This window comes from Burkholderia sp. Bp8984 (genome assembly GCF_003853755.1).
Taxonomy (GTDB): Bacteria; Pseudomonadota; Gammaproteobacteria; order Burkholderiales; family Burkholderiaceae; genus Burkholderia.
In genome coordinates, this window is the sequence record NZ_QTQN01000019.1 from 56246 (window position 1) to 111990 (window position 55745).

At 68.2% G+C, this 55745-nt stretch carries 52 protein-coding genes, 1 tRNA gene and 1 pseudogene (1 of these 54 cut by a window edge); 24 read left to right on the top strand and 30 right to left on the bottom strand.

All coding sequences use genetic code 11. The features are described from left to right. The first annotated feature begins 116 nt into the window (after window positions 1-116). Genes hemC through DID98_RS19960 form a run of 3 tightly spaced genes read left to right on the top strand, consistent with a single transcriptional unit; the run spans window position 117 to window position 4263 of the window. The gene (hemC, locus tag DID98_RS19950) at window positions 117-1103 is read left to right on the top strand and encodes a hydroxymethylbilane synthase (protein WP_124571279.1); all 987 of its coding nucleotides are present in this window, start codon (window positions 117-119) and stop codon (window positions 1101-1103) included. Next, the gene (hemDX, locus tag DID98_RS19955) at window positions 1103-3073 is read left to right on the top strand and encodes a fused uroporphyrinogen-III synthase HemD/membrane protein HemX (protein WP_124571280.1); all 1971 of its coding nucleotides are present in this window, start codon (window positions 1103-1105) and stop codon (window positions 3071-3073) included. Before hemC ends, hemDX begins: the two co-directional genes overlap by 1 nt. Before the next feature lie 2 nt (window positions 3074-3075). Beyond that, window positions 3076-4263, top strand: coding sequence for a heme biosynthesis protein HemY (locus DID98_RS19960; protein ID WP_124488443.1), 1188 nt, complete (start codon window positions 3076-3078; stop codon window positions 4261-4263). Between the two features lie 164 nt (window positions 4264-4427). On the opposite strand, the gene DID98_RS19965 is transcribed toward DID98_RS19960, so the two are convergent. From DID98_RS19965 to DID98_RS19975, 3 genes are all read right to left on the bottom strand, one after another. After that, entirely contained in the window at window positions 4428-5732 is a 1305-nt protein-coding gene (locus DID98_RS19965; RefSeq protein ID WP_124488442.1) for an MFS transporter, read from the bottom strand. Between the two features lie 134 nt (window positions 5733-5866). Next, a complete protein-coding gene (locus DID98_RS19970) occupies window positions 5867-6625 on the bottom strand; it encodes an SDR family oxidoreductase (protein ID WP_044847736.1) in 759 nt (252 codons plus the stop codon). Between the two features lie 76 nt (window positions 6626-6701). Then, a complete protein-coding gene (locus tag DID98_RS19975) occupies window positions 6702-8141 on the bottom strand; it encodes an aldehyde dehydrogenase family protein (RefSeq protein WP_124571281.1) in 1440 nt (479 codons plus the stop codon). A 371-nt stretch (window positions 8142-8512) separates the two neighbouring features. On the opposite strand from DID98_RS19975, the gene ppa reads away from it, so the two are divergent. Then, entirely contained in the window at window positions 8513-9040 is a 528-nt protein-coding gene (ppa, locus tag DID98_RS19980) for an inorganic diphosphatase (protein WP_011885693.1), read from the top strand. Window positions 9041-9096: 56 nt separating this feature from the next. On the opposite strand, the gene DID98_RS19985 is transcribed toward ppa, so the two are convergent. After that, window positions 9097-10008 carry a GIY-YIG nuclease family protein gene (locus DID98_RS19985; RefSeq protein ID WP_124571282.1) on the bottom strand — a complete coding sequence of 304 codons (912 nt, stop codon included), beginning with the start codon at window positions 10006-10008 and terminating at the stop codon, window positions 9097-9099. 80 nt (window positions 10009-10088) lie between these two features. Continuing rightward, window positions 10089-11267: a GNAT family N-acetyltransferase gene (locus DID98_RS19990; protein WP_124571283.1), complete on the bottom strand. Its 1179-nt coding sequence runs from the start codon at window positions 11265-11267 to the stop codon at window positions 10089-10091. A gap of 109 nt (window positions 11268-11376) precedes the next feature. On the opposite strand from DID98_RS19990, the gene DID98_RS19995 reads away from it, so the two are divergent. Together DID98_RS19995 and DID98_RS20000 are read left to right on the top strand one after the other, a co-directional pair. Then, complete coding sequence (locus DID98_RS19995; protein WP_124571284.1) at window positions 11377-13143, top strand: NAD+ synthase; 1767 nt, start codon at window positions 11377-11379, stop codon at window positions 13141-13143. Between the two features lie 103 nt (window positions 13144-13246). Then, entirely contained in the window at window positions 13247-13585 is a 339-nt protein-coding gene (locus DID98_RS20000; protein ID WP_006398637.1) for a P-II family nitrogen regulator, read from the top strand. Between the two features lie 168 nt (window positions 13586-13753). On the opposite strand, the gene DID98_RS20005 is transcribed toward DID98_RS20000, so the two are convergent. Further along, window positions 13754-14833, bottom strand: coding sequence for a porin (locus DID98_RS20005; protein WP_044847749.1), 1080 nt, complete (start codon window positions 14831-14833; stop codon window positions 13754-13756). 570 nt (window positions 14834-15403) lie between these two features. Continuing rightward, complete coding sequence (locus tag DID98_RS20010) at window positions 15404-16330, bottom strand: LysR family transcriptional regulator (RefSeq protein WP_044847750.1); 927 nt, start codon at window positions 16328-16330, stop codon at window positions 15404-15406. A 143-nt stretch (window positions 16331-16473) separates the two neighbouring features. Here DID98_RS20010 and DID98_RS20015 point away from each other — a divergent pair, with 143 nt between their 5' ends. Beyond that, window positions 16474-16971 carry a GNAT family N-acetyltransferase gene (locus DID98_RS20015; protein WP_044847740.1) on the top strand — a complete coding sequence of 166 codons (498 nt, stop codon included), beginning with the start codon at window positions 16474-16476 and terminating at the stop codon, window positions 16969-16971. A 58-nt stretch (window positions 16972-17029) separates the two neighbouring features. Here DID98_RS20015 and DID98_RS20020 read toward each other — a convergent pair whose 3' ends face one another. From DID98_RS20020 to DID98_RS20035, 4 genes are all read right to left on the bottom strand, one after another. Next, window positions 17030-17809, bottom strand: coding sequence for an ABC transporter ATP-binding protein (locus DID98_RS20020; protein ID WP_044847741.1), 780 nt, complete (start codon window positions 17807-17809; stop codon window positions 17030-17032). 18 nt (window positions 17810-17827) lie between these two features. After that, on the bottom strand, window positions 17828-18541 hold the full coding sequence (locus DID98_RS20025) for an ABC transporter permease (RefSeq protein ID WP_044847742.1): 714 nt from the start codon (window positions 18539-18541) through the stop codon (window positions 17828-17830). Continuing rightward, a complete protein-coding gene (locus DID98_RS20030) occupies window positions 18538-19227 on the bottom strand; it encodes an ABC transporter permease (protein ID WP_044847743.1) in 690 nt (229 codons plus the stop codon). The genes DID98_RS20025 and DID98_RS20030 overlap by 4 nt, the downstream gene beginning before the upstream one ends. 228 nt (window positions 19228-19455) lie before the next feature. Then, complete coding sequence (locus tag DID98_RS20035; RefSeq protein ID WP_044847744.1) at window positions 19456-20232, bottom strand: ABC transporter substrate-binding protein; 777 nt, start codon at window positions 20230-20232, stop codon at window positions 19456-19458. Between the two features lie 368 nt (window positions 20233-20600). On the opposite strand from DID98_RS20035, the gene DID98_RS20040 reads away from it, so the two are divergent. Beyond that, window positions 20601-21299 (top strand): pirin family protein, encoded by a 699-nt coding sequence (locus tag DID98_RS20040; RefSeq protein WP_044847745.1) that lies wholly within the window; start codon window positions 20601-20603, stop codon window positions 21297-21299. A 70-nt stretch (window positions 21300-21369) separates the two neighbouring features. Here DID98_RS20040 and DID98_RS20045 read toward each other — a convergent pair whose 3' ends face one another. Then, on the bottom strand, window positions 21370-21921 hold the full coding sequence (locus DID98_RS20045) for a Spy/CpxP family protein refolding chaperone (RefSeq protein WP_124571285.1): 552 nt from the start codon (window positions 21919-21921) through the stop codon (window positions 21370-21372). Between the two features lie 226 nt (window positions 21922-22147). On the opposite strand from DID98_RS20045, the gene DID98_RS20050 reads away from it, so the two are divergent. Together DID98_RS20050 and DID98_RS20055 are read left to right on the top strand one after the other, a co-directional pair. Then, the gene (locus DID98_RS20050; protein WP_006755678.1) at window positions 22148-22873 is read left to right on the top strand and encodes a response regulator; all 726 of its coding nucleotides are present in this window, start codon (window positions 22148-22150) and stop codon (window positions 22871-22873) included. Further along, window positions 22857-24173: an ATP-binding protein gene (locus DID98_RS20055; RefSeq protein WP_124521576.1), complete on the top strand. Its 1317-nt coding sequence runs from the start codon at window positions 22857-22859 to the stop codon at window positions 24171-24173. The genes DID98_RS20050 and DID98_RS20055 overlap by 17 nt, the downstream gene beginning before the upstream one ends. A 40-nt stretch (window positions 24174-24213) precedes the next feature. Here the strand turns inward: DID98_RS20055 and DID98_RS20060 are convergent, their stop codons facing one another. After that, on the bottom strand, window positions 24214-24480 hold the full coding sequence (locus tag DID98_RS20060; RefSeq protein WP_027786765.1) for a hypothetical protein: 267 nt from the start codon (window positions 24478-24480) through the stop codon (window positions 24214-24216). Window positions 24481-24986: 506 nt separating this feature from the next. Between DID98_RS20060 and DID98_RS20065 the strand changes: the two genes are divergently transcribed. Beyond that, on the top strand, window positions 24987-26744 hold the full coding sequence (locus DID98_RS20065; protein WP_124488434.1) for an ABC transporter permease subunit: 1758 nt from the start codon (window positions 24987-24989) through the stop codon (window positions 26742-26744). A gap of 22 nt (window positions 26745-26766) precedes the next feature. Then, the gene (locus DID98_RS20070) at window positions 26767-28104 is read left to right on the top strand and encodes an AAA-associated domain-containing protein (protein ID WP_044846385.1); all 1338 of its coding nucleotides are present in this window, start codon (window positions 26767-26769) and stop codon (window positions 28102-28104) included. Window positions 28105-28174: 70 nt separating this feature from the next. Here the strand turns inward: DID98_RS20070 and DID98_RS20075 are convergent, their stop codons facing one another. Beyond that, window positions 28175-28669: a hypothetical protein gene (locus DID98_RS20075; protein WP_044846386.1), complete on the bottom strand. Its 495-nt coding sequence runs from the start codon at window positions 28667-28669 to the stop codon at window positions 28175-28177. Then, window positions 28666-29217, bottom strand: coding sequence for a hypothetical protein (locus tag DID98_RS20080; protein WP_044846387.1), 552 nt, complete (start codon window positions 29215-29217; stop codon window positions 28666-28668). Before DID98_RS20080 ends, DID98_RS20075 begins: the two co-directional genes overlap by 4 nt. Before the next feature lie 287 nt (window positions 29218-29504). Between DID98_RS20080 and DID98_RS20085 the strand changes: the two genes are divergently transcribed. The 3 genes from DID98_RS20085 to DID98_RS20095 all read left to right on the top strand — a co-directional run bounded on the left by DID98_RS20085 (window position 29505) and on the right by DID98_RS20095 (window position 31848). Further along, entirely contained in the window at window positions 29505-29690 is a 186-nt protein-coding gene (locus DID98_RS20085) for a hypothetical protein (RefSeq protein ID WP_059527452.1), read from the top strand. Window positions 29691-29840: 150 nt separating this feature from the next. Further along, entirely contained in the window at window positions 29841-31262 is a 1422-nt protein-coding gene (gene otsA, locus DID98_RS20090; RefSeq protein ID WP_124571286.1) for an alpha,alpha-trehalose-phosphate synthase (UDP-forming), read from the top strand. Window positions 31263-31266: 4 nt separating this feature from the next. Beyond that, window positions 31267-31848 (top strand): AAA family ATPase, encoded by a 582-nt coding sequence (locus DID98_RS20095; protein WP_124571311.1) that lies wholly within the window; start codon window positions 31267-31269, stop codon window positions 31846-31848. A 25-nt stretch (window positions 31849-31873) separates the two neighbouring features. Here the strand turns inward: DID98_RS20095 and DID98_RS20100 are convergent, their stop codons facing one another. Further along, window positions 31874-33241: an MFS transporter gene (locus DID98_RS20100; protein WP_044846391.1), complete on the bottom strand. Its 1368-nt coding sequence runs from the start codon at window positions 33239-33241 to the stop codon at window positions 31874-31876. Window positions 33242-33422: 181 nt separating this feature from the next. Beyond that, on the bottom strand, window positions 33423-33803 hold the full coding sequence (locus tag DID98_RS20105; protein ID WP_124571287.1) for a DUF5594 family protein: 381 nt from the start codon (window positions 33801-33803) through the stop codon (window positions 33423-33425). 117 nt (window positions 33804-33920) lie between these two features. Between DID98_RS20105 and DID98_RS20110 the strand changes: the two genes are divergently transcribed. Next, window positions 33921-34322, top strand: a complete 402-nt coding sequence (locus DID98_RS20110) for a hypothetical protein (RefSeq protein ID WP_124571288.1) — start codon at window positions 33921-33923, stop codon at window positions 34320-34322. A 183-nt stretch (window positions 34323-34505) separates the two neighbouring features. Here the strand turns inward: DID98_RS20110 and DID98_RS20115 are convergent, their stop codons facing one another. Then, the gene (locus DID98_RS20115) at window positions 34506-34880 is read right to left on the bottom strand and encodes a hypothetical protein (RefSeq protein ID WP_124487155.1); all 375 of its coding nucleotides are present in this window, start codon (window positions 34878-34880) and stop codon (window positions 34506-34508) included. 143 nt (window positions 34881-35023) lie between these two features. Between DID98_RS20115 and eco the strand changes: the two genes are divergently transcribed. After that, window positions 35024-35524 (top strand): serine protease inhibitor ecotin, encoded by a 501-nt coding sequence (gene eco / locus DID98_RS20120; protein WP_124571289.1) that lies wholly within the window; start codon window positions 35024-35026, stop codon window positions 35522-35524. A gap of 116 nt (window positions 35525-35640) precedes the next feature. Here the strand turns inward: eco and DID98_RS20125 are convergent. Beyond that, window positions 35641-35979 (bottom strand): annotated as a pseudogene (locus DID98_RS20125) (TetR family transcriptional regulator C-terminal domain-containing protein); the annotation flags it as partial. A 144-nt stretch (window positions 35980-36123) separates the two neighbouring features. Then, a complete protein-coding gene (locus DID98_RS20130) occupies window positions 36124-36354 on the bottom strand; it encodes a hypothetical protein (protein ID WP_124571290.1) in 231 nt (76 codons plus the stop codon). A gap of 19 nt (window positions 36355-36373) precedes the next feature. Here DID98_RS20130 and DID98_RS20135 point away from each other — a divergent pair, with 19 nt between their 5' ends. After that, a complete protein-coding gene (locus tag DID98_RS20135) occupies window positions 36374-37492 on the top strand; it encodes a right-handed parallel beta-helix repeat-containing protein (RefSeq protein WP_124571291.1) in 1119 nt (372 codons plus the stop codon). Window positions 37493-37656: 164 nt separating this feature from the next. Here DID98_RS20135 and DID98_RS20140 read toward each other — a convergent pair. Then, window positions 37657-37731: transfer RNA gene (locus DID98_RS20140), tRNA-Arg, on the bottom strand. A 147-nt stretch (window positions 37732-37878) separates the two neighbouring features. Beyond that, entirely contained in the window at window positions 37879-38061 is a 183-nt protein-coding gene (locus DID98_RS20145; protein WP_006478164.1) for a rubredoxin, read from the bottom strand. Between the two features lie 198 nt (window positions 38062-38259). Between DID98_RS20145 and DID98_RS20150 the strand changes: the two genes are divergently transcribed. From DID98_RS20150 to DID98_RS20175, 5 genes are all read left to right on the top strand, one after another. Then, window positions 38260-38667, top strand: a complete 408-nt coding sequence (locus DID98_RS20150; RefSeq protein WP_124487169.1) for a DUF4399 domain-containing protein — start codon at window positions 38260-38262, stop codon at window positions 38665-38667. Between the two features lie 239 nt (window positions 38668-38906). After that, window positions 38907-40892, top strand: a complete 1986-nt coding sequence (locus tag DID98_RS20160; RefSeq protein WP_185640880.1) for an ATP-binding cassette domain-containing protein — start codon at window positions 38907-38909, stop codon at window positions 40890-40892. Between the two features lie 258 nt (window positions 40893-41150). After that, window positions 41151-43133 carry a DNA topoisomerase IV subunit B gene (locus tag DID98_RS20165; RefSeq protein WP_124487170.1) on the top strand — a complete coding sequence of 661 codons (1983 nt, stop codon included), beginning with the start codon at window positions 41151-41153 and terminating at the stop codon, window positions 43131-43133. A gap of 62 nt (window positions 43134-43195) precedes the next feature. Further along, window positions 43196-45517, top strand: a complete 2322-nt coding sequence (gene parC, locus DID98_RS20170) for a DNA topoisomerase IV subunit A (RefSeq protein ID WP_124571292.1) — start codon at window positions 43196-43198, stop codon at window positions 45515-45517. A gap of 246 nt (window positions 45518-45763) precedes the next feature. Continuing rightward, window positions 45764-46222, top strand: a complete 459-nt coding sequence (locus tag DID98_RS20175; RefSeq protein ID WP_044846424.1) for a CopD family protein — start codon at window positions 45764-45766, stop codon at window positions 46220-46222. A gap of 67 nt (window positions 46223-46289) precedes the next feature. Here the strand turns inward: DID98_RS20175 and DID98_RS20180 are convergent, their stop codons facing one another. Further along, window positions 46290-47174 (bottom strand): LysR family transcriptional regulator, encoded by an 885-nt coding sequence (locus tag DID98_RS20180; RefSeq protein ID WP_124571293.1) that lies wholly within the window; start codon window positions 47172-47174, stop codon window positions 46290-46292. Window positions 47175-47287: 113 nt separating this feature from the next. Between DID98_RS20180 and DID98_RS20185 the strand changes: the two genes are divergently transcribed. Beyond that, entirely contained in the window at window positions 47288-47734 is a 447-nt protein-coding gene (locus tag DID98_RS20185) for a multidrug/biocide efflux PACE transporter (RefSeq protein ID WP_124487172.1), read from the top strand. 43 nt (window positions 47735-47777) lie between these two features. Here the strand turns inward: DID98_RS20185 and DID98_RS20190 are convergent, their stop codons facing one another. From DID98_RS20190 to DID98_RS20220, 7 genes are all read right to left on the bottom strand, one after another. Next, on the bottom strand, window positions 47778-48986 hold the full coding sequence (locus DID98_RS20190) for a chromate transporter (RefSeq protein WP_124487173.1): 1209 nt from the start codon (window positions 48984-48986) through the stop codon (window positions 47778-47780). Window positions 48987-49193: 207 nt separating this feature from the next. After that, a complete protein-coding gene (locus DID98_RS20195; protein ID WP_124571294.1) occupies window positions 49194-51533 on the bottom strand; it encodes an EAL domain-containing protein in 2340 nt (779 codons plus the stop codon). Window positions 51534-51753: 220 nt separating this feature from the next. Further along, entirely contained in the window at window positions 51754-52635 is an 882-nt protein-coding gene (locus tag DID98_RS20200) for a PhzF family phenazine biosynthesis protein (RefSeq protein WP_124571295.1), read from the bottom strand. 13 nt (window positions 52636-52648) lie between these two features. After that, window positions 52649-53107 carry a RidA family protein gene (locus tag DID98_RS20205; RefSeq protein ID WP_034190720.1) on the bottom strand — a complete coding sequence of 153 codons (459 nt, stop codon included), beginning with the start codon at window positions 53105-53107 and terminating at the stop codon, window positions 52649-52651. 50 nt (window positions 53108-53157) lie between these two features. Further along, entirely contained in the window at window positions 53158-54339 is a 1182-nt protein-coding gene (locus DID98_RS20210; protein ID WP_124487176.1) for a PLP-dependent aminotransferase family protein, read from the bottom strand. Between the two features lie 152 nt (window positions 54340-54491). After that, on the bottom strand, window positions 54492-55400 hold the full coding sequence (locus DID98_RS20215) for a DMT family transporter (RefSeq protein ID WP_124571296.1): 909 nt from the start codon (window positions 55398-55400) through the stop codon (window positions 54492-54494). 55 nt (window positions 55401-55455) lie between these two features. Beyond that, on the bottom strand, window positions 55456-55745 hold the final stretch of the coding sequence (locus DID98_RS20220) for a VOC family protein (protein ID WP_124571297.1). The gene runs 403 nt beyond the window's last position; only the last 290 of its 693 coding nucleotides appear in the window; the start codon falls outside the window, past its right edge; it ends in the stop codon at window positions 55456-55458.

Genomic DNA, 55745 nt, shown 5'->3' on the forward strand with positions numbered 1-55745 from the left:
CATCGGTGTCGCCGCCCGCGCCGAAGCGCGGCGGGCGCAGGCTCCGGGCCCGGGCGGGCCGGGGCGTGCGTGCTACCATTGTTCGATCTTCAATCCCGTCCTTCGATGTTCCAGCAATGAATTCCGAGAATCTTGCGGCACAAGCTCCCGCGACGCTGACGATCGCTTCGCGCGAGAGCCGCCTGGCGATGTGGCAAGCCGAACATGTGCGTGATGCGCTGCGCAAATTATATCCAGCTTGTGACGTGAAAATCCTCGGGATGACGACCCGTGGCGATCAGATTCTCGATCGCACGCTGTCGAAGGTCGGCGGCAAGGGCCTGTTCGTGAAGGAGCTGGAGAATGCGCTCGCCGACGGCCGTGCCGACCTCGCCGTGCATTCGCTGAAGGACGTGCCGATGGCGCTGCCCGACGGTTTCGCGCTGACCGCGATCATGGAGCGCGAGGATCCGCGCGACGCGTTCGTGTCGAACGACTACGCGTCGCTCGACGCGCTGCCGGCCGGCGCCGTCGTCGGCACGTCGAGCCTGCGCCGCGAGGCGATGCTGCGCGCGCGCTATCCGCACCTCGACGTGCTGCCGCTGCGCGGCAACCTCGACACGCGCCTGTCGAAGCTCGATCGCGGCGATTACGCGGCGATCATCCTCGCGGCCGCGGGCCTGAAGCGTCTCGGCCTCGAAGCGCGGATCCGCGCGCTGATCGACGTCGAGGACAGCCCGCCGGCCGCCGGCCAGGGCGCGCTCGGCATCGAAATCGCCGCGCACCGCACGGACGTCGCCGGATGGCTCGCGCCGCTGCACGACCCGCAGACCGCGCTCGCGGTCGAGGCCGAGCGGATGGTGTCGCGCGCGCTCGGCGGCAGCTGCGAGGTGCCGCTTGCCGCGCACGCGGTGTGGCGCGCGGGCGAGCTGTACCTGACGGGCCGCGTGTCGACGACCGACGGCCGGCGCGTGCTGACCGCCGAGGAGTGCGGCGCGGTGATGACCGTCGCCGATGCGCTCGCGCTCGGCCGCGCGGTGTCCGACGAGCTCGAGGCGCAGGGTGCGCTCGACATCGTCAAGGCACTGCTCGCCGGCTCGCAGGCCGGCAAGGGCGACGCCTGATGGCAGGCGGCGCGCGTGCGTTCACCGCCGTCCTGACGCGCCCCGACGGCCAGTCGGCCGCGCTGGCGGCCCAACTGGCCGAGGCCGGCTGCGACGTGCTCGAATTCCCGCTGATCGACATCGCGCCGGTCGACGATCCGGCGCCGCTCGATGCCGCGTTCGCGGCGCTCGCGGACTACGCGCTCGTGATCTTCGTGTCGCCGAACGCGATCGACCGCGCACTCGCGCAGTACGGCGCGATCTGGCCGAATGCACTGCCGGTCGGCGTCGTCGGGCCCGGCAGCGTCGCGGCGCTCGAGCGCCACGGCATCGCGGCGCCCGCGCATCGCGTGATCGCGCCGCAGGCGCCCGCCGACGGCGGCGTCCCGCATTACGATTCGGAAAACCTGTTCGCGAGCATCGAGGCCGCGTTCGGCGGCGCGCAGGCGCTGGCGGGCAAGCGCGTGCTGATCGTGCGCGGCGACGGCGGGCGCGAATGGCTCGCCGAGCGGCTGCGCGAAGCCGGCGCGGACGTCACGCTGGTGGCCGCGTACCGGCGCGTCGTGCCCGAGCCGCGCGTCGGCGCCTGGGAGCGCGTGCATGCGCTGCTCGCCGGCGCGCCGCACGCGTGGCTCGTCACGAGCTCGGAGGGCGTGCGCAACCTGCACGAACTCGCGCGCACGCACCTGAACGACGCCGAGATCGAGGCGCTGAAGCACGCGCCGCTCGTGACGCCGCACCCGCGCATCGAGCAGACCGCGCGCGCACTGGGTTTTGATAGGATTACGCTGACCGGCGCGGGCGATGAGCGCATCGTCCGCGCGTTTCGAACGATGGCCGACGAGGCCGTCCAACCGGCGACAGCCGCACCGGTGACTAAACGCATGACAGATACCAACGATTCCAAAAGCGTCGCTTCCCAGCCGGCCGCTGCTTCCGCACCGCCGTCCCGTCCCGCCTATATGGCGTCCGAACCGCCTGCGCGCCGCGGCGGCAGCGCGGTGCTGTGGTTCGTCGTCGTCGTGCTCGGCTGCGCGGCGGGCGCCGGCGGCTATGCGCTGAACCGCAAGGTCGACCGGCTCGACGATTCGTTCGTCGCACGCCAGAAGGCGCTCGATGCGCAGACGGCCGAGATCCGCATGAAGACCGAGCAGGCGCTCGCGGGCACGCACCAGGTCGACACGCAGCTCGCGCAGCTCGACGGCAAGCTCGCCGACGCGCAGAGCGCGCAGCAGGCGCTGCAGCAGCAATACCAGGACCTGTCGCGCAACCGCGACGCGTGGATGCTCGAGGAAGTCGATCAGATGCTGTCGAGCGCGAGCCAGCAACTGCAGCTTACCGGCAACACGCAGCTCGCGCTGATCGCGCTGCAGAATGCCGACGCGCGCCTCGCGACGTCGCAGAGCGCGCAGGCCGTCACGGTGCGCAAGGCGCTCGCGCAGGACATCGAGAAGCTGAAGGCCGCGCCGTCGGCCGACCTAACGGGCCTCGCGATCAAGCTCGACGACGCGATCGCGAAGATCGACGCGCTGCCGCTGTCGGGCGAGGCGATGGTTCCGCACGCGTCGCCGAAGGCCGCGCCAGCCGAGGCCGCGTCGCCGGTGGCAGCCGACACGCCGCGCTGGAAGGTGTGGTGGCATGACTTCTCGGCCGGCCTCGGCGAGCAGCTGAAGGGCCTCGTGCAGGTGCGCCGGATCGACAATGCCGACGCGATGCTCGCGTCGCCCGACCAGGGCTACTTCGTGCGCGAGAACGTGAAGCTGCGCCTGCTCACGGCGCGCCTGTCGCTGCTCGCGCGCAACGACGGCGCGATGAAGGCCGACCTGCACGCCGCGCAGGCGTCGCTCGGCAAGTATTTCGACCAGGCATCGAAGGACACGCAGACCGTCGTGGATCTGCTCAAGCAGGTCGACGGTGCATCGCTGACGGTTGCGGTGCCGAACCTGAACACGAGCCTGAACGCCGTTCAGCAGTTCAAGAGCCGGGGGTAACGATGACGCTTCGAGGAATCGTCTGGCTCGCGATCCTGTTCGCGATCGCCGCGGCACTTGCCACCGTCGGCCATTTCGACGCGGGGCAGGTGCTGCTCGTCTATCCGCCGTACCGGGTCGACGTGTCGCTGAACCTGTTCGTGATCTCCATCGTCGTGCTGTTCATCGTCGTGTACGCGCTGCTGCGCATCGTGCGCAACATCTGGCGCATGCCGCAGCGGGTCGCCGCGTATCGTGCGCGTTCGCGCAACGAGAAGGCACAGGCGTCGCTGCGCGACGCGATCGCGAACCTGTATGCGGGCCGCTTCTCGCGCGCCGAGAAGGCCGCGCGCGACGCGCTCGCGGTCGATGCGAACCAGGGCGCCGCGAGTCTCGTCGGGGCCACCGCCGCGCACCGGATGCACGAGTACACGCGCCGCGACGACTGGCTGTCGAAGGTCGACGCGCCGGAATGGCAGGACGCACGGCTGCTCGCCGCGGCCGACATGCGCGCGGATGCGCGCGATGCCGACGGCGCGCTCGCCGCGCTGGCCGACCTGCAGGCGGGCGGCAAGCGCATCCATGCGCAGCAGGTCGCGCTGCGCGCGCAGCAGCAGTTGAAGAACTGGGCCGAGGTGCTGAAGCTCGCAAAGGCGCTCGAGAAACGCGAGGCGCTGCATCCGGCCGCGGCCGTGCGGCTGCGCCAGCAGGCGGCGGAGAACCTGCTGCGCGAACGCCGGCACGACCCGGACGCACTGCTCGAGGTGTGGCAGTCGCTGTCGCCGCTCGAACGCCAATCGCCGCGCCTGGCCGATCTCGCGGCCGAGCTGCTGGTGACGCTCGAGCGCCGCACCGAAGCGCGCCGCATCGTCGAGGACGCGCTCGCGCACAACTGGGATGCGCGCCTGCTGCGCCGCTATCCGGACACGGCCGGCGGCGATGCGCTGCCGCTGATCCAGAAGGCCGAAGGCTGGAGGAAGGATCACCCGGACGATGCCGACCTGCTGTTCGCGCTCGGCCGTCTCTGCCAGCAGCAGCAGCTCTGGGGCAAGGCGCAGTCGTTCCTCGAAGCCGCGCTGAAGCAGGCCGACAACGAGGCGCTGAAGGTGCGTGCGCACCGTGCGCTCGCACGCCTGTTCGAGCACCTCGGCGAAACCGACAAGGCGGCGAAGCACTACCGCGAAAGCGCGCTCGCGATCACCGTGGTCTGACGCGGCGCGCTCGCCCGCCGCGCGTAAAAAAGCCCCGAACGCCGGATGGCCTTCGGGGCTTCTCTTATGCGCTCTCGCCTCGCCGGACTGGACGCTACGCGCGGAGCCGGCGCGGCAAGTCGTCTTCGCCCGCGACGAACCGCATCGCGGCGCGCCGCGTCACGTCACTTGTCGACGAGCCGCTTCGGCACCGACAGCGCGAGCAGCCCGCCAAGCACGAGGAACCCGGCGAGCATGTACATGCCCGCGTCGTTGGCGCCCGTCGCCTGCTTGAGCCAGCCCATCATGTACGGGCTCAGGAAGCCCGCGAGGTTGCCGATCGAGTTGATCATCGCGATGCCCGCCGCGGCCGCCGCGCCGCCGAGGAACGCGGTCGGCAGGCTCCAGAACAGCGGCAGCGTCGTCAGGATGCCCATCGTCGCGAGCGTGAGGCCGAGCATCGCGAGCGCCGTCTGGTGCGCCCAGATCACCGACAGCACGAGCCCGAGCGCGCCGAACGCGGCCGGAATCGCCAGGTGCCAGCGTCGTTCGCGGCGCTTGTCAGCGCTGCGCGCGATCAGGATCATCGCGACCACCGCCGCCGCATACGGAACCGCCGACAGCAGCCCGATCATGAACGTGTCGGTCACGCCGGTCGCCTTGATGATCGTCGGCAGCCAGAAGCCGACGCCGTACAGCCCCATCACGAACGAGAAGTAGATGAGCGCCATCAGCCACACGCGCGGGCTCGCCATCACCGCGCCGAGCGGCAGGTCTTCCTTGGTCGCTTCCTCCGCGTCGACGTTGCGCGTGAGCAGCGCCTTTTCGTCGTCGGTGAGCCATTTGGCCTTCGCGATCCGGTCGTCGAGCGCGAAGAACACCAGCACGCCGGCCAGCACCGACGGGATCCCTTCGAGCAGGAACAGCCATTGCCAGCCGTGCCAGCCGCTCACGCCGTTGAACGCCTTCAGGATGAAGCCGGAGATCGGTCCGCCGATCACCCCGGACAAGGCGACTGCCGTCATGAAGAACGTCGTCATCCGGCCGCGCCGGTGCGCGGGATACCAGTAGGTGAGGTACAGGATCACGCCGGGGAAGAAGCCGGCCTCGGCGACGCCGAGCAGGAAGCGCATCACGTAGAACATCGCGGGCGTCGTGACGAACATCGTCAGGATCGAGATCACGCCCCACGTCGCCATGATGCGCGCGATCCAGACGCGTGCGCCGACCTTGTGCAGGATGATGTTGCTCGGCACTTCGAACAGGAAGTAGCCGAAGAAGAAGATCCCGGCGCCGAGCCCGTAGACGGTATCGCTGAGATTCAGGTCGCTCGCCATCTGCAGCTTCGCGAAGCCGACGTTCACGCGGTCGAGATACGCGACCACGTAGCACAGCAGCAGGAGCGGCGTGAGCCGCCAGGACACCTTGCGGTAGGTTGCTTCCTCGAATGCGCCGGACGAGCCCGGCAGCGACTGCGTCGATGTTGCCATGTTGTCTCCTGTCCTTTCTTGTGGTGGCCGGAGCCGGCGCGGCGGCGCCCGATCCGGTGTCGTGCGAAGCAATGACGATGCGTGGATGCGGCGCCGGCCGGCGCTGCCGGCGCGGCGCCATCACGGCCGTGCGGCTAGATGCAGCGCCCGCCGTCGACTTCGAGACAGACGCCGGTGATGAACTCGGCTTCGTCGGATGCGAGGTACAGGGCCGCGTTCGCGATGTCCTGCGGCGTCGAGAAGCGGCCGAGCGGAATCGTCGCGAGGAACCGGCGACGATTCTCCGGCGTGTCCTCGCAGCCCATGAACTCGGTCATCAGGCCCGTCTCGCCGAGCACCGGGTTGATGCAGTTCACGCGGATCCGGTCGGCGCCGAGCTCGGCCGCGAGCGACTTGCTCGCGGTGATCATCGCGCCCTTCGTGCTGTTGTACCAGACGAGGCCCGGGCGCGGCCGCACGCCGGCCGTCGACGCGACGTTCACGAACACGCCGCCGCCCTGCGTGCGGAAATACGGAACGAAGGTCTGCACGCTCCAGAACAGGCTCTTCATGTTGACGGCGTACACGCGGTCGAACTCGGCTTCTGTCACGTCGAGCACCGGCTTGTTGCGATGCGTGGTGCCGGCGTTGTTCACGACGATCTGCACCGAATGGAAATCGTCGAGCGCGGCTTGCAGCAGCGCGCGCCAGTCGGCGTCCTTCGACACGTCGCCCGCGACCGCGATCGCCTTGCCGCCCGCCAGCGCGATCTCGCTCGCGACGCGCTCGGCCGCCGCACCGTTCAGGTCGTTGACGACGACGTTCGCGCCTTCGCGCGCATAGGTCTTCGCGATGCCTTCGCCGAAGCCCGAACCGCCGCCCGTGACGAGGGCCGTCTTGCCGCTCAACCGCATGGTGTGTCTCCTGTGCTGGATGCGTGCTGGGTGCTGCGGGACACGGCCGGTCCGTTGCCGGCCGCGTTCGTTTGGTTCAGCCGTGCCGGATCGCGATCGTCTTCAGCGTCGTGAAACCGTACAGCGCCTCGAAGCCTTTCTCGCGGCCATGGCCCGAGTGGCCGACGCCGCCGAACGGCAACTCGACGCCGCCGCCCGCGCCGTAGTTGTTGATGAACACCTGGCCGGCACGCAGGCGGCGCGCGAGACGCAGCTGGCGTGCACCGTCGCGGGTCCAGATGCCCGCGACGAGGCCGTACGGCGTGCCGTTCGCGAGCGCGACCGCTTCGTCTTCGTCGACGAAGCGCATCGCGGCGAGCACCGGGCCGAACACTTCCTCCTGCGCGAGCCGGTGCGACGCCGGCACGTCGCGCAGCAGCGCGGGCGCCTGGTAGAAGCCGCTTTCGGGCGCGTCGGCGACGACCTGGCCGTGCCCGGCCATCGGAATGCCGTCGTGCTGCGCGTCGGACAGGAAGTCCCACACGCGCTGCTGCTGTTTCGCGTTGATCAGCGGGCCACAGTCGAGATCCGCGCGGCTCGGGCCGACCCGCAGCCCGTTGAACGCGGTGGCGAGCCGTTCGACGAGCGGCTCGTAGACCGCTCGCTCGATCAGCACGCGGCTGCCGGCCGAGCAGGTCTGCCCGCCGTTCTGCACGATCGCCGACACGAGCACGGGCAGCGCCGCGTCGAGATCGGCGTCGGCGAACACGATCTGCGGCGACTTGCCGCCGAGCTCGAGCGTGACGGGCACGTGGTTTTCGGCGGCCATCTGCGTGACCAGCTTGCCGGTCGCGGGCGAGCCGGTGAACGAGATGTGATCGATGCCGGGATGGCGCGCGAGTGCCGCGCCCGCTTCATGGCCGTAGCCGGTGACCACGTTCAGCGCACCGGCCGGCAGCCCGGCTTCGGCGGCGAGTTCGGCCACGCGCAGCACCGACAGGCACGCATCCTCGGCCGGTTTCACGACGCATGCGTTGCCGGCCGCGAGCGCCGCGCCGACGCTGCGCCCGAAGATCTGCATCGGGTAGTTCCACGGCACGATGTGGCCGGTGACGCCGTGCGCCTCGCGCACCGTCAGTACCGTGTAGCCGGCCTGATAGGGGAGGGTTTCGCCGTGCAGCTTGTCGGCGGCGCCCGCGTAGAACTCGAAGTAGCGGGCGAGCGCGGCGGCGTCGGCACGCGCCTGCTTCAGCGGCTTGCCGGTGTCGCGTGCCTCGATCGCGGCCAGTTCCTCGATATGGTCGGCGACGCGCGAGGACAGCCGCATCAGCACGCGGCCGCGCTCGGCGGCGCTGGCCGCGCCCCACGGGCCCGCGAACGCGTCGCGGGCGGCGGCGACCGCACGTTCGATGTCGGGCGCCGTGCCGCGCGCGATCGTCGCGAACGGCTGGCCGTCGGACGGGTCGACGACCGGAATCGTCTCCAGTTGCGCGGGCAACGTCCATTCGCCTGCGATGAAGTGCTTCGCTTCTTCCATGCGTGCTCCTGTCGACCCGAGTTGGCGCTTTAGCGCCTACTCGGGTCCCATGCTTCGCGGTCGACCCGGGTTGGCGCTTTAGCGCCTACTCGGGTCCCATGCTTCGCGGTCGACCCGGGTTGGCGTTTTAGCGCCTACTCGGGTCCCATGCTTCGCGGTCGACCCGAGTTGGCGCTTCAACGCTCACTCGGCTTCCATGCAACATCACCCGGGGTTCGATGGCCGGACATCCGGAACGATTATCGCGCCGATCGTCATCCGGACGCCACCGGTCGATTGGCTATAATGGCGCATTCCCTGCGGGGACGCCCGCGGCGGTGCAACGGCCGCGGCGCCCCTGTCCCGAATTCCATCGACCAACAGAGAGCGCTATGAGCTTCAATCATGTTCCGGCCGGCAAGGACCTGCCGCACGATTTCAACGTGATCATCGAGATCCCCGCGCAAAGCGATCCGGTGAAGTACGAGGCGGACAAGGAGCTGGGTCTCCTCGTCGTCGACCGCTTCATCGGTACCGGCATGCGCTATCCGGTGAACTACGGCTACATCCCGCAGACGCTGTCGGGCGACGGCGATCCGGTCGACGTGCTGGTGATCACGCCGTTCCCGCTGCTGGCCGGCTCGATCGTGCGTTCGCGCGTGCTCGGCATGCTGCAGATGACCGACGAGTCGGGCGTCGACGCGAAGCTGGTTGCGGTGCCGCACGACAAGGTCTGCCCGATGACGGCGAACCTGAAGTCGATCGACGACGTGCCCGAGTACCTGAAGGACCAGATCAAGCACTTCTTCGAGCAATACAAGGCGCTCGAGAAGGGCAAGTGGGTGAAGGTCGAAGGCTGGGCCGGCATCGACGCCGCGCACAAGGAAATCGCCGACGGCGCCGCGAACTACAAGAAGTAAGCCGGCTGGCCGGCCTCGCGGCCGGTTCGTTCGGAACGCAAACCGCGCGTGTCTCCTCAGGAGGCCGCGCGGTTTTGTTTTGTGCACGGTTTGGCGCCGGTGGTGGTGTTCTTTCGCGTGCGGGCGGGCGCGGGCTGGGAGCCGGCGTTCGGCGAGGTTTTCGTACGCTTCGCTCGCGTTGAGTCGGTTGAGCGAATTGCGCCCGTTGCGCCGCGCTCGGTGGTGGCCGGAGCAGCGGCTTCGACGGCTTCGGTTCTGGCCTTTCCGGCCGCCGACGTACCGCGGCGCCCCGGCGATGTCGAAGCGCTGCCGGCGCGTGCCTTCGCGACGGACTTGCCGCCGGCCGCCGGCGCTTTCCGTTTCGGCGTCGAGTTGACGGCAGGCTCGTCCTGCTTTGCCGCCGTGCTGCGCGACGCGGCCTTTTTTGCTTCGGCGGCGTCGCCGTTCGTCGCGCGCTTGCTGGCTGGAGCTGCCTTCGTCTTCGCACGAGCCTGCGCGCTTTGCCCGGACTTCGAGGTCTTGCCGGACCGCGATGCTTTCCCGTCACTACCGGCCTTCGCGGCTTTCTTCACGGGTCGTTCCGTTTCGGCCGCCTCCATCGTGATTTCGGCGGGCTGCGGCGCCTTCTTCACTTTCTTCCGCCGCCGCGTGCCGGCCTTCAAACCGTCCGCATCGAGTTCCCCGTCGATCGTCACCACAGCCGGCACCACCGATTCCAGCGTCCGCAATCCTGCCGCCAGTTCGCGTTTCTGCGCCGCGGTCAGCCGCTTCACCCAGTACTCGGCGCGCGACGCGATCGAGCGGTCGGGCAGCGGGAACGACGCGAGCACCGCGCGCGGCTTGCGCGAGCGCGTATAGCGCGCGCCCTTGCCGGATGCGTGCTCGTCGAAGCGCGCAGCGACGTCGGTCGTGATGCCGGTGTAGACGCTGTCGTCGGCACACTCGATCAGATACAGAAACCAGGACATGGGGATGCGGCGGGATGCGAAGCCGTCAGTGTCTCAGAATTGGCGCGTGCCGCCGCAAGCGACATGATTCGCGCCCGCCGTCACGGCCCCCGCCGGAACGGATCGTGCTCGCGCAGCTCGTCGACGTACGCGTGGATATGCTCGGTCTCGCGTTCGAGAAAGCGCGCGACCGCATCGGAGAACGCCGGGTGCGCGAGCCAGTGCGCGGAATGCGTGACGGTCGGCAGGAAGCCGCGCGCGAGCTTGTGCTCGCCCTGCGCACCGCCCTCGAACGTGTCGAGCCCGGCCTCGATACAGAATTCGAGCAACTGGTAGTAGGCCGTTTCGAAATGCAGGCAGGGCACGTGCTCGAGCGCGCCCCAGTAGCGGCCGTACAGCGTGCCGCCGCGGCCGTTCGGGCCGCGCCGGTAGACGGCGAGCGAGCTCGCGATCGGTTTGCCGTCGGCTTCGGCGATCACGAGCAGCAGGTTCTCCGGCATCGTCGCGCCGATCGCGCGGAAGAAGTCGAGATTCAGGTAGGGGCTCGAATAGTGCTCGCGATAGGTCTGCCGGTAGCAGCGCGAGAAGAAGCGCCAGTCGGCGTCGGTGATCTGAGCGCCGGCGAGCCGCCGGAACGTGACGCCGGCATCGCGCACCTTGCGACGTTCCGCGCGGATGTTCTTGCGCTTCTTCTGCTCGAGCGTGCCGAGGAAGTCGTCGAAGTCGCGGTAGCCGTCGTTGAGCCAGTGGAACTGCACGCCTTCGCGCAGCATCATCCCCATCGACTCGAGCAGCCGCGCCTCGTCGCCGGTCGGGAACAGCACGTGCAGCGACGACACGTCGCTTTGCTCGGCGAACGCGAGCAGCGTGGCCGCGAGCCGGCGGCGCGCGTCGTCGTCGGCCGCGAGCAGGCGCGTGCCCTGCACGGGCGTGAACGGCACCGCGCACAGCAGCTTCGGGTAGTAGGACAGCCCGTTGCGCTGGTACGCGTCGGCCCACGCCCAGTCGAACACGTATTCGCCGTACGAATGCTGTTTCGCATAGACGGGCGCGGCCGCCGCGAGCCGGCCGGTGCGCGCGTCGGTCAGCGTGACGAAGTGCGGCGACCAGCCGGTGTCGTCGACCGCGCAGCGCGCGACGTGCAGCGCGTCGAGGAATTCGTGGCGCAGGAACGGCGTCGGCTGCGCGTCGCGCTCGAGCAGCGCGTTCCATTCGTCGGCCGGCACCTCCGCGGGGGACGACAGGATGCCCGTGCGATAATCGATGCGTTCGTGTTTCAAGCGTGAATCCGTACAGTTGGATGCCGCCGGATGCGTGCCGCCGTGGCCCGCTTCCGAGGCGTTTTCGTCAGCCGTTCAGGGCGCGCCGCCGGGCTGCGCCGATCCCGTCATGAAGACCCGACTCGCTCTCGCCCAGATCAACGTCACCGTCGGCGATTTCGCCGGCAACGTCGCGCGGATCGTCGCGGCCGCCCGCGCCGCGCACAACGATGGTGCGCGCCTGATGATCGCGCCCGAACTCGCGCTGTCCGGCTATCCGCCGGAAGACCTGCTGCTGCGGCCCGCGTTCTACACGGCGGCGGCGGCCGCGCTCGACGCGCTCGCCGATGCGCTGCGTGCGTTCGACGGGCTCGCGGTGCTGGTCGGCCATCCGTTGCGCAGCGCGGGCGGCGATCCGTCGGGCGGCGATCCGTCGGGCGGCGATCCGTCGGGCGGCGGTCCGTCGGGCGGCGCTCCGCACGCGCCAGCCGTCGATGGTAATGCAAACCGCCCGATCGAGCGCGGCGTGCCGCCGGCCGACACCTACAACGCGGTGTCGCTGATCGTCGGCGGCGAGATCGTCGGCACCTACCGCAAGCAGGATCTGCCGAACGCCGACGTGTTCGACGAGAAGCGCTACTTCGCGACCGACACCGAGCCGCTCGTGTTCGAGCTCGACGGCGTCAGATACGGCGTGATCATCTGCGAGGACGCATGGCATGCGTCGGCCGCGCAGATCGCGAAGGCCGCCGGCGCGCAGGTGCTGCTGATCCCGAACGGTTCGCCGTACCACATGAACAAGGAAGCGCTGCGCATCGACATCCTGCGCGCGCGGATCCGCGAAACCGGGCTGCCGATGGTGTACGTGAACCTCGTCGGCGGCCAGGACGAGCTCGTGTTCGACGGCGGCTCGTTCGTGCTCGACGGCGAGGGCGCGCTCGTCGCGAAGATGCCGCAGTTCGACGAAGGGCACGCGATCGTCGAGTTCGACGGCGCGCGCCCGCTGCCGGGTGCGATCGCGCCCGAGCTGCCGGTCGACGCGCAGGTCTATCGCGCGCTCGTGACCGGCGTGCGCGACTACATCGGCAAGAACGGTTTCCCCGGCGTGCTGATCGGGCTGTCGGGCGGCGTCGATTCGGCGCTGGTGCTCGCGGTCGCCTGCGACGCGCTCGGGCCCGAGCGCGTGCGCGCGGTGATGATGCCGTCGCGCTACACGGCCGACATCTCGACCACCGACGCGGCGGAGATGGCGCGGCGCGTCGGCGTGCGCTATGACGAGATCGCGATCGCGCCGATGTTCGACGCGTTCCGCGCGGCGCTCGCGGGCGAATTCGCGGGCCGCGCGGAGGACGCGACGGAAGAGAACATCCAGGCGCGCATCCGCGGCACGCTGCTGATGGCGCTGTCGAACAAGTTCGGCTCGATCGTGCTGACGACCGGCAACAAGAGCGAGATGGCGGTCGGCTACTGCACGCTGTACGGCGACATGGCCGGCGGCTTCGCGGTGATCAAGGACATCGCGAAGACGCTGGTCTACCGGCTGTGCCGCTATCGCAACGCCACTGCGGACTACGGGCTGCGCGACGTGATCCCCGAGCGGATCCTGACGCGCGCGCCGTCGGCCGAGTTGCGCGAGAACCAGACGGACCAGGACAGCCTGCCGCCGTACGACGTGCTCGACGCGATCATGCGGATGTACATGGAGGAGGACCGGCCGCTCGCGGAGATCGTCGCGGCCGGCTATGCGGAGGCCGACGTCGCGCGCGTGACGCGGCTCATCAAGATCAACGAATACAAGCGCCGCCAGGCGCCGATCGGCATTCGCGTCACGCATCGCGCGTTCGGACGCGACTGGCGCTATCCGATCACGTCACGCTTTACCGAACGTCTCGACTGAGCCGTGCCGCGCCGTGCGCGGCCGGCCGGCTTACGGCTTACACTTACGGCTTAAAATCGGGATTGCGATTTTTCATCCAAACGAGCATTGAGGGACAACCATCATGAAACGCATCACCGCCATCATCAAGCCGTTCAAGCTGGACGAAGTCCGCGAAGCGCTCGCCGAAGTGGGCCTCACCGGCCTGACCGTGACGGAAGTGAAGGGCTTCGGCCGCCAGAAGGGGCACACCGAGCTGTATCGCGGCGCCGAATACGTGGTCGACTTCCTGCCGAAGATGAAGATCGAGGTGGTCGTCGCGGAAGCGCAGGTCGACCAGGTGATCGACGCGGTGATCGGCGCGGCGCGCACGGGCAAGATCGGCGACGGCAAGATCTTCGTGTCGGACGTCGAGCGCGTGATCCGCATCCGCACCGGCGAAGAGAACGAAGCGGCGGTCTGAGCGCCGCATCCGGCCCGTTCGGCAGATCGGGCAGATCGGGCCGCGGATCGCACGATCCCGGACCGCCAATAAAAAACGGTGCGGATACCCGGGAGGGTACCGCACCGATACGCGCCTCTCGCAGCAGCGTGGAAAGTGTTGTCGAATCGTTCTCTGGACGGCGCCTGATCAGAACAGGTGCTGGATGCCGGCGTAGACGCCGGTCTGGCTGCCGCCCGGATGCGGGTTGCCCGTCGACACGGCGGTGCCTGCACCGTTCGCGTTCAGGCCGAAGTTGGCCGTCGAGCTGTTGCGCACCGTCGCGACCTGCACGTCGAACAGCGTGCGCTTCGAGATGTTGTACGAACCGCCGACCGTGTAGATGTTCGCGTTGCCGCCGCCGTGGTTGGCGTTCACGTGGTACACGGCCGCGATCAGCGCTGCCGCCGGCGTGGCCTGCCACGTCACGCCGCCCCAGACCTGCTGGGTGCCGGTGATGCCGTTGTTGACGGCCGGGCCGCCGCTGCCGTCCGCATGCGACGACTGGTAAGCCGCCTGCAGCTTGAACTGGCCGAGGAACACGTTCAGGCCCGCGAAGTATTCACGCGAGTAGTTGAACACGTCCGAGAAGCGGCCGTTGCTATCGCGCGTTTCGTCGTAGATGCCGCGCAACTGGAACAGCGAGTTCGTGTACGTGACCTGTGCGCCGGCTGCACGACCCGGCTGGCCGGCCGTCGTGTTGCCGTTGAAGCTGGTCGAGTTCGAGAACGCGAACTGGCCGTAGAAGTCGAGGCCGTAGAACTGCGGCGACTGGTACGACACGTTGTTGCTGGTCTTGTTCCAGTTGCGGCCGCGCACGAGCGATGCCGACGACCAGCTCGACTGGCCCAGCGGATCGAAGTCCCACACGCCGTTCGCGATCGCGAGTTCGCGACCCAGCAGCAGCGTACCGTAGCGGTCGTTGGAGATGCCGACGGTCGCGAAACGATCCCAGATCGAGCCGCTGAAGCCGCCCGTCATCGTGTTGAACGCGCCTTCGAGGTGGAACAGGACCTTGTTTCCGCCGCCGATGTCCTCGCTGCCCTTCAAGCCCCACAGGCTCGTGCCCCAGTCGCCGCTTTCCGCGCGCACTTGGTGGCCGTTCTGCAGGCCGTTCAGGTACTCGAGGCCGGCATCCAGGCGACCATACAGCGTGACGCTGCTCTGCGCGTGCGCCGTAACCACCCCAGCAGCCATCAGCGCGGCCGCGACCAAAGCTTTCTTCATCATCTCCTCCATACCCTGTCAAAAAGTCAACCCAGACTGCACGAGATGCCCGGAGCAGCGAGCGCCGGGCAAAAGCGAAAAGCGGGATAACCAGGGAGACCTCGTGCAGGGCCGGTAAGCGCGGCACGCGGGCAAGCGGACGGAAAACCGTTGAGCGGTCCCGCGCGGCCGGGTCGGCTTGCGGGGTCTCCTTGTTGTGTCGTGAAGCTAAACTACATTTCACGAACTTCGTTTTGCTACTTTGGTTACTAATTTAGCAAAAATACAATTTTGTGGCGATGGAAATCGTTGTTTGACTAACACGTGTCGCCAATTTGCCATGCAACACAGTGCGCAGCGGGTGCCCAAGGGGCCGTCGATTCCCGGAAAACCCTTGTGAGACAAGGGAGACACGGATTCGGCACCGATGGGTCAAGGATTGTCACTATTGACGTTGCCGGGGCACGAGCGTAAGCGCCGGACGCGCGGAATTGGTAAGTATTTCGTAATGAATTGGCGGTGGTCCGCCGCCGCCCGGGCGCCGGAAACGCTGGTGCGGCGGGGCGCTCCGCGCGCCGCACCGGAGCGTCGAACTCAACCGCCCGCCGGCCGGACGTCGAGCAGCTGCGCGCGCAGCCACCGGTGCGCGTCGGTGCGCGCATGCTTCGCGTGAGAGTAGACCTTCACCGTGTAGCGCGGGATCTCGAACGGCGCGGGGAAGATGCGGATCGGCGCCGCGTGGCGCAGCGCCTGTGCGGCACGGTTCGGCACCGTCATCAGGAGTGCCGATTCCGCGATCACGAACGGTGCGGCCAGCACGCTCGGCAACTGCACGGCGACCTGCCGCGCGAGACCGAGCCGGTCGAGCACGTAGTCGACGACGCCGCGCGACTCGTTCCACGGCGTGACGACGACGTGGCGTGCTGCGAGGTACTGGTCGAGCGTCAGCCGGCGGCGGATGTCCGGATGCGTGGCGCTCGCGATCACCACGTAGTCGTCCGAAAACCAGTCGAAATCCTCGATGCCCGGCGCGTCGGCGGCCGACTCCTCGTGATAGCCGAGCGCGAAGTCGATGCGGCCGGCCGCGAGTTCGTCGATCGAGATCTTCCGGTCGGAGTGGACGACGCGGATCCGCAGCCGCGGCGCGACCTGCTCGATACGCGCGAGCAGCGCCGGCAGCACCGCGAACGCCGTGTAGTCGCTCGCGGCGAACACGAACGTGCGGTCGCTTTGCGCGGGATCGAAGCGGCGTGCGCGGGCGAGCCCCTTCGACATCGTGTCGAGCGCATCGCCGGCCCAGGTGGCGATGTCGTCGGCGCGCACGGTCGGCTGCATCTCGTTGCCGAGGCGCACGAACAACGCATCGCCGATCGCTTCGCGCAACCGGGCGAGCGCGTGACTGAGCGCGGACGGGCTCATCGCCAGCTCGTGCGCGGCCGCGGCGACCGAGCGGTGGCGGTATAGCGCGTCGAACGCGAGCAGCAGGTTCAGGTCGAGACGGCGCAGCTCTGGATGCATCATGTTCATGTCAGGATGAAGAAACTGCACTTCCTGCAGTTGTATCGTGAACGTAGCATGTCGATCCGGGCGGCGTCACGCGCGATTGCGCGAGCGAGCGCCGCCGCATTCCGTTTTCAGTCCGGGCAGAAGGAGGGCTCCCCACCGTGCAAATCGACATCCGTTCGGCCACCGTCGCCGACGTGCCGCAGATCCTGCGTTTCATCACCGAGCTGGCCATCTACGAGAAGGCGGAGCATGAAGTGGTCGCGACGCCTGCATCGCTCGAGCGCAGCCTGTTCGGCGAAGGTTCGCCCGCGCGTGCGCTGATCTGCGAGGTCGACGGCGAGCCGGCCGGCTTCGCCGTGTATTTCTTCTCGTATTCGACGTGGCTCGGCCGCCAGGGCCTGTATCTCGAGGATCTGTACGTGTCGCCGCGCTTTCGCGGCGCGGGCGCCGGGCTGCGGCTGCTGAAGGCGCTCGCGCGCGTCGCGGTGGATACCGGCTGCGGGCGTTTCGAATGGAGCGTGCTCGACTGGAACGAGCCGGCGATCCGCTTCTACGAAAGCGTCGGCGCCGCGCCGCAGAGCGAATGGGTGCGCTACCGGCTCGCGGGCGACGCGTTGCGCGCGTTCGCCGACGGCGCGCCGGTGGACGCCGCGTAAACGCAAGACGGGCGCCGCATGGCGCCCGTTCGTGCAGTGCGGCGCGGAGGAGCGCGCGTTACTTGAGGCTGCCCGACAGGAACCCGCGCAGGCGTTCGCTCTTCGGGTTCGCGAACACCTCGGACGGCACGCCTTCTTCCTCGACGCGCCCCTGGTGCAGGAACATCACGTGGTTCGACACGTTGCGCGCGAAGCCCATCTCGTGCGTGACGACGATCATCGTGCGGCCTTCCTCGGCCAGCTTCTGCATCACCTTCAGCACTTCGCCGACCAGTTCCGGGTCGAGCGCCGACGTCGGCTCGTCGAACAGCATCACGTCCGGATGCATCGCCAGCGCCCGCGCGATCGCGACACGTTGCTGCTGGCCGCCCGACAGGTGCGACGGATACTGCTTCTCGACGCGCGGCGCGAGACCGACCTTCTCGAGATACTCGCGCGCGCGGTCTTCGGCTTCCTTCTTCGGGATGCCGAGCACGTTGACGGGCGCTTCCATCACGTTCTCGATCACGTTCATGTGCGACCAGAGATTGAAGTGCTGGAACACCATCGACAGCTTGGTGCGCACGCGCTGCAGCTGCTTCGAATCCGCGGCGCGCAGCGCGCCCGTCTTGTCGAGCGCGGTGCGCACTTCCTCGCCGTCGACGAAGATGCGGCCGGAGTTGGGCTGTTCGAGGAAGTTGATGCAGCGGAGCATCGTGCTCTTGCCGGAACCGGACGAGCCAATCACGCTGATCACGTCGCCCGAGTTCGCCTTCAGCGATACGCCCTTGAGCACCTCGTTGTCGCCGTACCGCTTGTGCAGATCGTCGACGAAAAGCTTCTGAGTCTGGGAATTCATGAATAGTCCTGCGGAAACTTACTTGCCTTGCGGGCGCAGATACGCGAGCCAGCGACGCTCGGCCTGGCGGAACAGCCACACGAGCGCGAACGAGATCACGAGATAGAGCAGGGCGGCGATGCCGAACGCGTGGAACGACATGTAGGTCGCCGAGTTCACGTCGCGCGCGATCTTCAGGATGTCCGGCACGGTCGCTGTGAACGCGACGGTGGTCGCGTGCAGCATCAGGATCACTTCGTTGCTGTAGAGCGGCAGCGCGCGGCGCAGCGCGGACGGCAGGATCACGCGGCGATACATCGTGAAGGTGGACATCCCGTACGCGCGCGCGGCTTCGATCTCGCCGTACGACGTCGCCTTGATCGCGCCCGCGAAGATCTCGGTGGTGTACGCGCAGGTGTTCAGCGTGAACGCGAGCAGCGTGCAGTGCATGCCGTCGCGGAAGAACGCGTCGAGCAGCGGCGTGCCGCGCACGACCTGCAGGCTGTAGAGGCCGGTGTAGCAGAGCAGCAGCTGCACGTAGAGCGGCGTGCCGCGGAACACGTACGTATAGAGCCACACGGCGCTCGACAGCCACTTCCTCTTCGACACGCGGGCCACCGCGAGCGGCACCGACAGGCAGAAGCCGAGGCCGATCGACACGACCAGCAGCCACAGCGTGATCGCGACGCCGGTGATCCGGAAGCCGTCGGTGTAGAGGTAGTTGCGCCAGTATTCTTGGATGAGTTCGATCATAGGTCAGCCTTGCGGACACCGGTCGAGTAGCGCTTTTCGAGCCACATCAGCACGAAGTTCGAGATCGTCGTGATGGCGAGGTAGACCGCACCGGCGATCAGCGTGAAGAAGAAGAACCGCAGCGTGCCCTTGCCGGCGTCCTGCGACGCCTTCACGACGTCCGCGAGGCCGATGATCGACACCAGCGCGGTCGACTTCACGAGCACCTGCCAGTTGTTGCCGATGCCGGGCAGCGCGAAGCGCATCATCTGCGGGAACATGATCCGCGTGAACACCTGCCAGTTGGTCATCCCGTACGCGCTGCCGGCCTCGAGCTGGCCGCGCGGCACCGACAGGAACGCGCCGCGGAACGTCTCGGTGAAGTACGCGCCGTAGATGAAGCCGAGCACGAGCACGCCGGCGAGGAACGGGTCGATGTCGATCTGGTCCCAGCCGAGCGCGTCGGTCGCCATGTTCAGCCAGATCTGCAGGCTGTAGAACAGCAGCAGCATCAGCACGAGGTCGGGCACGCCGCGGATCAGCGTCGTGTAGACGGTGCCGGCGCCGTTCGTGAAGCGGTTGCGCGACAGCTTCGCGCCCGCGCCGAGCAGGCCCAGCAGGAACGACAGCGCGAGCGAAAGCACCGCCAGCTTGACGGTTTGCCAGGTGCCGGCGAGGATCAGCGGGCCGTAGCCTTGTAGAAACATATGTGGTCCCTGGTGTGGTCCCGGACGGCGCACGCGGTGCGCCGCGAAAGACGCGCCCGCCAAGCTGCGCGGAACGCCCCGTACGTATCATGACCGTCCGCCCCGGCAACGGTGCCGGACCAGCCCGTCGCGCGAGCGGCGGGCGAGGGGGCGGGCGGCGCGTGGTTGACTGCCTGTCGTGCCGGACGCGGGGCCGCCCCCGCATCCGCTTCCCGGTATTGTCGGCGCTCAGCGCGCCGAGTAGACGCTGAACGAGAAATACTTGTGCGACAGCCGGTCGTACGTGCCGTCCTTGTGCATGTCGGCCAGCGCCTTGTTGATCTTGAGCTTCAGGTCCGTGTCGTCCTTGCGCAGGCCGATCGCGGTGCCGTCGCCGATCGTCTTCGGATCCTTCACCTCCGGGCCGGCGAACGCGAAGCCCTTGCCGCGCGGCGTGCGCAGGAAGCCGTAGTCGGCCTGCAGTTCATCCTGCAGCGTCGCGTCGAGGCGGCCCGAGCCGAGATCGGCATAGACCTGGTCCTGGTTCTGGTAAGGAACGATCGTCACGCCCTGCGGTTCCCAGTACGCCTTCGCGTAGGATTCCTGCGTCGAGCCCTGTTCGACGCCGACGTGCTTGCCCTTGAGCGACGCGACCGTCGGCAGCAGCGGCGAGCCGGCCTTCGCGATCATCCGCGCGGGCGCGTCGTACACCTTGTCGGAGAAGTCGATCTGCTCGCGACGCTTGTCCGTGACGGTCAGCGACGACACGATGACGTCGTACTTCTTCGCCTTCAGTGCGGGAATGATTCCGTCGAGATCCTGCGCGACCCACACGCATTTCACGTTGATCCGCTTGCAGATTTCCTTGGTGAGATCGACGTCGAAACCGACGATCTCGCCGCTCGGCGCGGTCGACTCGAACGGCGGGTAGCTGGCATCGACACCGATCCGCACGGTCTTCCACTCTTTCGCGAAGGCGCTGCCCGCCACGAGGGCGAGGGCGGCGCACAGGGCGGCCTTCTTCATTTCCATCCTTTTGTCGCTCACTTCCGGGGAGGCGCTCGCGGCCGGTCGGGCCGGGCGCCGCGGCGTATTCTAGACGGCCAAAATTCGTGTTTCGGCGCGCAGGCAACGGCGCTCGCCGGACGGGCGAACGCCAAAAGGGCGGTATTTTACCCGAACGCGATACCCGGAAAACGGCAATCCGGCGCGACCGATCGATTCTTCGATTCGGGCGTTGCGGCAATCGCGGTATTCGCAACGAGCATTACGCCGATTGGGTTCGTGGGTGCAACGATGCGGTGCGCGGGCGGCGGATTGTGGCGCGCCCGGCACGCCCCTACAGTGCAGGTAAACCCGAAGAAAGAATATCTGCCTGCCGGAGTGCCCGCCCCATGTTCCAGATCCGCCGCGCCGCCGACCGCTGCCACACGCGCCAAGGCTGGCTCGAATCGAGCCACAGCTTTGCGCTTGCCGGCGCCGCCGGGGCCGCGCATCCGCCGTTCGGCGCGCTGCGCGCGCTGAGCGAGGACCGGATTGCGCCGACGCGCGGCTTCGGGATGCAGCCGCGCCGCGACCTCGAAATCGTCACCTGCGTGCTCGACGGCGCGCTCGCGCATCGCGACAGCCTCGGCAACGGCGCCATCGTGCGGGCCGGCGGCGTCCAGCGGATGAGCGCCGGCACGGGGCTGATGCACAGCGAAACCAATGCGTCGCGCGACCGGGTGCTGCATCTGCTGCAGATCTGGCTGCAGCCGGCGGAGCGGGGCGGACGGCCCGGCTACGCGGAGCGGCATTTCGCCGACGACGAGAAGCGCGGCCGCCTGCGGCTCGTCGCGTCGCCGGACGGCGACGACGGTGCGCTGTCGATCCGTGCGGATGCGCGGATCTTCGCGGGGCTGATCGATGGCGACGAGGCGGCGGCATTCGCCGTGCCGGCCGGGCGCAGCACCTATGTGCACGTGGTGCGCGGCGACGTGGAGGTCAACGGCCACGCGCTGGCCGCGGGCGACGGCGCGCGGATCGCCGGGGTAGAAGCGGTCGCGTTCGCACGCGGCCGGGCGGCCGAGGTGTTGCTGTTCGACGTCGCCTGAAATGAAACGGGGGACGCGGGCCGGGTGCCCGCGTCCCCCGCGATGCCGCCCGGGGAGGCGCCCCGCCGGCTTACTGCGCCGGTGCCGACGCGCCCTTGGCCGCGCGGTGCTGCTCCCAGCGTTCCTTCATCTTCTCGTGACGCTGCTCCATCCGCGCGAACTGCTGCTTCAGCGCGGTGCTGACCGTCGTCTTCTGCTGGTCGTTCAGCCCGTTGTAGAACGCGAGCCACGCGGCCGAGCTCTGCTCGCGCAGCTGCGCGTTTTGCTGCTCGGCCTGCTGGCGGGCGGCGTGCATCGCGTTCAGGTCGAGGATCGGCTGGTTCTTCTGCGCCTTGAATTGCTCGCGCATCTGCTCGTGGCTCTTGCGCATCGCTTCATGGTTCTGCTTCATCGTGTTGACGGCCGTCTGCCACTGCTGTTCCTGCGACGCGTTGAGCTTGAGCTGGTCGTGCAGCTTCATGATCACGCCGAACGGGCCGCCGTCATGGCCGCCGTGCATCTGGTGCATGCCGGGGCCGCCCGGCGGCGGCATGTCGTTGGGCTGCGCGGCATGCGCGGTGCCGAATGCGAGAGCGAGCACGGTGGCGGCCGCAATGGCCACGCGGGAAGTGTTCTTATACATTTCAGAAACTCCTTGTATCCAAAGGGTCCGGCGATGCGGCGCGCGGGGTGACCCGGGTGCCGCATCCGGTAAGACGCAGGTTAGCGGCGCGTGCTCGGGCCGGTGTTACGCCGGATGGCTGCCGGGTTACGGCGCATTACAGTTCCCTTGCGTCGTAACCCGCAGTAACCCTTTCGCCCCTTTGTTTCGTTCTTCGACTCCGCGCTCGCGCGCTAAACTTCGAGCCATGACTACCCAGATCCTCATCGTCGACGACGACCAAGAACTCCGAGACCTGCTGCGCGACTATCTCGTGCGCCAGGGGATGGAAGTGTCCGTGCTGCACGACGCGGCGACGCTCGAGAAGCGCCTCGAGCGCGAGCGGCCCGACCTGATCGTGCTGGACCTGATGATGCCGGGCGTGGACGGCCTGACCGCGCTGCGCCAGCTGCGCGCGGCCGGCGACGACATCCCCGTGATCATGCTGACCGCGCGCGCGGACGACGTCGATCGCATCGTCGGGCTCGAGCTCGGCGCGGACGACTACCTCGGCAAGCCGTTCAACCCGCGCGAGCTGCTCGCGCGCGTGCAGGCCGTGCTGCGCCGCCGCCGCGCGACGCCGTCGGCGGCGGCGCCCGAGCAGCGCGAGCCGTTCGCGTTCGGCCGTTTCGTGCTCGACTTCCAGGCGCGCACGCTGTCGGTCGACGGCAAGCCGGCGACGCTGTCGAGCAGCGAATTCGCGCTGCTGAAGATCTTCGTGAATCACGCGCTGCGCACACTCACGCGCGAACGGCTGCTCGAGCTGCTGCACGGGCCCGAGTACGACGGCACCGACCGCGGCATCGACGTCCAGGTATGGCGCCTGCGCCGCATCCTGGAAACGGATCCGTCGACGCCGCGCTTCATCCAGACGGTCCGCGGGCGCGGCTACGTGTTCGTGCCCGACGGCGAGGCCCATGCGCAAGCCCATTGATTCGCTGTTCGGGCGGCTGGCGCTGCTGGTCGTCGGCGTGTTGCTCCTGTCGCACTTCGCGTGGTTCTTCGCGATGCGCCTCGAGCGCAACCAGATGCAGACGCGTTATGCCGTCGAGGAGGCCGCGTTCCTCGTCGACGCCGTGCGCCAGCACGTCGAGCGCACGCCCGACCAGCCGCTGCCGTCGCGGGTGCGGCTGGTGTCGCCGGACAGTCCCGATGTGCCGAAAGACGCCGATTCGAACCTGGCGGCGCCGCTCAAGCGTTTCCGTGACGACGTGAGCGAGCGGATGCCGCCCGGCACGCTGGTCGAGATCGGCGCGCCGGGCCATCCGCCGGTGCTGTGGGTCAAGGAGCCGAGCGACCGCAACTGGATCGTGGTGCCGGTGCAGCCGTTGCGCCCGCCGCGCTCGCTCGACCGGATGCTGTTGTGGCTCGGCACGATTTTCTCGGCCGGCGTGATCGCCGCGCTGTTCGCGGCCTGGCAGCTGCAGCAGCCGCTGCGCTCGCTGGCGCGCGCGGTCGCGCGCTTCGGCCGCGGCCAGCCGGTGCCGCCGTTGCGCGAGCGTGGCCCGCGCGAGCTGCGCCAGCTCACGCACGGCTTCAACCAGATGGTGGAACAGGTGTCGCAGGCCGAGAGTGACCGCGCGGTGATGCTGGCCGGCGTCGCGCACGACCTGCGCACGCCGCTCGCCCGGATGCGCCTGCGCGCGGAAATGATGGACGACGCGCGGCTGCGCGACGGCGTGGTGCGCGATGTCGACTCGATGTCGCACATCGTCGACCAGTTCCTCGTGTTCGCGCACGGCGGGGCGGACCGCAGCGAGCCCGTGCCGGTCGACCAGGCCTGCGAGCGGATCGCCCGCAGCTATCGCGCGGTCGCACCGAACGCGCCGGCTGTCCAGACGCATCTGGCCGCCGACGAAGGCTTCCGCCTGCCGACCGCGACGCTCGACCGGATCCTGTCGAACCTGCTGGACAATGCGCATGCGTACGGCGCGCCGCCCGTGCTCATCGAGACGGCGCGTACGCCGGCGGGTTACGTGCTGTCGGTCAGCGACAGCGGCGGCGGGATTGCGCCGCGCGATCTGGCGGCCGCGACGCGGCCGTTCGTGCGGCTCGACCCCGCGCGCGGCGGGAACGGCCACAGCGGGCTCGGGCTGGCGATCGTCGAGCGGCTGGTGCTGCGGCTGGGCGGGGCGTGCGAGATCGGCAATCGTCCCGAGGGCGGCCTGCGCGTGGCGATGACGTTCCCGTTCGACGTGGTGCCGAAGGACGAACTTCACGCCCAGGCCGCGTAAGCGGCGCATGCGGCGCCTGCCGGGCAGGCGCCGCGCGGCATCATTCGCCGAACAGCGTGCCGAGCGTCTCGGCGGCGTTGCTGTCGATGGTGTTGTAGGTCACGCTCGTGGCCTCGAAGATATAGACGGTCGTATAGCGGCCGAGGCGCTCCAGGATCTCCTCCTGCAGCGATTCCGGCACGACGTTCATGTTCAGGTACCACGCCGTCGACGACAGCCGGGTCTGGAACGACCCGTACTCCTGCATCAGCTCGTAGAACGCATCGGCGTCCTGATCGCGGCAGACGATCACCAAGTTTCCTGCCATTCGCTTCCTCCCGCTGGTCGGTCGATCCCTGGCGGCTATGGGGCTAGCGACGCCAGGGGCTAGCCCCGATCATACCTGCTTCGCCGCAATCGTCCGCTGACGTCCTGCATGGTTTGTGTCCGTGTGCGGCGGGCGGGTTCCCGGCCGGCCCGGATCACGGCATAATTCGGGGCCTGCATGCCGGCCGCACGACCGCGGCCGGGCTGCTCCGCACCGCACGCCTGCCGTTCGCCCGCGTGCCGGGCACGATCCGTGCGCCGCCCGCGCGCCGCGCCGAGCCGAGCCGGCCCCGGACGGTTGAACCTGAAATACAGGTTGGTGTAGTGTCGTGCCGTCGCGGCCCGACTCGCCGCGCCCGGAGGGCGCAGCTTGCACGCACGGCGCCTCGCGCCGGCGTGAAATCGTGAATCAATCGAATTACCGCGTCGAATTACCGCGCCCGTGCGCTTTGCCATGAATCAACATCGTCTGCCGGCTTCGTTCGGCCTTACCGGGGAGGGCGCCTGATGGACGTCGGATTCTTCAATCCGAACCGGACCGCCAACGCGTCCGCGTGGCGCGTCCTGCCGAACCGGTGGGACTTCATCGCGTTTCCGCTGATCATCTGCCTGATCGCGATGGCGGTCGTCGGCTTTCATGAAACGATGGCGCCGATCGGGACCCTTCAGACCCAGAAGATCTCGCTCGACCCGTCGAACCTGCCCGAATACGCGTTGCGCACCACGCTGCGGATGCTCGCCGCGATGGTCGCGTCGCTCGCGTTCACGCTGGTGTACGGCACGCTCGCCGCGAAAAGCCGCCGCGCCGGCATGGTGCTGATCCCGATCCTCGACATCCTGCAGTCGGTGCCGGTGCTCGGCTTCATCTCGTTTACGGTCACGTTCTTCCTCGCGCTGTTCCCGAGCCGCGTGCTCGGCGCCGAGCTCGCGGCGATCTTCGCGATCTTCACGAGCCAGGCGTGGAACATGACGTTCAGCTTCTACCAGTCGCTGCGCACGGTGCCGCGCGACCTGGACGAAGTGTCGCGCGGCTTCCACCTGACGTCGTGGCAGCGCTTCTGGAAGCTCGAGGTGCCGTTCTCGATGCCGGGGCTGATCTGGAACATGATGATGTCGATGTCGGGCGGCTGGTTCTTCGTCGTCGCGTCGGAGGCGATCACCGTCGGCAACCAGACCATCACGCTGCCGGGCATCGGCGCGTATCTCGCGCAGGCGATCTCGGACAAGAACCTCGGTGCGATCGGCTGGGTGATCCTGACGATGACGGTCGTGATCCTGGCCTACGACCAATTCCTGTTCCGCCCGCTGATCGCATGGGCTGACAAGTTCCGGATGGAGAACACCGCATCGGGCGATGCGCCGCAATCCTGGCTGCTCGACCTCGTGCGTCGCACGCGCCTGATTCACCAGCTGCTCGTGCCGGCCGGCTGGTTCTTCGCGAAGGCGGCGCGGATTCCGCTGCGCCTGCCGCTGTCGGGCGCAATGCGCTTCTCGCTGCCGAAGGTCGAGAAGAAGGCATCGCGCACGGTCGACATCGCATGGGCGGCGCTCTTGCTGCTCGGCACGGCCTATATCGTGTGGCGCGTCGTCAGCTTCGTGTCGACCGGCGTGACGATGGGCGAAGTCGGGCACGTCGTCGCGCTCGGGCTCATCACGCTGCTGCGCGTGGTCGTGCTGATCTCGATCGCGTCGGTGATCTGGGTGCCGATCGGCGTGTGGGTCGGGCTGCGCCCGAAGCTGGCCGAGAAGCTGCAGCCGCTCGCGCAGTTCCTTGCCGCGTTCCCGGCGAACCTGCTGTTCCCGGTGTTCGTGATCGTGATCGCGCGCTTCCACCTGAACCCCGACATCTGGCTGTCGCCGCTGATCGTGCTCGGCACGCAGTGGTATATCCTGTTCAACGTGATCGCGGGCGCGACGTCCTATCCGAACGACTATCGCGAAGCCGCGACGAACTTCCGGATCCGCGGCTGGCAGTGGTGGCGCCAGGCGATCCTGCCCGGCATCTTCCCGTACTACGTGACCGGCGCGATCACCGCCTCGGGCGGCGCGTGGAACGCGAGCATCGTGTCGGAAGCGGTGCAGTGGGGCTCGACCAAGATCGAGGCGCACGGCCTCGGCGCGTATATCGCGCAGACCACCGCCGCCGGCGACTTTCCGAAGATCATCCTGGGCATCGCCGTGATGTCCCTGTTCGTCACCCTGTTCAACCGCCTGCTGTGGCGTCCGCTGTATGCCTTCGCCGAAGCGAAGCTGCGGCTCGACTGAGACCGATTGAGAGCGAAACGCGATGCACAATCCGAATGCTGTAAACGCCCCCGTCCAGACGTCCCAGCCGCCGCGCCTCGGCGAGGAAATCCTGCGCGTCGATCACGTCTGCCGCGGCTTCAACAAGACGCAGGGCGAGTTGCTCGTGCTCGACGACGCGAACCTGTCGCTGCGCGAGGGCGAGATCGTCGGGCTGCTCGGCCGTTCGGGCTCGGGCAAGTCGACGCTGCTGCGGATCATCGCCGGGCTGATCGAGCCGACCGGCGGTGACGTGACCTATCTCGGCAAGCCGCTGCGCGGCCCGGCCGAAGGCGTCGCGATGGTGTTCCAGACCTTCGCGCTGTTTCCGTGGCTGACCGTGCTGCAGAACGTGGAGGCCGGGCTTGAGGCGCTCGGCGTCGGCGCACGCGAGCGGCGCGAACGCGCGCTCGCCGCGATCGACCTGATCGGTCTCGACGGCTTCGAGAACGCGTACCCGCGCGAGCTGTCGGGCGGCATGCGCCAGCGCGTGGGCTTCGCGCGCGCGCTCGTGGTCGACCCGACGATCCTGCTGATGGACGAGCCGTTCTCGGCGCTCGACGTGCTGACCGCCGAAACGCTGCGTACCGACCTGCTCGACCTGTGGACGCAAGGCCGCATGCCGATCAAGTCGGTGCTGATCGTCACGCACAACATCGAGGAAGCGGTGTTCATGTGCGACCGGATTCTCGTGCTGTCGTCGAACCCGGGCCGCGTGATCGCCGAGATCAAGGTGCCGTTCAAGCATCCGCGCAACCGGCTGGATCCGGCCTTCCGCAAGCTGGTCGACGACATCTACGCGAAGATGACGGCCCGCCAGACCGGCGAGGCGACGAAGAAGGGGCTCGAGCTCGGCAGCTGGCTGCCGCAGGTGTCGACCAACCTGATGGCCGGCCTGATCGAGACGCTCGCGATGGCGCCGTACCACGGCCGTGCCGACATGCCGGAAATCGCGCGCACGCTGCATCTGGAGGTCGACGACCTGTTCCCGATCGCCGAAGTGCTGCAGTACCTCGGCTTCGCCGACGTGCGCGAAGGGGACGTGTTCCTGACGCCGCCGGGGCGTGTGTTCGCGGAATTCGGCACGCAGGAGCGCAAGCTGATGTTCGCGGATCACCTGCTGAAGCACGTGCCGCTCGCCGCGCGGATCAAGAAGGTGCTGAACGAGCGCCCGGGCCATCGTGCGCCGCGCGTGCGTTTCGAGCAGGAGCTGGAGGATTTCCTGTCGGACGGCGCGGCGGAGGAAACGCTCGACGCGGTGATCGACTGGGGTCGTTACGGCGAGATCTTCTCGTACAACGACCAGACCGAAATCTTCAGTCTCGAGGACGTCGAGTCCTGAGCCGCCGAGCCGGGCCGTCTGGCCCGGCATCCGCACGCACGGCGCCTGCCAGGCGCCGCGCATCGCATCGTTACTGCAGGTTACCCCACCGGTCGACCGCCGGTTCGGCCGACGCCCACTTCCAGTGCGTGCCTTGCTGGCACGCATTCGCGAAATACCAGTCGGCCTTGTCGCCGTCCTTCACCGAGAACGCGAATTCCTTGCACAGCGCAAGCGCCGTCGAGTACGCGCGCGTGACGCGCACCTCGCCCTCGCCGTTTTCGAGCGGCAGCGTGTTCTTCACGTTCCACGGCTTCACTTCGCCGACGGCCAGGCTGCCGGCCGCCTTCGCGATCGCGTCCTGCTGGTTCTGATGGAGCTGTTTCATCGTGCGGTTGACGGCCTCGTCGGTCGCCGCCTGCACGGCGATCCCGACACCGACGCCGACGGCCGGGTTCGCGGTGACGAGGCCCGTCGCCGCACCGGCGAGCGCGCCGCTCGCCGCGCCGACCGAGCCGCAGCCCGACAGCGCGGCGCTGGCCGCGCACAGTGCGCCGATCGCAGCGATTCGGATCGCGACGCTCATTGCAGCGCGCCCCAGCGTTCGGTCGCCGGTTCCGCCGACGCCCATTTCCACACGGGACCGTCGCGGCAGATCGTGGCGACGTAGAACGCCGATTGCGCGGCCTTGTCGGCCTTCGCGGGCGTGTCGACCGCGAACACGATTTCCTTGCAGTCGAGCGGGCCGATGCTGATCATCCGGCTGACCGTCACGCGGCCCTGTTCGTCATCCTCGATCGGAAACGAATGGTGCGTCGTCCACGGCGCGACGCCGCCGACGTCGAGCGGGCCGGCCGCCTTCGCGATCTGTTCCTGCGTGTAGCGGTGCGCGACGCGCTGCGTGTACTGGACGCCCGCACGCGCACCGGCGACGGCGCCGAGGCCGATGCCCGTCGCGACGGCGGCGTTGTTGGTGACCTTGGAGGCGATCGCGGCGCCCGCGATACCGGCGCCGGCGGTCGCGCCTTCGCTGTACAGCGAGTTGCAGCCGGACAGCAGTGCGGCGGTGGCGAGCGCGGCCAGCACGATGCGCGCCGGCGTGGCCCGGCGCGGCGGTTCGAAACCCATGTTCATCCCTGAGTGCAAGTCCTGTCTGGGTGAGCGGCGACGCATGCGCGCCCCCTTGCCGCGTCATTGTTTCGCAATGGTCATAGGAAAACTGCAAAGCTTTGACAAATCGCCGGCGGCGGGTCGCGCGCGTACGCGCGGCGCTATTGTCGGACAGATGGCGGAGCCGGGGTCAAAACGTTACAAATTGAAGGTAATTGTTACCGCGGCATGCGAGGAAGCGACCTAGACTGTTTTGTTATGGAATGTTTCTACGACGGCTCCGAGCCGCGCGCCATATGAGACACCCAGCCATGCGCCGTTCGAAACGGTTTTCTCCCCGGCCGCCCGATGCGGGTGCCGAGCGCCCGCGTCCGCAGACCGACGCGCCGGCCGGCGCGCCCGACGAGACGCCGTCCGACGGCGATCACAATCAGGGCGGCGCACGCCCGGAAGGGCTCGACTATCAACGCGACCTCGGCCAGGAGCAGGACGCTTGAGGCTGTCGCCGCTGTATTCCGCTGCCGCATTTCATTGCGCGCCTGGTTGCATCGCTCACATCTGAATCGCCGCGCGACTGCCTTCGGGCCGTCGCGTCCGCCTTGGCGCGCGCTGCGCGTCATTCAATCGAATCGAGGAGGGGAAGCCGCATGAGCAGATTGATCGTGGTATCGAACCGTGTCGCCGCCGGCGAGGACACGCGCCCGAGCGCAGGCGGTCTCGCGGTCGGCGTGATGGATGCGCTGAAGGAAACCGGCGGCGTCTGGTTCGGCTGGAACGGCGAGATCGTCGGTACGCCCGACACGCAACCGGCGATCCAGCGGGACGGCAACGTCACCTATGCGACGGTGGGGCTGACCCGGCGCGACTACGATCAGTACTACCGCGGTTTCTCGAACGCGACGCTCTGGCCGGTGTTTCACTACCGCAGTGATCTCGCGCGCTTCGACCGGCAGGAGTACGCCGGTTATCTGCGCGTGAACGCGATGCTCGCGAAGCAGCTCGCCGCGCTGCTGCGGCCCGACGACCTGATCTGGGTGCACGACTATCACCTGCTGCCGTTCGCGCATTGCCTGCGCGAGCTCGGCGTGAAGAATCCGATCGGCTTCTTCCTGCACATTCCGTTTCCGTCGCCCGACATGCTGCGCGTCGTGCCGCCGCACGACGAGCTCGTGAAGTTCATGTGCGCGTACGACATCGCGGGTTTCCAGACCGATGCCGACAGGCAGGCGTTCACCGACTACATCGAGCGGCGCGGCATCGGCGCGGCGAGCGACGACGGGATGCTGCATGCGCACGGCCGCGTCGTGAAGGTTGCCGCCTATCCGATCGGCGTGCATCCGGATGCGATCGCCGAGGCGGCCGTCCAGTATGGCTCGCGCAAGCCGGTGAAGATGCTGCGTGACGCGCTCGGGGGCCGCAAGCTCGTGATGAGCGTCGACCGGCTCGACTATTCGAAGGGGCTCGTCGAGCGCTTCCAGTCGTTCGAGCGGATGCTCGCCAACCAGCCGGGCTGGCAGGGGCGCGTGTCGCTCGTGCAGATCGCGCCGCCGACGCGCTCCGACGTGCAGACCTACCAGCGCATTCGCGAGACGCTCGAAGGCGAGGCCGGCCGGATCAACGGCCGCTTCTCGCAGCTCGACTGGACGCCGATCCAGTACCTGAACCGCAAGTACGAGCGCAATCTGCTGATGGCGTTCTTCCGGATGTCGCAGGTCGGCTACGTGACGCCGTTGCGCGACGGGATGAATCTCGTTGCGAAGGAATACGTCGCGTCGCAGGACCCGGCCGATCCGGGCGTGCTCGTGCTGTCGGAGTTCGCGGGCGCGGCGGCCGAGCTGAGCGGCGCGCTGCTCGTCAATCCGTACGACCTGTCGCAGATGGCCGATGCGCTCGAGCGCGCGCTGTCGATGCCGCTCGCCGAGCGGCGGGCGCGGCACGAGGCGAACCTCGCGCGGCTGCGCGAGAACAACCTGTCGGTCTGGCGCGACACGTTCGTCGCCGACCTGCGCAGCGTCGCGGCGGCCGCGTCGGTCACGCGGCGCGCGGGCCGGCGGGCCGCGCATGTCTGAGCGGATGTCCGAGCGCGTGGAGGAGGGTTGCGCGGCGGACGATGCGGCCGCCCGCTTCTTCATCGTCACGGGCGGCCCCGGCTCCGGCAAGAGCACGTTGCTCGATGCGCTCGAGCGTACCGGTTTCGCGCGCTCGCACGAGGCCGGGCGCGGCGTGATCCGCGACCAGATGGCGATCGACGGCCCGGCGCTGCCGTGGCGCGACCGGGCCGCATTCGCCGAACTGATGCTGAACTGGGAGATGCGTTCGCACCATCTCGCGCGAGGCGCGCGCGGGCCCGTGTTCTTCGATCGCGGCGTGCCGGACGTGATCGGTTACCTGCGGCTGACGGGCCTTGCGGTGCCCGCACACGCGGAGGCCGCGGCGCGGGGCTTCCGCTATCACCGGCGTGTGTTCATCGCGCCGCCGTGGCCCGAGATCTACACGCAGGACACCGAGCGCCGGCAGGATTTCGCGGAGGCCGTGCGCACCTACGACGCGATGGTCGACTGCTATACGGCGTATGGCTATCGGCTGATCGAGCTGCCGCGCGTGAGCGTGAAGGCGCGCGTGCGCTTCGTGATGGACGCGCTCGACGCCGCGTGAGCCGTGGGCGCGACGCGCGGCGGCATCAGGCCGCAGCGTCGGGGCGCGGCGACGCGATGCGCAGCATGCTGACCACCGCGGCGACCGCCGCGAACACCGTGGCGACATAGAGCGCGATCGTCGGACCGCGGTCGGGCGCCAGCCCGAAAATCAGCGCGACGAGCGCGGCACCGAGCGTCTGGCCCGTCAGGCGCGCCGTGCTCAGCATCCCGCCGGCGCCGCCGCTGCGCTCGCGCGGCGCCGACGACAGCATCGCGCGATTGTTCGGCGACTGGAACAGCCCGAAGCCCGCGCCGCACAGCGCCATCCGCCACACGATGTCGACGGTACCCGGGTGCGCGCCGATCGTCGCGAGCGACAGCAGCCCGGCCGCGAACAGCGCGAGCCCGATGCCGCCGAGGATGCCGGCCGAATAGCGGTCCGACAGCACGCCCGCGAGCGGCGCGGCGAATACGATCACGAGCGGCCACGGCGTCATGTAGAGGCCGGTTTCGACCTGGGAGAAGCCGAGCGAATGCTGCAGCCAGAACGGCAGCGCGACGAACGCGAGCATCTGCGACGTGAACGACGCGACCGACGTGCAGATCGACAGCGCGAACATCGGGATGCGCATCAGGTCGACCGGCAGCAGCGGCGCCGGCTGCGACAGCTGGCGCTTCACGAAGAAGTAGCCGACGCCGAACGCGACGGCCAGCTCGGCCGCGACGTACGCGTGGCTTTCGCCGTGACCGAGCCCGTCGACGGCCATGATCAGCAGGCCGAACACGCAGGCGTTCATCAGCGCGCTCGGGAAGTCGTACGGCGCGTCGTGCAGCGGGTTGGCCGGCAGCGCGCGCAGGCTGCCGAACACCGCGGCGATGCCGATCGGCACATTGACCGCGAACAGCCAGGGCCACGACGCGAACGACAGGATCGCCGATGCGACCGTCGGGCCGATCGCCGACGACAGCGCGACCACCATCGCGTTGATCGACAGCCCGCGCCCGAGCATCGACGACGGATAGATCATGCGCACCAGCGCCGCGTTGACGCTCATGATGCCGGCCGCACCGAACCCCTGGATCACGCGCATCACCGCGAGCGTCGGCAGCGAGCCGGCGAGCGCGCAGCCGAGCGACGCCGCGGTGAAGAGCGCAAGACCCGCGATGTAGATGCGGCGATAGCCGACGCGTTCGCCGAGCGACGCGAGCGGCAGCAGCGTGATCGTGACCGCGAGCTGGTACGCGTTGACGATCCAGATCGATGCGGCATCGGACGCGTGCAGGTCGCGCGCGATCGTCGGCAGCGCGACGTTCGCGATGGCGCCGTCGAGCACGGCGAGCGTGATGCCCAGTGCGACGCAGACGATCGCCCAGTAGCGTTGCGGAAGCGGCAGGCCGGTATCGGCGTTCATGGCGGGAGCTAAAGCGTGGTTGTCCGCGTGCCCGGGTGCCGGTTGCGTGCGCAACCATGCTTGCGGGTGGAGGCGGCGGTGGACGGTCCGGCCAGCCTGGCGGCGCCGGCGCGGGGCCGGTCGAGTGTATCACCGGGCCGAATCGCGCGACGCCGACACCGCCGCCGGCCGGCACGCGCGTTCAGCCTTCGAAATCGAGGCCGCCGAGCCGCACGAGCGGGTCGGCCTGCGTGCGCGACGCGAGGTCGATGTCGCGCGCGCCCTCCCATGCGCTCAGCTTCCTCGGCAGCGCGCTCAGGTAGTGCTCGAAGCGCATGGGCCCGTCGGGCTCCATCAACCGTTCGATCTCGTCGGTGTCCCAGGTCAGTTCGAGGTTCAGCGGATGCACGAAGCCGCTCACGTGCTCGTGCGGCGCGCTGCGGATCCGCACGCGCGTCGGTTTCCCGTGGCCGCCGTACGGGACGACGTCGGTCAGCACGTGATCGGCGAAGAAGGCGGCGATCGCCTGCGCGATGCGCGGCGCGAATTCGGTATCGAAACGGCGGGCGGTTTCGGGCTGCATGAAGGCGTCTCCAGTGTGCCGAAAATCGTAGCACGGCCGTGCCGCGTTTCGGTGTGCGTGATACCCGTAATGGCGCGTTACCACTTGCTGCATCTATTACGGCCGGGCGCGGCCACAATGCATCGCATCCAGTACCACTTCGCGTGGGAGTCCATCATGAAAAAGATTGCCGCTGTATGTGTCCTCGCCGGTTCGCTTGCCGTGGCGGGCCCGGCGTCCGCGCATGGCCGCGACGGGGGCGCCGTCATCGGCGCGCTGATCGGCGGCGCGGTGCTCGGCGCGATCGTGACGTCGGCGATGAATCCGCCCGTCGCGTATCAGGCGCCCGTGTATCAGGCGCCGGCCTACCAGCCGCAGACGTACTACCAGGCACCGGCCTACCAGCAGCCGGCTTATCCGACCTACCAGCAGGCGCAATACCAGGACGACGGCCCGAGCTATTGCTACGACCGTTATCAGCGCGCGTACGTGTGCGGCGCGCCCGTGTCGGGCGGCTATGCGCAGCCGGCGGGGTGGTAAGAAGCGGGCACGCGCATGAGGCGCGGGCAGGTTCGGCGTTGCGTAGCCGGCCGCACGGTTTCCGGTGGAGCGGACGACAAAAGGCCCTCGCGGTGATGCGAGGGCCTTGCTTTTTGACGGTCGTCTAGCGGCTCGTATCGGCCTTACGTGGGGCGTGCGTGGATACAAACGGTTGCAATTGCGTCAGTGGCGATGGCCGCCGCCGTTGCCTTGGCCGCGCCCGCCGCCGTCGTCATTCCAGTCGGCGCGGCGTCCGTCGCCGCGGCCCCAGCCGCCGTGACGGGCGCGTTCGCTGCGGTCGCGATCCCAGCCGCCGCGGTCACGATTCCAGCCGTCGCGTCCGCGATCCCAGTCGCGGCGTCCGCGGTCCCAGTCGCGCCCGCCGCCGCCGCCCCAGATGTTGACCGTCCCGTACACGGGCGACGCCCCGTAGGCCGGCCCGTACGCGTAGCCGGGATCGGAATAGTAGGGCTGTCCGTAGCCGTATCCGGCGTCCGGACCGACGACGCACCCGGCCAGCAGCGTGGCGACGCCGGCGGCAGCAATGAGCTTCAGCATGATGATCTCCGTTGGTTTCCGTATAAGTACCGCGCGCGGGGATCGCCGGCTGTATGCAATTGTGTCGTGAAATTACAGCGCCGTAAGGTCTTGGAGCGAAAGTGTTAGCATCCAGGGCCTATTTGTTTTTCAGGAGCACATCGATGAAATTCGCGATCCGGGCCGTCCTGGCCGCCCTTTGCGTGACGACCGCCGCCGCCTGCGCGGCCGGGCCCGCATCGGCGCCCGCCGTGCCGGCCGAGTCGATCAAGATGTTCCCGCAGCCGTCGGCCGGCCAGCAGCGCGCGGTGATCGCGCTGCCCGCGCTCGAGAACGAAGGCGACGCGCGCGTCGAGCTGATGATCGGCAAGACGCTGCAGACCGACTGCAACCAGCAATGGTTCGGCGGGGAACTGACCGCCGAGGACGTGAAGGGCTGGGGCTATACGTACTATCGCCTGACCGACGTGAAGGGGCCGGCGTCGACGCTGATGGCCTGCCCGGGCCAGGCGCCGCAGCAGCGCTTCGTGCAGGTGCGCGGCGACGGCCAGCTGCTGCGCTACAACAGCCGCCTGCCGCTCGTCGTGTACGTGCCGGACGGTTTCGATGTGCGCTATCGCGTGTGGCATGCGTCGAAGGACGTGCAGCACGCCGTGACGCAGTAACGCATCGGCGCGGTCGTGCAGGGCGCTTGCCGCTGCACGGCCGCGTGTGGTTTCGCTTGCGGGCTTCTTTCCGAGGTCCGCCGTTTTATCCGCCGCTCGCGTGTGCGAGCACAGCATGCGGCCAGCGCGGCTTGCGCGACCGCCTCCAGATCGCGACGGCTCGCACCGTCGCGCGCCTGAATCGACATCCCCTGTTGCACCGTCACGTAGTAGCGCGCGATCGCGTCGAGGTTCGCATGTGCCGAGAGCTCTCCGGTCGCAACGCTTTCGCCCAGCCGCGCGTGTAACGCGGTGACGGTCTGCTCGCGCATCGCGATCAGCATTTGCCGGACCGTGTCCGAGCGCTCGGACGGATGCAGTGCCGATAGCACGATCAGGCAGCCTGCGGGTCTCGAGCGGCGCGTGAAGACGCGCGCCGTCTGCATCAGGTAGTCCTTGATGGCGTCGTGTGCCGCATGTCACCGTGATGGCGCGATGATGAATGGAAGAGGATAACGAACGGTTTTGCAGGCGCACGGCGGAATTCATTTACAAAGTAATCAAGCGTACTTACGATGACGCCAATCTGGGCTAGCGGAACTTCGTATGCGTACGGTCGATCAGGCGATGCTTGCCGCGCTGTGCCTTTGGCTTGCTGCATGCGGCGGCGGTGACGGCAGCGCGGCTCCGGCATCGCAAACCGTTGCGGGCACATCGACATCGTCCGTCGCACCTGCCGGCGCTGCATCCGGCGCATCGGCTGCATCGACGAATTCCGGCAGCCCGGCACCGACCGCTGCGTCGACCGGTGCCGCGTCCGGCGCGACGCTTCTGCCGTCCAGTGGCGCCAAACCGGTTCTGGTCGCCGATGTGACGGTTTCCCCGGCTGCCGACGGCAGCGACCAGGCCGACGCGTTGCAGAAGGCATTCGACAGCCTGCGTGCCGGCCAGCGCCTGGTCATCGCGCCGGGCCGCTACGTCGTCGGGCATTCGCTTGCCGTGACGGTGCCGCAGGCGGTGATCTCGGGATACGGCGCGACGCTGGCCGCGACGAATCCCGCCGACCAGACGATCGTGATGAGCGGCGCCGGCTCGACGCTCGTCGGCGTGACGCTGGCCGGCACCGGCACCACGCGGCTCACGACGCCCGAGTCGACCAAGGTCGAGGTCACGGGCTCGGACGTTCAGGTGCTCGGGGTGACGATCCAGGGCGGCGCGAGCGCCGGGATCTTCGTGTTCGGCGGCAACCGTATCGCGATCGTGGGCAATACCGTGCGGGCGACGCTGGCCGACGGCATCCATACGACCTACGGATCGACCAACGTGCTGGTGCAGAACAATACGGTGACCGGCACCGGCGACGATCTGATCGCCGTGGTCAGCTATCTCGGCGACGGCCGCCTGAGCAGCAACGTGCTGATCGACCATAACGCGGTATCGGGCAATTCTTGGGGGCGCGGCATCACCGTTGTCGGCGGGCAGGCGGTGACGATCTCGAACAATACGGTCGACGGCGTCGAGAAGGCGGCGGGGATTCTGGCCGCGCAGGAGGACAGCTGGAAAACCTACGGGGCTTCGAACGTCGTCATCACGGGCAATACCGTGACCAACATCCAGAACGCGAACGTGAACAACGGATTGCAGCCGACGCAGCAGGGCGCGATCGAGCTGGATACGTGGTCGGGAGCCGTGTCGGATGTCACGGTGGCGAACAACCGCGTGTCGGGTTCCGGATATGCGGGGTTCCGGGCGTACGGAAACGTGTGTTCGTTCAGCGTGACGGGCAACACGTTCTCGTCGATCGCCGGGTTGCCGGTCTCGTTGCTGACGAACGGTTGCGCGTCGAGCCAGATCGTCGTCGATGCGAACCGGCTCGCGGACGGCAGTGTGCTGGCGCTGCCGGCGGGCGCGTCGTCGACGGGGACGTTTGCCGTGACGGGCGCGAATGCGAGTCTGATGCCGCAGGTCAGGACGGGGTTGATGCGGTGACGGGGCGGTGGGGTCACAGGCCTGGCGGCCATTGGCCGGCACAGCCTGGCATACGTGGTTTCGGCGGAACACGCGGCCAGGCGTGAGGGTGGGCCCCCGACCTTTGGACGCTGTGCGTGCCGACGGCGCGATTTTCAGGCTGAGACGGAATTTCGGGAAATTGTTGGTCCCCCCGACAGGAATCGAACCTGTATCTAGCGCTTAGGAGGCGCTTGTTCTATCCATTGAACTACGGGGAGAGCCATGTCCGCGATATCGCGTGCGGAAGACGCGACCGGGACGGCGATGTGGACAGCGCGCAGAGTATAGCAAACGCGCGGCGCATCGGCGGACGGAATGCGTGCCGATACGCGCCGCGCGCCCCGGTCGTGTCCGAAAAAGCCGAATCAGAAATCGACGACGACGAAATCTTCCTTGCCCACGTCGCACAGCGGGCAGCGCCAGTCGGCGGGAATGTCGGCGAAACGGGTGCCGGCGGGGATGCCCTCGTCGGGCAGGCCTTCCGCTTCGTTGTAGACCCACCCGCAAATCAGGCAGACCCAGCTCTGGTATTCGGTTACTTCGCTCATGTGGCGCTCGGGATGATGAAAGTCGGTGACGCCGTCCGCGGCGTGGCCGGCGGACGAAAGGCGCAATGGTACCGGAATTTCGCCGAACGCCTCCGCAACGTCGTTTTAAACGTACGCATCGCGAACAACGACCGTCATCGCGCGGGCCGGGCACGCAGTGTATGCTTCGTGAGCCTTTCAATCTGAAGGAGAAAAACGATGCTCAACAAGAAGAAATGGATCGCGGGTGTGGTTTGTGTCGCGGCGCTGGCCGCGTCGACGCTCGCGCGTGCCGAGGCGCGCGTGTACTTCGCCGAGCCGAAGGATGGCGCGACGGTCTCGAGCCCCGTGCACGTGAAGTTCGGCCTTGAAGGGATGGAACTCAAGCCGGCCGGCGACATGACGCCGGACACGGGCCACCATCACCTGCTGGTCGACGGCAAGCCGGTGCCGAAGGGCGACGTGATCCCCGCCACCGACCATTCGCTGCACTTCGGCAAGGGCCAGACCGAAACCGACCTGAAGCTGCCGCCCGGCCAGCATACGCTGACGCTGCAGCTCGGCGAAGGCGCGCACCGCTCGTACGGTCCCGAGCTGAGCTCGACGATCACGGTCAACGTGAAGTAATCGCGCGTTCCGCCTGCGGGCGCCCGGCCGGGAAACTGCGGCCGGATGCCCGCCGCCGGCCCCGCATGACGCCAACGCGCGCGATGCCGGCCCCGCCCGCCGAGCGCGCGCCATCATGCCGCCGCAGCAAAAACGCAGCGCTAACGCAGCGCTAACGCAGCGCTTAAGCAGCACAAAATGATTCGCCCTCCGGCCTAGTCCATCCGGCCATCCCGGCGCAGGCGTCCGCCACCGGTACAATGGGCGCTTCCGATTTCTCTCTTCGCCGTCTCCCCATGTCGCTTTATTCCATTACCGGCGCGCAACTCGCGTTCGGTCACGTCGCGTTGCTCGATCACGCGGACTTCTCGCTGGAGGCCGGCGAGCGCGTCGGCCTGATCGGTCGCAACGGCGCGGGCAAGTCGTCGCTGCTGAAGATCGTCGCCGGGCTCGCGAAGCCCGATGACGGGCTGATTACGCGCCAGCAGGAGCTCGTGACCGTCTATGTGCCGCAGGAGCCCGAATTCGAACCCGGCGCGACCGTGTTCGACGCCGTGGCATCGGGGCTCACGCACACGCGCGAAGTGCTCGAAGAATACGATTCGATCGCGCATCGCCTCGCTGAAACACCGGAAGGCGCCGAACACGACGCGCTGCTCGCGCGGATGAACGCGCTGCAGTCGTCGCTCGATGCGCACGACGCATGGAACTGGCGCACGCGCGTGTCGATGACGCTCGCGCAGATCGGCCTGACGGACGGCGACGCACAGGTAGACGCATTGTCGGGCGGGATGCAGAAGCGCGTCGCGCTGGCGCGCGCGCTGGTGCTGCAGCCCGACGTGCTGCTGCTCGACGAACCGACCAACCACCTCGACTTCGACGGCATCCGCTGGCTGGAAGAACTGCTGGTCGCGCAGCGTGCGGGCCTGTTGTTCATCACGCACGATCGCGCGTTCCTCGACCGCGTCGCGACCCGCATCGTCGAGCTCGATCGCGGCCGGCTGCTGTCGTATCCGGGCAATTTCTCCGCGTACCAGACGCGCAAGGCGCAGCAGCTCGAAGTCGAGCGCGTGGAAAACGAGAAGTTCGACAAGCTGCTCGCGCAGGAAGAAGTGTGGATCCGCAAGGGCGTCGAGGCGCGCCGCACGCGCAGCGTCGGCCGCATCGCGCGGCTCGTGCAGATGCGCAACGAGCGCGCGGAGCGCCGCAATTCGCAGGGCAACGTGAAGCTCGACGTCGCGCAGGGCGAGAAGTCGGGCAAGATCGTCGCGGAACTGACGGACGTGACGAAGCGCTACGGCGAGCGCACGGTCGTCGACACCTTCTCGACGACGGTGATGCGCGGCGACAAGATCGGCTTCGTCGGCCCGAACGGCGCCGGCAAGACCACGCTGCTCAAGCTGATCCTCGGCGAGCTGAAGCCCGACGCGGGCACGGTGCGCACCGGCACGAACCTGCAGGTCGCGTATTTCGACCAGATGCGCGCGCAGCTCGACCAGGAAAAGAGCTTGGCCGACACCATCAGCCCCGGTAGCGAATGGGTCGAGATCGGCGGCGTGCGCAAGCACGTGATGAGCTATCTCGGCGACTTCCTGTTCGCGCCGGAGCGTGCGCGCTCGCCGGTGAAGTCGCTGTCGGGCGGCGAGCGCAACCGGCTGCTGCTCGCGCGCCTGTTCGCGCGTCCGGCCAACGTGCTGGTGCTCGACGAACCGACCAACGACCTCGACATCCCGACGCTCGAACTGCTCGAAGAGCTGCTGGCCGACTACGACGGCACGGTGCTGCTCGTCAGCCACGATCGCGCGTTCCTCGACAACGTCGTGACGTCGGTGATCGCGGCCGAAGGCGACGGCAAGTGGCGCGAATACGTCGGCGGCTTCACCGACTGGCAGATCCAGAGCGAGCGTTCGCAGCAGCTCGCGCAGCAGGAAGCGGCGAAGCGCGCGGTGAAGGAAGCGGCGCCGGTCAAGGAAGACGCGGCGAAAGGCGCGGCCGGCCGCAACGCGCAGCGCACGGTGAAGCTGTCGTTCAACGAGCAGCGCGAACTCGATGCGCTGCCGGAGAAGATCGCGGCGCTCGAGGAAGAACAGAAGACGATCAACGCGCAACTCGAAGATGGCTCGATCTTCGCGAAGGATCCGCAGGAAGGCACGCGCCTGACCGAGCGGTTCGCGGCGATCGACGACGAGCTCCTCGCCGCGCTCGAGCGGTGGGAGACGCTCGAGGCAAAGCGCAAGCCGGTCTGACGCACCACGCGTGGCGGCCCGGCGCGTCGGAGCGCCGGCCGGCAGCGCCGTGCGACGATCTTGCGGCGGCGCGCCACGCGGAACCAGTAAAATACCGCGCGTCCCGGGTCGCTCGGCGCACGCCGCGCGCCCGCTTTCGGAGCAGTCCAAGCACACCGTTGTTTCGATTCGCTTTTTTACGGAACTCAACGTTTTGTCCACGACGTTATCCACACGAGATGTGGACAACGTCCCGATGAATGACGAAATTCAGCGCCTATGTCAACGAAGAAGCCCAGCGCGGCCTATAGCGAAGCATCGATCAAGGTGCTCAAGGGCCTCGAGCCGGTCAAGCAGCGGCCCGGCATGTACACCCGTACCGAAAATCCGCTGCACATCATCCAGGAAGTCATCGACAACGCGTCCGACGAGGCGCTCGGCGGCTACGGCAAGCAGATCACGGTCACGCTGCACGCCGACCAGTCGGTGTCGGTCGAGGACGACGGCCGCGGCATCCCGTTCGGGATGCATCCCGAAGAGGGCGTGCCGGTCGTCGAGATCGTGTTCACGCGCCTGCACGCAGGCGGCAAGTTCGACAAGGCCGCCGGCGGCGCGTACACGTTCTCGGGCGGCCTGCACGGTGTCGGCGTGTCGGTGACGAACGCGCTCGCGACGCGTCTCGACGTGACGGTCTGGCGCGACGGCAAGATCGCCGAACTCGGCTTCGCCGACGGCGACGTCGTGAAGCCGCTCGCGACGCAAGGCGCGGGCCGCGGCGAGAAGAAATCCGGCACGCGCGTGCAGGTGTGGCCGAATCCGAAGTACTTCGATTCGCCGAACCTGCCGCTCGGCGAGCTGCAGCGTCTGCTGCGCTCGAAGGCCGTGCTGCTGCCGGGCGTCGAGGTCGTGCTCGTCAACGAGAAGACCGGCGAGCGCCAGGCATGGAAATACGAGGACGGCCTGCGCGGCTACCTGCTCGACGAGATGAACGGCAGCGAGCTGCTGATCCCGCTGTTCGAAGGCGAGCGTTTCGCCGATGCGCGTTCGACCGACGACACCTTCGCCGAGGGCGAGGGCGCGTCGTGGGTCGTCGCATGGAGCGAGGAAGGTTCGCTCGTGCGCGAGTCGTACGTGAACCTGATCCCGACGCCGGCCGGCGGCACGCACGAGTCGGGCCTGCGCGACGGCCTCTACCAGGCGGTGAAGAGCTTCGTCGAACTGCACAACCTGCAGCCGAAGGGCGTGAAGCTGCTCGCGGAAGACGTGTTCGCGCGCGTGTCGTTCGTGCTGTCCGCGAAGGTGCTCGATCCGCAGTTCCAGGGGCAGATCAAGGAACGCCTGAACAGCCGCGATGCTGTGAAGCTCGTGTCGTCGTTCTCGCGTCCGGCGCTCGAACTGTGGCTGAACCAGCACGTCGAGCACGGCAAGAAGCTCGCCGAACTCGTGATCAAGCAGGCACAGGCGCGCACGCGTGCGGGCCAGAAGGTCGAGAAGCGCAAGAGCTCGGGCGTCGCGGTGCTGCCGGGCAAGCTGACCGATTGCGAGACGGAAGACATCGCGCGCAACGAACTGTTCCTCGTCGAGGGCGACTCGGCGGGCGGTTCGGCGAAGATGGGCCGCGACAAGGAGTACCAGGCGATCCTGCCGCTGCGCGGCAAGGTGCTGAATACGTGGGAAACCGAGCGCGATCGCCTGTTCGCGAACAACGAGGTGCACGACATCTCGGTCGCGATCGGCGTCGATCCGCACAGCCCGGACGACACCGTCGACCTGTCGAACCTGCGCTACGGCAAGATCTGCATCCTGTCGGACGCGGACGTCGACGGCTCGCACATCCAGGTGCTGCTGCTCACGCTGTTCTTCAAGCATTTCCCGCAGCTGATCGAGCGCGGTCACGTGCACGTCGCGCGGCCGCCGCTGTTCCGCGTCGATGCGCCTGCACGCGGCAAGAAGCCCGCGCAGAAGCTCTATGCGCTCGACGACGGCGAACTCGAGGCAACGCTCGACAAGCTGCGCAAGGACGGCGTGCGCGAAACGCAGTGGAGCATCAGCCGCTTCAAGGGTCTCGGCGAAATGAGCGCGGAGCAGCTGTGGGACACGACGATGAACCCCGACACGCGCCGCCTGATGCCGGTGAAGCTCGGCGAGCTCGACTACGAGGCGACGGTTGCGCGCATGACGATGCTGATGGGCAAGGGCGAGGCAGCCGCGCGACGCGGCTGGCTCGAGGAAAAGGGCAACGACGTCGAAGCGGACATCTAAACCCGCGCGGCCGGGCATGACGCCCGGCCCGGCCTCACGCCACTTACGAATACGGAATTCAGATGGACGACAATACTTCCGATCTCTTCGCCGGGTCCGACGCACCGGAAGCCGATGCGCTGACGCTCGGCAACTACGCGGAGCAGGCGTACCTCAGCTACGCGGTCAGCGTCGTGAAGAGCCGCGCGCTGCCCGACGTGTGCGACGGCCAGAAGCCGGTGCAGCGCCGGATCCTGTTCGCGATGAACGAAATGGGCCTCGGCCCCGACGCGAAGCCGGTGAAGTCGGCGCGCGTGGTCGGCGACGTGCTCGGTAAATACCACCCGCACGGCGACCAGTCGGCGTACGACGCGCTCGTGCGTCTCGCGCAGGATTTCTCGCTGCGCTATCCGCTGATCGACGGACAGGGCAACTTCGGCTCGCGCGACGGCGACGGCGCGGCGGCGATGCGCTACACCGAAGCGCGGCTCACGCCGATCTCGAAGCTGTTGCTCGACGAGCTCGACCAGGGCACGGTCGACTTCATGCCGAACTACGACGGCTCGTTCGAGGAGCCGAAGACGCTGCCGAGCCGCATGCCGTTCGTGCTGCTGAACGGCGCGTCGGGCATCGCGGTCGGCCTGGCCACCGAAATCCCGTCGCACAACCTGCGCGAGGTCGCGGCGGCGGCGGTTGCGCTGATTCGCAATCCGAAGCTTTCGCACGCGGAGCTGATGAACCTGATTCCCGGCCCGGATTTCCCGGGCGGCGGCCAGATCATCTCGAGCGACACCGAGATCGCGGCGGCCTATGAAACCGGCCGCGGCAGCCTGAAGGTGCGCGCGCGCTGGAAGATCGAGGATCTCGCGCGCGGCCAGTGGCAACTCGTCGTCACCGAGCTGCCGCCGAACACGTCGGGCCAGAAGGTGCTCGAGGAAATCGAGGAACTGACCAACCCGAAGCTCAAGCTCGGCAAGAAGACGCTCACGCCCGAGCAGCTCAACACCAAGAAGGCGATGCTCGACCTGCTCGACGCGGTGCGCGACGAGTCGGGCAAGGAAGCGGCGGTGCGGCTCGTGTTCGAGCCGAAGTCGCGCACGATCGACCAGACGGAATTCGTGAACACGCTGCTCGCGTACACGAGCCTCGAATCGAACGCGACGCTGAACCTCGTGATGATCGGCGCCGACGGCCGGCCGGGCCAGAAGGGGCTGCTGACGATCCTCGACGAGTGGGTGAAGTTCCGCCAGCTGACGATGACGCGCCGCTGCCGCCATCGTCTCGCGAAGGTCGACGACCGCATCCACATCCTCGAAGGGCGGATGATCGTCTTCCTGAACATCGACGAGGTGATCCGCATCATCCGCGAGTCGGACGAGCCGAAGGCCGCGCTGATGAGCGCGTTCGGCCTCTCCGACCGCCAGGCGGAAGACATCCTCGAAATCCGCCTGCGTCAGCTCGCGCGGCTCGAGAAGATCAAGATCGAGAAGGAACTCGAGGCGCTGCGCGACGAGAAGGCGAAGCTCGAGGAACTGCTCGCGAACGAAAGCGCGATGAAGCGGCTGATGATCAAGGAGATCGAGGCCGACGCGAAGCAGTACGGCGACGATCGCCGCACGCTGATCCAGCAGGAAAAGCGCGCGACGTTCGAGGCGAAGGTCGTCGACGAGCCGGTGACGGTCGTCGTGTCGCAGAAGGGCTGGGTGCGTGCGCTGAAGGGCCACGGGCTCGACCCGGCCGGCTTCACGTTCAAGGCCGGCGATCACCTGTACGCGGCGTTCCAGTGCCGCACGCCCGATCGCCTGATCGCATGGGGCAGCAGCGGTCGCGTGTACTCGGTCGACGTGTCGGTGCTGCCGGGCGGGCGCGGCGACGGCGTGCCGGTCACGTCGCTGATCGAGCTCGAATCGGGCTCGCATCTGATGCACTACTACGCGGCGCCGGCCGATCAGCAACTGCTGCTTGCGTCGAGCAACGGCTTCGGCTTCCTCGCGAAGGTCGGCGACATGGTGAGCCGCGTGAAGGCCGGCAAGTCGTTCATGACGATCGATGCAGGCGCGGTGCCGCTCGCGCCGATGCCGGTACTGCCGAACGCGACGCAGGTCGCGTGTCTGTCGAGCGGCGGCCGTCTGCTGGTGTTCGGGATGGACGAGATGAAGACGCTGTCGGGCGGCGGCCGCGGCGTGATCCTGATGGCGCTCGACGACAAGGAAACGCTCGTGCAGGCGCTCGCGATCGACCCGGCCGGCGTCGTGCTGATCGGCACCGGGCGCGGCGGCAAGGCGCAGGACGAGACCCTGTCGTACGCGGGGCTGGCGCCGCACGTCGGCAAGCGCGCACGCAAGGGCCGCGCGCCGGAAACGAAGCTCAAGGTCGTCAACGAGCTGCGTCCGCTGCTCGGCTGACGCCGCATCCGGTCGCCGGCTCGACCGGCATCGAAGGCCGCACCTCCGCTTCGGCGGGCGTGCGGCCTGTTTGTTTTGGGGCGACGCATGCAGGAAAGCGAGCGTGGCGCCGTCACGCGGAACTTGCAAATATTGTGAAATACCGCCGGGGGTCTGAACCGACCGGCGGTCCGCCGGTCGAACGTCGCTCGAGACCGCGCGTGACGCGGCTGTTCGTTGCACTCAACTCATAACAGGATTGCCGCCATGTCCCACGCTGTTGCCGTCGCGCTGTTTCTTCATCTGCTGGCCGTCGCCGTGTGGGTGGGCGGGATGGTCTTCGCGCACTTCTGCCTGCGCCCGGCGCTGTCCGACCTGACGCCACAGCTGCGGCTGCCGCTGATCGAGGGCGTGTTCGGCCGCTTCTTCAACTGGGTGTCGGGCTCGGTGATCGTGATCCTGCTGTCCGGCGGTTTCCTGCTCACGGCCTTCGGCGGCGCGCACGCGACGTGGACGCTGCATGCGATGGCGGGGCTCGGCGTCGTGATGATGCTGATCTTCGGCCATATCCGCTTCGCGCTGTTCCCGCGCATCCGCCGCGCGGTGCAGGCGCAGAACTGGCCGGACGGTGCGCGCGCGGTGAACACGGTGCGCCTGCTGGTCGTCGTCAACCTCGTGCTCGGCGTCGTGACGATCGGCGCGGCCGTGCTGTCGCGCGGCTTCTGATCGCCTCGCCGGCCTCTGATTTCGCGGCGCCGTTCGGCGCTCGCCGCCGGCGCGGTGCCGCGCGCCGCTACGCGGCCAGCATCGCGTCGAGCAGCCACGCGCCGGCCGGGCCGAGCGGCCGGTTGCGCGACCACACGGCATCGACCCGCACGCGTCGCGGCCAGCCGCGCGCGCGCAGCTCGCACAGCCGATCGCGCGCGAAGTGCTCGACCATCCAGCGCGGCAGCTCGGCCCAGCCGAACCCCAGCACCGCCATCTCCAGCAGCATCAGGTAGCTCGGCGCGAGCCAGCGCTGCGTGCCGACGACGATCCGGTCGGCAGCGCCGCGATCCTCCGGTTTCACATACGTATTGAGGCGCAGCTCGCGCGAGTCGCGCAGCGCCGCATGCGGCACGTCGGCGTCGCCATAGGCCGCCAGCGCGTGCGTGCGCCCGACGAACAGGCCGATCTCCGACTCTTCCGCCACCGTCGCCGCGCCGATATCGGGCGGATAGACCGCGCGCGCGGCCATCAGCCCGAGCTGTGCGCGACCCTGCTGGATCAGGTCGAGTACGTCCTCGTGCTCGGCAATCTGGCATTCGAGCTCGAGCGCCGGAAAGCGCCGCTCGAGCGCCATCAAGGTTTCCTCGTAACGCTTCGACTGGTACGTGTCGGACACGACGAGCGTCAGCCGCGCTTCCTCGCCCTGCGCGAGCCGCGCGGCGGTGCGGTCGATTGCCGCGCCGGCCTCCAGCGCGCGCTGCACCTGCGGGAGCAGCGCGCGGCCGGCATCGGTCAGCGTCGGCGCGCGCGTCGAGCGGTCGAACAGCTGCACGCCGAGATCGATCTCGAGGTTCGCGATCGCTTCGGACACCGTCGACTGGCGCTTGCCGAGCTTGCGGGCGGCGGCCGTGAACGAGCCGAGCAGCGCGGCTTCGGCGAAGGCGAGCAGGGCTTCGGGGGCGTGGCGCATGCGGCGAACCTCAGGGTTTTATATCGGTAAAACCGATGATATCAAACTGGATTCGCGCGGTTTCGCCGATCAAAATGCCCGGCATGGATTGTACGAACGCATCGGAGGGAACCATGAAACAGATCAACAAAACGGTGACGGAACGTCTCGTTCATGCGCTGACGTTCGAGCTGGTGGCGATCGCGCTGTGCGCGCCGATCGGTGCGTGGCTGCTCGACATGCCGGTGTCGCACGTCGGCGTGCTGACGGTGATGGTGTCGCTGATCGCGATGGCCTGGAACATGACGTTCAACACGCTGTTCGACCGCTTCGAGCGGCGGGCGGGCCTCACGCGCACGCTCGGCATGCGGATCGCGCATGCGGTCATGTTCGAGCTCGGCCTCGTCGCGATGGTGGTGCCGGTCGCTGCGTGGTGGCTGAACGTGAGCCTCGTCGAGGCGCTGCTGCTCGACCTCGGCATCGTGCTGTTCTTCCTGCCCTACACGTTCTGCTTCAACCTCGCGTACGACGCGCTGCGCGCACGCTGGGCCGCACGCCGCGTCGCGGTACCGGCGGGCTGAGCCGCAAGCGTCCGGCGGCGGGGGCGGCGACCGGGGCCAGCCGTCAGTGGGCGACGGCCCACAGCCACACGCCGCATGCGATCGCGACCGCACCGTAGACGGCATACACGGGCACCTTGAAGCGCGTGAAGCACAGCGTCGCGAAGGCGCCCGTGAGCCAATAGACGGGATCGGCCGGTTCGCGATGCAGGATCTTCACGACGGCGACGACGAGAAAGCCCGTCGTCGCCGCGCGCAGCAGGCGCATCCCGTGCTCGAAGCGCGAATGGCGCTTGAGCCGGAACAGATGGTTCTGCGCGAACACGACGAGACATCCCGACGGAATGAACAGCGCGGCGGTCGCGAGCAGCGCACCGCTCCAGCCGTCGGTCAGGTAGCCGAGAAACGGCACGACGTTCAGCAGCGGGCCGGGCGCCACCGGCGACAGCGCGAAGGCGAGCGTGAAGTCGCGATCGGAGATGCCGGTGGCCGGCGACACGAACAGCGTCTTGAGCACGGGCAGCGCGGAGAAGCCGCCGCCGAACAGCGTCATGCCGGCGCCGGCGAGCCGCGGCCACAGCAGCGTCTCCTGGTAGTCGCCGGGCAGCGGCAGCGCGAATACCGCGACGAGTACGGCCAGCAGCACGAGCAGGTTGCGGTCGCGTTTCGACAGCGTGACGTCGACCGTGGCGTGTTGCGGCGGCCCGGTGAGCCAGCCAGCTGCAAACGCCGCGAAAAGAATCCCGACGAAAGCGGCCGGACTATGCGCGAAAGCGAGCAGAATCGTCGACAGCGCGGCGATCACCTGTTCGAGCCGCGTGCGCGCGAGCGCGCGCCACTGCTTGACCCACGTGACGCCGATCAGCGCGGCAAGCACCATCCCGAAGTGATTGATCAGCACCGGCGCGGCCAGCGAGCGCACGACCGGCGTGCGGTAGAAGATCGCAAACAGCGTCATCAGCACGGAGAACGGAAGGACGCTCGCGATGCCGGCGACCCAGGCGCCTGCGCGGCCGTGCAGCGTCTGGCCGACCTGCACGGCGACATTACAGCCGACGGGGCCTGGCACAAGCCATGCAAGGGCGACGAAATCGGCGAATACGTGCGGCTCGATGCGCTGCCACCGCTCGACGTAGTGGCGTTCGAGCTGCGCCATCATCGAAAGCCCGCCCCACGACAGCGCGGAAATGCCGGCGACGACCTTGAACAAGGCCCACAGGGATGCCTGTGCCTGTTCGACACGTTCGGCCGCTTCGACTTCGACGGTGGTCATGATGGTGTTGCGGTTGGCGCCGGGCCTGGTCTCGCGCATAGGGACGTGCCGGCGGCCCGCCGACACGATGGCCCTCCCGATTGTCCGCCGCGAGTCATGACACTGCCATGCGCGAAAACGCTAGTAAATGAACTAAACAACCGCATCGGAAGCCGAAATGATCGATGTGCTGCGCAACATGGGCCGTGCGGGTTGCAGGTTGCGGGTTCAGGCGCCGGTGCTGCCGGTCGCGCGGTGCGCGAGGACGTTCGGCCGGTTGCCGCGCACGCCGAAGCGCGCGATCAGCGCGGGGATCGCGTCGGCCGGCACGGGGCGCGAGAACAGGAAGCCCTGCGCCTCGATCTCGCCGAGCGCGGACAGCCATGCGATCTGCTCCTCGGTTTCGGTGCCTTCGACGACGACCGTCAGGCCGAGCGAGCGCGCGAGATGCACGATCGACGACACCATCACGCACACGCTGCGATCGTTCGGGATCGCCTGCACGAACGAGCGGTCGACCTTCAACGTATCGACGGAGAAGCGGTGCAGGTACGACAGCGACGAGTAGCCGGTGCCGAAGTCGTCGAGCGCGATCCGGATGCCGAGCTTCTTCAACGCGACGATCTTCTCGGACACGAGCTCCGGATATTCCATCATCGCGGTCTCGGTGATCTCGAGCTCGAGCCGGTTCGCGTCGATGCCGGTGTCCTGCAGCGCCTGCGAAATGGTCTCGATCAGGTCGCCGCGCCAGAACTGTACCGGCGAGATGTTGACCGCGAGCGTCAGCGTGTCGTGGCCGTCGTCGCGCCAGCACGCGATCTGTTCGCACGCGGTGCGGATCACGAAGTCGCCGATCGGCACGATCAGGCCCGTCGATTCGGCGATCGAAATGAATTCGTTCGCGGAGATGACCCCGTGCTCGGGGTGATCCCAGCGCGCGAGCGCCTCGAAGCCGGTGATCGTGCGGTGCGTCAGGTCGATCTTCGGCTGGTACGCGAGGAACAGCTGCCCGTCGGCGAGCGCGACGCGCAGTTGCTGTTCCCAGCGCATCAGGTGATCCGCGCGATGCGACAGGTGCGGCGCGTAGAACTGGTAGCAGTTCTTGCCCGCATCCTTCGCGCTGTACATCGCGAGGTCGGCCTTCTTCAGCAGGTCGATTTCGCTTTCGTTCGCGACGGTGTGCAGCGCGATGCCGATGCTCGCATGCAGCACGAACGAACTGCCGCGCACGTCGAACGGCTCGCCGAACATCCGGATGATCGCTTCCGCGAGCCGCACCGCGCGCCGTTCGACGTCGTCGCCCTTCATCACGACGACGAACTCGTCGCCGCCGATCCGTGCGAGCGAGCCTTCGTCGCCGACGGCATCCGACAGGCGCGACGCGGTCATCTGCAGCACGATGTCGCCGGCGTTGTGGCCGAGCGTGTCGTTGACGGTCTTGAAGTTGTCGAGGTCGATGAACAGCAGGCCGAGCCGCGACAGGCTGGCCGGCATCGACACGTCGTTGCGCAGCCCGCGCAGGGTCGCGTAGCGGTTCGCGAGGCCGGTGAGCAGGTCGTATTCGGCGAGCTGGGTCATCTCGCGCTCGCGGCCGAGCAGCTTGCCGATCAGCCCCGTCGCGACGCCGAAGAACGCGAGCATCGCGAGCGTGATGAAGCTCGTCATCAGCAGGTAGACGTTGCGCGTATGGTAGTAGTCCGCGTATTCCTCGGTCTGCGACAGCCCGACCATCACGGCGAGCGGGTAGCCGTCGAGGTGGCGGTACGACACGATGCGCGTGACGCCGTCGATCGGGTCGATGATCGTGCCCGTGACGCGCTCGGCGATCGGGTAGACGCCCGATGCGGAGAACGCCCCCGGTGCGTTGTTGAGCGAGCCGGTGCGCCGCGCGAGCACGGCACCCGTATCCGACACGACGGAGATCACGCCTTCCTTGCCGATCGCCGCGTTGTTGTAGAAGTCGTTCGTGAAGTAGCTCGGGTCTTCCGACACGACGACGATGCCGGCGAAGCTGCCGTCCGGGTTGTTCAGGCGCCGCGTCATCTGCAGCGTCCAGTGGCTCGACACGCGGCCGAGCACGGGCTTGCTGATGTACAGGCGATCGTCGTTGTGCGCGAGGTGGACCTTGAAGTGCTCGCGGTCGGACAGGTTGATCGGTTTCGGGTGGAGTTCGGCCGTGTTCGCGAACAGGATGCCCTTCGCGTTGACGAGCGAAACCTGGATCAGCGTGTCGCTCGGCACGACGCCTTTTTCGACCGTGCTCGCGAGGTTGAAGCGCGCGGGCGATTTCTCGAATTCGAACTTGACGAAGCGGGTGATCTGGTCGACCTGGTGGATCGCCTTGACCGTGTGCTGTTCGAGCGCGGACGACAGGATCGCCGCGGAAGCCGCCGCTTCCTTGTACGCGCTGTCCTTTTCGACCGACAGCCGCGCGATGATCACGGCCCACAGCAGCGCGAGCGCGAGCATCCCGAGCAGCGGGATCGCGAACAGCGCGCGCCGGCGCGACTTGCGTGGCGCGCGTAGCGGCCGGTTCGGCGGCGGGTGGTTTGACCGGGCGGAGCTCATCGAAGAGGGCGGCGTCCTGCTCGCGTGCGCCATCCCGCGTCGGGATGGCCGGCTATGGTTGGGGTCGCACCGGCGTCTGTTCGTACGCGGGATGCGCAACCATGGACAGACCCGCCGAAGCGACGGATTAGGCCCGATATTACTGGCTGGAACGTTTTTGCGATAGCCGGGGGAATCGTAGGGCGCCGGCCGGGCCGGCGCCATCGCACATCGCGAAATGTTACACGGGGGACCGGAAGGTGCCGTCGACGACCGTGACGACGTGGCCGCCGATCCACGTGGTGCCGTCTTCGGGATAGCTGACGAAGATGCGGCCGTCGCGGCCGATCGCCGTGCCCTGGCGGGCCGTATACGACTGGCCGGGGCGGCGTTCCTGCCGCGTCAGCAGCCCGGCCAGCGCGGCGTTTGCGCTGCCGGTGACGGGGTCCTCGCCGAAGCCGAAGTCGCCGCCCGTCATCAGGCAGCGGATTTCGAAGGTCGCGGGGCCGCCTTCGGCATGCGGCGCGTAGACCGCGAGGCCGTCCGTGCCGTAGCGGCGCGTGAGCGCCGCCAGCGCGGCCGGATCGGGCGCCAGGCCGATGCACGCGTCGGCCGACTTCAGCCGCACGACCAGCCACGGCGCGCCGTTGTCGATCGCGCACGGCTCGGCTTCCAGGTCGATCGCGTCGCTGCGCAACGCGGCCACCAGTGCCGGGTAGTCCGAACGGTCGAGCGGCGTGAACCGTGCCGGCGGCGCGGCAAATGCCCAGCCATCGGCCTGTTCGCGCAGTTCGACCAGGCCGACCCCGCATTGCTGGACCAGCCGGCCCGGCGTGCGCGGCCGCGCGCCGCTTTCCAGGAACGCATGCGCGGTGCCGAGCGTCGGGTGGCCGGCGAACGGCAGCTCGCCCGCCGTCGTGAAGATCCGCACGCGGTAGTCGGCGCCCGGATCGGTCGGCGTGCAGACGAACGTGGTTTCCGACAGGTTCGTCCAGCGGGCGATCGCGAGCATGGCGTCGTCGCCGAGCGAGTCGGCGTCGAACACCACGGCGAGCGGGTTGCCCTTGAACAGCACCGACGTGAACACGTCGACCTGCTTGAAGCGGACGAGACGACCGGTCACCTCGATGCCCCCGTTACGCGACTTCGGCGATCAGTTCGATCTCGACGCACGCGCCGAGCGGAATCTGCGCGACGCCGAACGCCGAACGCGCGTGCTTGCCGGCGTCGCCGAACACCTCGGCGATCAGTTCCGACGCACCGTTCGTCACGACGTGCTGTTCGGTGAAGTCGAGCGTCGAGTTGACGAGGCTCATCAGCTTCACGATGCGCGTGACCTTGTTCAGGTCGCCCGTGTGCGCGTGCAGCGTCGCGAGCAGGTCGATCGCGATCGCGCGCGCAGCCGCCTTGCCGTCTTCCGTCTGCAGGTCGGCGCCGAGCTTGCCGGCCCAGACCTTGCCGTCCTTCTTCGCGATGTGGCCCGACAGGTAGACGGTGTTGCCGCTTTGCGCGCTCATCACGTAGGCGGCGGCCGGTGCGCCGGCGGTCGGGAGCTCGATGCCGAGCGACTTCAGCTTGTCGTAGACGTTAGCCATGGATTCGATTCCTCGTGGATCGTAGAGAGTCGTGACAGGGAAAAAGCGGATCAGAGACGCTCGCGCAGCAGCTTGCCGAGGCGCGCGACGCCTTCCTCGATCTTCTCCGGCGGCACCGTCACGAACGACAGGCGCAGCGTGTTCTGCTGCGGGTCGTTCGCGAAGAACGGCGCGCCCGGCACGAAGGCGACGTGGTTGGCGACCGCGGCCTCGAGCAGCTTCATGCTGTCGATCTGCGCGGGCAGGTTCACCCAGATGAACATGCCGCCGTCCGGGCGGTTCCACGTGACGCCTTCCGGCATGTGGCGCGCGAGCGACGCGAGCATCGCCTCGCATTGCGCGCCGTACAGCTGGCGGATCGTCGGGATGTGCTCGTCGAGGAAGCCGTCCTTGATCACTTCGTGCGCGATGCGCTGCGTGAGCGTCGGCGTGTGCAGGTCGGTGGCCTGCTTGGCCTGCACGAGCTTGAAGTGGAGTTCCTCGGGGGCAATGATGTAGCCGATCCGCAGGCCCGGCGCGAGCACCTTCGAGAACGTGCCGAGGTGCACGATATGGTCGGGCGCCATCGACAGCATCGTCGGCAGCGGCTCGCCCTGGTAGTTCAGTGCGCCGTACGGGTCGTCTTCCAGCACCGGGAACGGGCTCGACTGCGCGAACGCGGCGAGCGCGCGGCGGCGCTCGACGGGCAGGCGGCGGCCGGTCGGGTTCTGGAAGTTCGGCTGCGCGTACAGGAGGCGCGCGCCTTGCGTGAGCGCGGGCGTGAGGCCTTCGGGCAGCAGGCCCTGCTCGTCGGTCGGCACCTGCACGTAGCGCGGCTCGTACAGCGAGAACGACTGCAGCGCGCCGAGGTAGGTCGGGGTTTCGACGAGGATCGGGCTGTCCGGATCGATCAGCGCCTTGCCGAGCAGGTCGAGCGCCTGCTGCGAGCCGGTCGTGATCAGCACCTGCGACACGCGCACGCTGTAGCGCTCGGCGATCCATTCGCGCAGCGGCAGGTAGCCTTCGGTCGCGCTGTACTGGAGTGCGGCGGCGGGCGCATCGCGCAGCACGCGGTCGGCCGCGGCGCGCATGCGCTCGGCCGGGAACGTCGCGGGAGCGGGCAGGCCGCCTGCGAACGAGATGACCTCGGGGCGTTCCGTGACCTTCAGGATCTCGCGGATCGCAGAGCTCGTCAGCTTGCGGGCGCGTTCGGAAAGCTGCCAGTGCGGCGGATGCAGGTCGCTCGGATTCATAGTCTCCTCGTTCGGATATCGTGGTCAGTCAAGAAAGGTCGGTCAGGCAGATTGCGTCGACGCAGCCGGGTGGGCGTGCGGGAGCGCGATCGGGCCGTCGCGGCCGGGTGGGCAAAACCGTTCAGGCAAAACGGACATTATGGCGCACCTCATCAACCGGCGCGAGCGGGACGCGGGGCCGTGGCCACCGCCGAGCGCCGGCCGAGCATCACGGTCGCGATCACGGCGGCCGCGAACAGCCAGGTCGACGGCGTCACCGTTTCGCCGAACAGCAGCGCGGAAAAGGCGATCGTGAAGAAGATCTGCAGCAGTTGCACCTGGCCGACGCGCGCGATGCCGCCCATGGCGAGCCCCGCGTACCACGCGAAAAAGCCGATGAATTGCGAAAAGAGGGTCACGTAGCCGAACGCGAGCCACGTGCGCAGCGCGAGCGGGGCGGGGTGCGCGACGTGCTGCGTCCATGCAAGCCAGCCGACCGGCAGCACGAGGAACGGCGCGGACACGACGAGCGCCCAGCAGATCACCTGCCAGCCGCCAATCCGGCGCGCGAGGCGCGCGCCTTCCGCATAGCCGAGCGCGCCGATGCCGACCGCGACGAGCATCAGCGCGTCGCCGGCCTGCACCGTCCCGCCGCCGTCGCGCAGCGCGAACGCGATCACCAGCGCGCTGCCGGCCAGCGCACTGGCCCAGAACGCCTTCGACGGCCGTTCATGCGACAGCCACGCCGCGTACAGCGCGACGAACAGCGGCTGCAGGCCGTTGACGACCGCGCCGTGCGACGCCGGCACGGTCTTCATCGCCCACGCGGAGAACACCGGATACGCGATGATCACGCCGGCCGACACGACCGCGAGGCTTTTCAGCTGCGCGCGGGTCGGCAGCCGTTCGCGGCGCCACCACAGCAGCAGGCCGGCCGGCACCGACGCGGCGAGCGCGCGGCCGAGCCCGTTCAGCAGCGGGTTGAGTTCGGAGACGACGATACGCGTCATCGGCAGCGTGAGGCTGAAGATCATCACGCCGATGAGGCCGAGCAGCATGCCCCGGGTTTCGCGCGAATTCATGGACTGGGTGTCTCCGTATTGCAGGGTTCGGGTAATCGAAAGGGCGCCAGGGCGGTCAGCGCAGCGTGCGTGCGCCCTGCGGCGTGTCGAATTCGGCGACGAGCGCCGGCGGGCCGTCGCCGGTGTCGAGGTCGAGCAGATGGCCGGCGCCGAGCCAGTCGAGCTGCTCGCGGACGGCATCCGCACGCGGGTGGACGCCCTTGAGCGCCTTCAGCGCGACGCCGTTGTCCGGCAGCGATTCGGCCGGATGGCGCGGGCTGTCCCACTGGATCAGCGACGGCACGAGGCCGTCGCCGGCGCCTTGCCATGCGGGGAACGCGCCGTCGTCGGGCACCGTGAGGCCCC

Coding starts and splice junctions, on each gene's coding strand:
- hemC (WP_124571279.1), top strand. CDS start 117: ATGAATTCCGAGAATCTTGCGGCACAAGCTCCCGCGACGCTGACGATC.
- hemDX (WP_124571280.1), top strand. CDS start 1,103: ATGGCAGGCGGCGCGCGTGCGTTCACCGCCGTCCTGACGCGCCCCGAC.
- DID98_RS19960 (WP_124488443.1), top strand. CDS start 3,076: ATGACGCTTCGAGGAATCGTCTGGCTCGCGATCCTGTTCGCGATCGCC.
- DID98_RS19965 (WP_124488442.1), bottom strand. CDS start 5,732: ATGGCAACATCGACGCAGTCGCTGCCGGGCTCGTCCGGCGCATTCGAG.
- DID98_RS19970 (WP_044847736.1), bottom strand. CDS start 6,625: ATGCGGTTGAGCGGCAAGACGGCCCTCGTCACGGGCGGCGGTTCGGGC.
- DID98_RS19975 (WP_124571281.1), bottom strand. CDS start 8,141: ATGGAAGAAGCGAAGCACTTCATCGCAGGCGAATGGACGTTGCCCGCG.
- ppa (WP_011885693.1), top strand. CDS start 8,513: ATGAGCTTCAATCATGTTCCGGCCGGCAAGGACCTGCCGCACGATTTC.
- DID98_RS19985 (WP_124571282.1), bottom strand. CDS start 10,008: ATGTCCTGGTTTCTGTATCTGATCGAGTGTGCCGACGACAGCGTCTAC.
- DID98_RS19995 (WP_124571284.1), top strand. CDS start 11,377: ATGAAGACCCGACTCGCTCTCGCCCAGATCAACGTCACCGTCGGCGAT.
- DID98_RS20000 (WP_006398637.1), top strand. CDS start 13,247: ATGAAACGCATCACCGCCATCATCAAGCCGTTCAAGCTGGACGAAGTC.
- DID98_RS20005 (WP_044847749.1), bottom strand. CDS start 14,833: ATGATGAAGAAAGCTTTGGTCGCGGCCGCGCTGATGGCTGCTGGGGTG.
- DID98_RS20010 (WP_044847750.1), bottom strand. CDS start 16,330: ATGATGCATCCAGAGCTGCGCCGTCTCGACCTGAACCTGCTGCTCGCG.
- DID98_RS20020 (WP_044847741.1), bottom strand. CDS start 17,809: ATGAATTCCCAGACTCAGAAGCTTTTCGTCGACGATCTGCACAAGCGG.
- DID98_RS20025 (WP_044847742.1), bottom strand. CDS start 18,541: ATGATCGAACTCATCCAAGAATACTGGCGCAACTACCTCTACACCGAC.
- DID98_RS20030 (WP_044847743.1), bottom strand. CDS start 19,227: ATGTTTCTACAAGGCTACGGCCCGCTGATCCTCGCCGGCACCTGGCAA.
- DID98_RS20035 (WP_044847744.1), bottom strand. CDS start 20,232: ATGAAGAAGGCCGCCCTGTGCGCCGCCCTCGCCCTCGTGGCGGGCAGC.
- DID98_RS20040 (WP_044847745.1), top strand. CDS start 20,601: ATGTTCCAGATCCGCCGCGCCGCCGACCGCTGCCACACGCGCCAAGGC.
- DID98_RS20045 (WP_124571285.1), bottom strand. CDS start 21,921: ATGTATAAGAACACTTCCCGCGTGGCCATTGCGGCCGCCACCGTGCTC.
- DID98_RS20050 (WP_006755678.1), top strand. CDS start 22,148: ATGACTACCCAGATCCTCATCGTCGACGACGACCAAGAACTCCGAGAC.
- DID98_RS20055 (WP_124521576.1), top strand. CDS start 22,857: ATGCGCAAGCCCATTGATTCGCTGTTCGGGCGGCTGGCGCTGCTGGTC.
- DID98_RS20060 (WP_027786765.1), bottom strand. CDS start 24,480: ATGGCAGGAAACTTGGTGATCGTCTGCCGCGATCAGGACGCCGATGCG.
- DID98_RS20065 (WP_124488434.1), top strand. CDS start 24,987: ATGGACGTCGGATTCTTCAATCCGAACCGGACCGCCAACGCGTCCGCG.
- DID98_RS20070 (WP_044846385.1), top strand. CDS start 26,767: ATGCACAATCCGAATGCTGTAAACGCCCCCGTCCAGACGTCCCAGCCG.
- DID98_RS20075 (WP_044846386.1), bottom strand. CDS start 28,669: ATGAGCGTCGCGATCCGAATCGCTGCGATCGGCGCACTGTGCGCGGCC.
- DID98_RS20080 (WP_044846387.1), bottom strand. CDS start 29,217: ATGAACATGGGTTTCGAACCGCCGCGCCGGGCCACGCCGGCGCGCATC.
- DID98_RS20085 (WP_059527452.1), top strand. CDS start 29,505: ATGCGCCGTTCGAAACGGTTTTCTCCCCGGCCGCCCGATGCGGGTGCC.
- otsA (WP_124571286.1), top strand. CDS start 29,841: ATGAGCAGATTGATCGTGGTATCGAACCGTGTCGCCGCCGGCGAGGAC.
- DID98_RS20095 (WP_124571311.1), top strand. CDS start 31,267: ATGTCCGAGCGCGTGGAGGAGGGTTGCGCGGCGGACGATGCGGCCGCC.
- DID98_RS20100 (WP_044846391.1), bottom strand. CDS start 33,241: ATGAACGCCGATACCGGCCTGCCGCTTCCGCAACGCTACTGGGCGATC.
- DID98_RS20105 (WP_124571287.1), bottom strand. CDS start 33,803: ATGCAGCCCGAAACCGCCCGCCGTTTCGATACCGAATTCGCGCCGCGC.
- DID98_RS20110 (WP_124571288.1), top strand. CDS start 33,921: ATGCATCGCATCCAGTACCACTTCGCGTGGGAGTCCATCATGAAAAAG.
- DID98_RS20115 (WP_124487155.1), bottom strand. CDS start 34,880: ATGCTGAAGCTCATTGCTGCCGCCGGCGTCGCCACGCTGCTGGCCGGG.
- eco (WP_124571289.1), top strand. CDS start 35,024: ATGAAATTCGCGATCCGGGCCGTCCTGGCCGCCCTTTGCGTGACGACC.
- DID98_RS20145 (WP_006478164.1), bottom strand. CDS start 38,061: ATGAGCGAAGTAACCGAATACCAGAGCTGGGTCTGCCTGATTTGCGGG.
- DID98_RS20150 (WP_124487169.1), top strand. CDS start 38,260: ATGCTCAACAAGAAGAAATGGATCGCGGGTGTGGTTTGTGTCGCGGCG.
- DID98_RS20160 (WP_185640880.1), top strand. CDS start 38,907: ATGGGCGCTTCCGATTTCTCTCTTCGCCGTCTCCCCATGTCGCTTTAT.
- DID98_RS20165 (WP_124487170.1), top strand. CDS start 41,151: ATGTCAACGAAGAAGCCCAGCGCGGCCTATAGCGAAGCATCGATCAAG.
- parC (WP_124571292.1), top strand. CDS start 43,196: ATGGACGACAATACTTCCGATCTCTTCGCCGGGTCCGACGCACCGGAA.
- DID98_RS20175 (WP_044846424.1), top strand. CDS start 45,764: ATGTCCCACGCTGTTGCCGTCGCGCTGTTTCTTCATCTGCTGGCCGTC.
- DID98_RS20180 (WP_124571293.1), bottom strand. CDS start 47,174: ATGCGCCACGCCCCCGAAGCCCTGCTCGCCTTCGCCGAAGCCGCGCTG.
- DID98_RS20185 (WP_124487172.1), top strand. CDS start 47,288: ATGAAACAGATCAACAAAACGGTGACGGAACGTCTCGTTCATGCGCTG.
- DID98_RS20190 (WP_124487173.1), bottom strand. CDS start 48,986: ATGACCACCGTCGAAGTCGAAGCGGCCGAACGTGTCGAACAGGCACAG.
- DID98_RS20195 (WP_124571294.1), bottom strand. CDS start 51,533: ATGAGCTCCGCCCGGTCAAACCACCCGCCGCCGAACCGGCCGCTACGC.
- DID98_RS20205 (WP_034190720.1), bottom strand. CDS start 53,107: ATGGCTAACGTCTACGACAAGCTGAAGTCGCTCGGCATCGAGCTCCCG.
- DID98_RS20210 (WP_124487176.1), bottom strand. CDS start 54,339: ATGAATCCGAGCGACCTGCATCCGCCGCACTGGCAGCTTTCCGAACGC.
- DID98_RS20215 (WP_124571296.1), bottom strand. CDS start 55,400: ATGAATTCGCGCGAAACCCGGGGCATGCTGCTCGGCCTCATCGGCGTG.